This window comes from Butyricicoccus sp. OF10-2 (genome assembly GCF_003481925.1).
In the GTDB taxonomy this organism is placed as follows: domain Bacteria; phylum Bacillota; class Clostridia; order Oscillospirales; family Butyricicoccaceae; genus Agathobaculum; species Agathobaculum butyriciproducens.
In genome coordinates this window covers 1-55873 of sequence record NZ_QUMC01000009.1, presented here as the reverse complement: position 1 = coordinate 55873, position 55873 = coordinate 1, and the positions used below count along the sequence as shown (strand labels likewise).

General features: G+C 49.0%; 67 protein-coding genes, 1 tRNA gene and 5 pseudogenes (1 of these 73 cut by a window edge). 36 read left to right on the top strand and 37 right to left on the bottom strand.

The features are described from left to right. The 24 genes and pseudogenes from DXB00_RS06655 to DXB00_RS06550 all read right to left on the bottom strand — a co-directional run. On the bottom strand, positions 1–133 hold the 5' portion of the coding sequence (locus DXB00_RS06655) for a phage major capsid protein (RefSeq protein ID WP_119214655.1). It extends 1088 nt beyond the left edge of the window; 133 of the gene's 1221 nt are visible here — the first part of the coding sequence; the start codon lies at positions 131–133; its stop codon lies off the left edge, out of view. Further along, the gene (locus DXB00_RS06650) at positions 134–739 is read right to left on the bottom strand and encodes an HK97 family phage prohead protease (protein WP_119214654.1); all 606 of its coding nucleotides are present in this window, start codon (positions 737–739) and stop codon (positions 134–136) included. Beyond that, positions 714–1907: a phage portal protein gene (locus tag DXB00_RS06645; RefSeq protein WP_119214653.1), complete on the bottom strand. Its 1194-nt coding sequence runs from the start codon at positions 1905–1907 to the stop codon at positions 714–716. The genes DXB00_RS06650 and DXB00_RS06645 overlap by 26 nt, the downstream gene beginning before the upstream one ends. A 2-nt stretch (positions 1908–1909) precedes the next feature. Next, entirely contained in the window at positions 1910–3682 is a 1773-nt protein-coding gene (locus tag DXB00_RS06640; RefSeq protein ID WP_442861362.1) for a terminase large subunit, read from the bottom strand. Beyond that, complete coding sequence (locus tag DXB00_RS16315) at positions 3663–3809, bottom strand: hypothetical protein (protein ID WP_158581265.1); 147 nt, start codon at positions 3807–3809, stop codon at positions 3663–3665. Before DXB00_RS16315 ends, DXB00_RS06640 begins: the two co-directional genes overlap by 20 nt. 80 nt (positions 3810–3889) lie before the next feature. Then, positions 3890–4045 carry a hypothetical protein gene (locus DXB00_RS16310; protein ID WP_158579326.1) on the bottom strand — a complete coding sequence of 52 codons (156 nt, stop codon included), beginning with the start codon at positions 4043–4045 and terminating at the stop codon, positions 3890–3892. After that, entirely contained in the window at positions 4045–4410 is a 366-nt protein-coding gene (locus DXB00_RS06635) for a hypothetical protein (protein WP_199697262.1), read from the bottom strand. Before DXB00_RS06635 ends, DXB00_RS16310 begins: the two co-directional genes overlap by 1 nt. A 79-nt stretch (positions 4411–4489) precedes the next feature. Further along, a complete protein-coding gene (locus DXB00_RS06630) occupies positions 4490–4792 on the bottom strand; it encodes an HNH endonuclease (RefSeq protein ID WP_119214651.1) in 303 nt (100 codons plus the stop codon). Beyond that, positions 4792–4995 (bottom strand): hypothetical protein, encoded by a 204-nt coding sequence (locus tag DXB00_RS06625; RefSeq protein WP_119214650.1) that lies wholly within the window; start codon positions 4993–4995, stop codon positions 4792–4794. The genes DXB00_RS06630 and DXB00_RS06625 overlap by 1 nt, the downstream gene beginning before the upstream one ends. Positions 4996–5055: 60 nt before the next feature. Continuing rightward, on the bottom strand, positions 5056–5244 hold the full coding sequence (locus tag DXB00_RS06620) for a cysteine-rich KTR domain-containing protein (RefSeq protein ID WP_158581264.1): 189 nt from the start codon (positions 5242–5244) through the stop codon (positions 5056–5058). Further along, positions 5237–6067 carry a rolling circle replication-associated protein gene (locus DXB00_RS06615; RefSeq protein WP_119214648.1) on the bottom strand — a complete coding sequence of 277 codons (831 nt, stop codon included), beginning with the start codon at positions 6065–6067 and terminating at the stop codon, positions 5237–5239. The genes DXB00_RS06620 and DXB00_RS06615 overlap by 8 nt, the downstream gene beginning before the upstream one ends. A 101-nt stretch (positions 6068–6168) precedes the next feature. Continuing rightward, positions 6169–6552 carry a hypothetical protein gene (locus tag DXB00_RS06610; protein WP_119214647.1) on the bottom strand — a complete coding sequence of 128 codons (384 nt, stop codon included), beginning with the start codon at positions 6550–6552 and terminating at the stop codon, positions 6169–6171. Then, positions 6549–6746, bottom strand: coding sequence for a Lar family restriction alleviation protein (locus tag DXB00_RS06605; protein ID WP_119214646.1), 198 nt, complete (start codon positions 6744–6746; stop codon positions 6549–6551). Before DXB00_RS06605 ends, DXB00_RS06610 begins: the two co-directional genes overlap by 4 nt. Next, complete coding sequence (locus tag DXB00_RS06600; protein WP_119214645.1) at positions 6739–6951, bottom strand: hypothetical protein; 213 nt, start codon at positions 6949–6951, stop codon at positions 6739–6741. Before DXB00_RS06600 ends, DXB00_RS06605 begins: the two co-directional genes overlap by 8 nt. After that, positions 6951–8306: a ParB/RepB/Spo0J family partition protein gene (locus tag DXB00_RS06595; protein WP_119214644.1), complete on the bottom strand. Its 1356-nt coding sequence runs from the start codon at positions 8304–8306 to the stop codon at positions 6951–6953. Before DXB00_RS06595 ends, DXB00_RS06600 begins: the two co-directional genes overlap by 1 nt. Continuing rightward, a pseudogene (locus tag DXB00_RS06590) lies at positions 8307–9145 on the bottom strand (ParA family protein). It lies immediately after the preceding gene. Next, entirely contained in the window at positions 9105–9473 is a 369-nt protein-coding gene (locus tag DXB00_RS06585) for a hypothetical protein (protein WP_119214643.1), read from the bottom strand. The pseudogene DXB00_RS06590 and the gene DXB00_RS06585 overlap by 41 nt, the downstream one beginning before the upstream one ends. After that, positions 9460–9642, bottom strand: a complete 183-nt coding sequence (locus tag DXB00_RS06580) for a hypothetical protein (RefSeq protein ID WP_119214642.1) — start codon at positions 9640–9642, stop codon at positions 9460–9462. Before DXB00_RS06580 ends, DXB00_RS06585 begins: the two co-directional genes overlap by 14 nt. A 37-nt stretch (positions 9643–9679) precedes the next feature. Then, a complete protein-coding gene (locus DXB00_RS06575) occupies positions 9680–10903 on the bottom strand; it encodes a replicative DNA helicase (protein ID WP_119214641.1) in 1224 nt (407 codons plus the stop codon). After that, entirely contained in the window at positions 10897–11574 is a 678-nt protein-coding gene (locus tag DXB00_RS06570; RefSeq protein WP_158581263.1) for a helix-turn-helix domain-containing protein, read from the bottom strand. Before DXB00_RS06570 ends, DXB00_RS06575 begins: the two co-directional genes overlap by 7 nt. A gap of 31 nt (positions 11575–11605) precedes the next feature. Next, a complete protein-coding gene (locus DXB00_RS06565; protein WP_119214639.1) occupies positions 11606–11899 on the bottom strand; it encodes a hypothetical protein in 294 nt (97 codons plus the stop codon). Continuing rightward, positions 11896–12285, bottom strand: coding sequence for a hypothetical protein (locus DXB00_RS06560; protein WP_119214638.1), 390 nt, complete (start codon positions 12283–12285; stop codon positions 11896–11898). Before DXB00_RS06560 ends, DXB00_RS06565 begins: the two co-directional genes overlap by 4 nt. A 105-nt stretch (positions 12286–12390) precedes the next feature. Continuing rightward, a complete protein-coding gene (locus tag DXB00_RS06555; protein WP_119214637.1) occupies positions 12391–12603 on the bottom strand; it encodes a hypothetical protein in 213 nt (70 codons plus the stop codon). Next, on the bottom strand, positions 12603–12803 hold the full coding sequence (locus DXB00_RS06550) for a helix-turn-helix domain-containing protein (protein ID WP_119214636.1): 201 nt from the start codon (positions 12801–12803) through the stop codon (positions 12603–12605). Before DXB00_RS06550 ends, DXB00_RS06555 begins: the two co-directional genes overlap by 1 nt. Before the next feature lie 66 nt (positions 12804–12869). Between DXB00_RS06550 and DXB00_RS06545 the strand changes: the two genes are divergently transcribed. From DXB00_RS06545 to DXB00_RS06355, 34 genes and pseudogenes are all read left to right on the top strand, one after another. Beyond that, positions 12870–13379 carry a hypothetical protein gene (locus DXB00_RS06545; protein WP_119214635.1) on the top strand — a complete coding sequence of 170 codons (510 nt, stop codon included), beginning with the start codon at positions 12870–12872 and terminating at the stop codon, positions 13377–13379. A gap of 171 nt (positions 13380–13550) precedes the next feature. Beyond that, on the top strand, positions 13551–13883 hold the full coding sequence (locus DXB00_RS06540) for a helix-turn-helix domain-containing protein (protein WP_119214634.1): 333 nt from the start codon (positions 13551–13553) through the stop codon (positions 13881–13883). Between the two features lie 4 nt (positions 13884–13887). Continuing rightward, the gene (locus tag DXB00_RS06535; protein ID WP_119214633.1) at positions 13888–14310 is read left to right on the top strand and encodes an ImmA/IrrE family metallo-endopeptidase; all 423 of its coding nucleotides are present in this window, start codon (positions 13888–13890) and stop codon (positions 14308–14310) included. Positions 14311–14594: 284 nt separating this feature from the next. Beyond that, a pseudogene (locus DXB00_RS06530) lies at positions 14595–17636 on the top strand (SrtB-anchored collagen-binding adhesin). Positions 17637–17880: 244 nt separating this feature from the next. Beyond that, entirely contained in the window at positions 17881–18207 is a 327-nt protein-coding gene (locus DXB00_RS06520; protein WP_008687121.1) for a YdcP family protein, read from the top strand. 15 nt (positions 18208–18222) lie between these two features. Continuing rightward, entirely contained in the window at positions 18223–18606 is a 384-nt protein-coding gene (locus tag DXB00_RS06515) for a YdcP family protein (protein ID WP_008687119.1), read from the top strand. Between the two features lie 101 nt (positions 18607–18707). Beyond that, positions 18708–19472 (top strand): MBL fold metallo-hydrolase, encoded by a 765-nt coding sequence (locus tag DXB00_RS06510; protein WP_008687118.1) that lies wholly within the window; start codon positions 18708–18710, stop codon positions 19470–19472. A gap of 98 nt (positions 19473–19570) precedes the next feature. Then, positions 19571–20959, top strand: a pseudogene (locus DXB00_RS06505) (FtsK/SpoIIIE domain-containing protein). Positions 20960–21142: 183 nt separating this feature from the next. Next, on the top strand, positions 21143–22339 hold the full coding sequence (mobT, locus tag DXB00_RS06500) for a MobT family relaxase (RefSeq protein ID WP_003062030.1): 1197 nt from the start codon (positions 21143–21145) through the stop codon (positions 22337–22339). A 13-nt stretch (positions 22340–22352) separates the two neighbouring features. After that, positions 22353–22487: a DUF3789 domain-containing protein gene (locus DXB00_RS06495; RefSeq protein ID WP_003061156.1), complete on the top strand. Its 135-nt coding sequence runs from the start codon at positions 22353–22355 to the stop codon at positions 22485–22487. A 1-nt stretch (position 22488) separates the two neighbouring features. After that, positions 22489–22710, top strand: coding sequence for a hypothetical protein (locus DXB00_RS06490; protein WP_003060793.1), 222 nt, complete (start codon positions 22489–22491; stop codon positions 22708–22710). 67 nt (positions 22711–22777) lie between these two features. Beyond that, positions 22778–23197 carry a nuclear transport factor 2 family protein gene (locus DXB00_RS06485; protein WP_003060053.1) on the top strand — a complete coding sequence of 140 codons (420 nt, stop codon included), beginning with the start codon at positions 22778–22780 and terminating at the stop codon, positions 23195–23197. A gap of 305 nt (positions 23198–23502) precedes the next feature. Further along, the gene (locus DXB00_RS06475; RefSeq protein ID WP_003062492.1) at positions 23503–24006 is read left to right on the top strand and encodes an antirestriction protein ArdA; all 504 of its coding nucleotides are present in this window, start codon (positions 23503–23505) and stop codon (positions 24004–24006) included. A 17-nt stretch (positions 24007–24023) separates the two neighbouring features. After that, positions 24024–24526: pseudogene (locus tag DXB00_RS06470) on the top strand (antirestriction protein ArdA). A gap of 107 nt (positions 24527–24633) precedes the next feature. Further along, positions 24634–25032, top strand: coding sequence for a conjugal transfer protein (locus DXB00_RS06465; protein WP_003061368.1), 399 nt, complete (start codon positions 24634–24636; stop codon positions 25030–25032). Further along, entirely contained in the window at positions 25010–27460 is a 2451-nt protein-coding gene (locus DXB00_RS06460; RefSeq protein ID WP_003060327.1) for an ATP-binding protein, read from the top strand. Before DXB00_RS06465 ends, DXB00_RS06460 begins: the two co-directional genes overlap by 23 nt. Further along, positions 27460–29670, top strand: a complete 2211-nt coding sequence (locus DXB00_RS06455; protein ID WP_003060083.1) for a CD3337/EF1877 family mobilome membrane protein — start codon at positions 27460–27462, stop codon at positions 29668–29670. Before DXB00_RS06460 ends, DXB00_RS06455 begins: the two co-directional genes overlap by 1 nt. After that, positions 29667–30674 (top strand): bifunctional lytic transglycosylase/C40 family peptidase, encoded by a 1008-nt coding sequence (locus DXB00_RS06450; RefSeq protein WP_003059774.1) that lies wholly within the window; start codon positions 29667–29669, stop codon positions 30672–30674. The genes DXB00_RS06455 and DXB00_RS06450 overlap by 4 nt, the downstream gene beginning before the upstream one ends. 16 nt (positions 30675–30690) lie before the next feature. Further along, on the top strand, positions 30691–31602 hold the full coding sequence (locus DXB00_RS06445; RefSeq protein WP_003062215.1) for a conjugal transfer protein: 912 nt from the start codon (positions 30691–30693) through the stop codon (positions 31600–31602). A 144-nt stretch (positions 31603–31746) separates the two neighbouring features. Further along, entirely contained in the window at positions 31747–32061 is a 315-nt protein-coding gene (locus tag DXB00_RS06440; RefSeq protein ID WP_003061887.1) for a DUF6442 family protein, read from the top strand. Between the two features lies 1 nt (position 32062). Beyond that, positions 32063–32272, top strand: a complete 210-nt coding sequence (locus DXB00_RS06435) for a helix-turn-helix transcriptional regulator (RefSeq protein WP_007286202.1) — start codon at positions 32063–32065, stop codon at positions 32270–32272. A gap of 14 nt (positions 32273–32286) precedes the next feature. Beyond that, complete coding sequence (locus DXB00_RS06430) at positions 32287–32616, top strand: DUF3784 domain-containing protein (RefSeq protein ID WP_003061243.1); 330 nt, start codon at positions 32287–32289, stop codon at positions 32614–32616. A gap of 15 nt (positions 32617–32631) precedes the next feature. Next, positions 32632–32862, top strand: a complete 231-nt coding sequence (locus tag DXB00_RS06425; RefSeq protein WP_003060191.1) for a hypothetical protein — start codon at positions 32632–32634, stop codon at positions 32860–32862. A 166-nt stretch (positions 32863–33028) separates the two neighbouring features. Continuing rightward, positions 33029–33799, top strand: a complete 771-nt coding sequence (locus tag DXB00_RS06415) for an ABC transporter ATP-binding protein (RefSeq protein ID WP_003061398.1) — start codon at positions 33029–33031, stop codon at positions 33797–33799. Next, positions 33789–34631 carry an FtsX-like permease family protein gene (locus DXB00_RS06410; protein ID WP_003060411.1) on the top strand — a complete coding sequence of 281 codons (843 nt, stop codon included), beginning with the start codon at positions 33789–33791 and terminating at the stop codon, positions 34629–34631. Before DXB00_RS06415 ends, DXB00_RS06410 begins: the two co-directional genes overlap by 11 nt. A 20-nt stretch (positions 34632–34651) precedes the next feature. Beyond that, on the top strand, positions 34652–34735 hold the full coding sequence (locus DXB00_RS06405) for a 23S rRNA methyltransferase attenuation leader peptide (protein WP_001814874.1): 84 nt from the start codon (positions 34652–34654) through the stop codon (positions 34733–34735). A 124-nt stretch (positions 34736–34859) separates the two neighbouring features. Then, entirely contained in the window at positions 34860–35597 is a 738-nt protein-coding gene (gene erm(B) / locus DXB00_RS06400) for a 23S rRNA (adenine(2058)-N(6))-methyltransferase Erm(B) (protein WP_008687088.1), read from the top strand. Positions 35598–35742: 145 nt separating this feature from the next. After that, a complete protein-coding gene (locus DXB00_RS06390) occupies positions 35743–36027 on the top strand; it encodes a topoisomerase C-terminal repeat-containing protein (protein ID WP_002326770.1) in 285 nt (94 codons plus the stop codon). A 294-nt stretch (positions 36028–36321) separates the two neighbouring features. Then, positions 36322–36741 carry an RNA polymerase sigma factor gene (locus tag DXB00_RS06385; protein WP_003061815.1) on the top strand — a complete coding sequence of 140 codons (420 nt, stop codon included), beginning with the start codon at positions 36322–36324 and terminating at the stop codon, positions 36739–36741. Between the two features lie 120 nt (positions 36742–36861). Further along, positions 36862–36999, top strand: coding sequence for a helix-turn-helix domain-containing protein (locus DXB00_RS06380; protein ID WP_017144712.1), 138 nt, complete (start codon positions 36862–36864; stop codon positions 36997–36999). A 373-nt stretch (positions 37000–37372) separates the two neighbouring features. Beyond that, positions 37373–37576 (top strand): excisionase, encoded by a 204-nt coding sequence (locus tag DXB00_RS06370; protein ID WP_002322728.1) that lies wholly within the window; start codon positions 37373–37375, stop codon positions 37574–37576. A gap of 77 nt (positions 37577–37653) precedes the next feature. Further along, on the top strand, positions 37654–38844 hold the full coding sequence (locus DXB00_RS06365; RefSeq protein ID WP_003062094.1) for a site-specific integrase: 1191 nt from the start codon (positions 37654–37656) through the stop codon (positions 38842–38844). A gap of 227 nt (positions 38845–39071) precedes the next feature. Beyond that, positions 39072–39608: a DUF4236 domain-containing protein gene (locus tag DXB00_RS16645; protein ID WP_199697260.1), complete on the top strand. Its 537-nt coding sequence runs from the start codon at positions 39072–39074 to the stop codon at positions 39606–39608. Positions 39609–39696: 88 nt separating this feature from the next. Continuing rightward, positions 39697–40821: a tyrosine-type recombinase/integrase gene (locus DXB00_RS06355; protein WP_117555019.1), complete on the top strand. Its 1125-nt coding sequence runs from the start codon at positions 39697–39699 to the stop codon at positions 40819–40821. A gap of 235 nt (positions 40822–41056) precedes the next feature. On the opposite strand, the gene DXB00_RS06350 is transcribed toward DXB00_RS06355, so the two are convergent. The 4 genes and pseudogenes from DXB00_RS06350 to mtaB form a co-directional block, all read right to left on the bottom strand. Then, a tRNA-Val gene (locus tag DXB00_RS06350) sits at positions 41057–41132 on the bottom strand. A gap of 42 nt (positions 41133–41174) precedes the next feature. Next, a pseudogene (efp, locus tag DXB00_RS06345) lies at positions 41175–41740 on the bottom strand (elongation factor P). 1241 nt (positions 41741–42981) lie between these two features. Further along, a complete protein-coding gene (locus tag DXB00_RS16640; protein WP_199667396.1) occupies positions 42982–43152 on the bottom strand; it encodes a hypothetical protein in 171 nt (56 codons plus the stop codon). Between the two features lie 83 nt (positions 43153–43235). Then, on the bottom strand, positions 43236–44513 hold the full coding sequence (gene mtaB, locus DXB00_RS06340; RefSeq protein ID WP_118729544.1) for a tRNA (N(6)-L-threonylcarbamoyladenosine(37)-C(2))-methylthiotransferase MtaB: 1278 nt from the start codon (positions 44511–44513) through the stop codon (positions 43236–43238). Positions 44514–44965: 452 nt separating this feature from the next. On the opposite strand from mtaB, the gene DXB00_RS06335 reads away from it, so the two are divergent. Beyond that, on the top strand, positions 44966–45262 hold the full coding sequence (locus tag DXB00_RS06335) for a hypothetical protein (protein ID WP_110437114.1): 297 nt from the start codon (positions 44966–44968) through the stop codon (positions 45260–45262). Between the two features lie 71 nt (positions 45263–45333). After that, positions 45334–46692 carry a C40 family peptidase gene (locus DXB00_RS06330; protein ID WP_119214632.1) on the top strand — a complete coding sequence of 453 codons (1359 nt, stop codon included), beginning with the start codon at positions 45334–45336 and terminating at the stop codon, positions 46690–46692. Positions 46693–46755: 63 nt separating this feature from the next. On the opposite strand, the gene DXB00_RS06325 is transcribed toward DXB00_RS06330, so the two are convergent. The 9 genes from DXB00_RS06325 to DXB00_RS16780 form a co-directional block, all read right to left on the bottom strand. Continuing rightward, a complete protein-coding gene (locus DXB00_RS06325) occupies positions 46756–47307 on the bottom strand; it encodes a hypothetical protein (protein ID WP_119214631.1) in 552 nt (183 codons plus the stop codon). A 527-nt stretch (positions 47308–47834) separates the two neighbouring features. Next, positions 47835–49202: a sodium-dependent transporter gene (locus DXB00_RS06320; RefSeq protein WP_118729547.1), complete on the bottom strand. Its 1368-nt coding sequence runs from the start codon at positions 49200–49202 to the stop codon at positions 47835–47837. Positions 49203–49283: 81 nt separating this feature from the next. Further along, complete coding sequence (locus DXB00_RS06315) at positions 49284–49715, bottom strand: nucleoside deaminase (RefSeq protein WP_242988264.1); 432 nt, start codon at positions 49713–49715, stop codon at positions 49284–49286. Positions 49716–49790: 75 nt separating this feature from the next. Next, positions 49791–50750 (bottom strand): SHOCT domain-containing protein, encoded by a 960-nt coding sequence (locus DXB00_RS06310; RefSeq protein WP_118729548.1) that lies wholly within the window; start codon positions 50748–50750, stop codon positions 49791–49793. 25 nt (positions 50751–50775) lie between these two features. Further along, a complete protein-coding gene (locus DXB00_RS06305; RefSeq protein WP_270384500.1) occupies positions 50776–51840 on the bottom strand; it encodes a rod shape-determining protein in 1065 nt (354 codons plus the stop codon). Between the two features lie 120 nt (positions 51841–51960). Further along, positions 51961–52878, bottom strand: a complete 918-nt coding sequence (locus tag DXB00_RS06300) for a type II secretion system protein (protein ID WP_118729549.1) — start codon at positions 52876–52878, stop codon at positions 51961–51963. A gap of 14 nt (positions 52879–52892) precedes the next feature. After that, positions 52893–55124: an SF1B family DNA helicase RecD2 gene (gene recD2, locus DXB00_RS06295; protein WP_243022675.1), complete on the bottom strand. Its 2232-nt coding sequence runs from the start codon at positions 55122–55124 to the stop codon at positions 52893–52895. A 20-nt stretch (positions 55125–55144) separates the two neighbouring features. Then, entirely contained in the window at positions 55145–55444 is a 300-nt protein-coding gene (locus DXB00_RS06290) for a hypothetical protein (RefSeq protein ID WP_118480518.1), read from the bottom strand. 238 nt (positions 55445–55682) lie between these two features. Then, a partial coding sequence (locus DXB00_RS16780) for a hypothetical protein (RefSeq protein WP_207665892.1) occupies positions 55683–55873 on the bottom strand: 191 nt, incomplete at its 5' end.

Genomic DNA, 55873 nt, shown 5'->3' with positions numbered 1-55873 from the left:
TGTCCATCTCGGTGCGGATGGCTGCCAGACGCTCCTCGATCTCGGTCATGCGGTTCTTGCCTGCAAAAAACTGCAGGCCGACCTGATTGCGGAAACCGCCGAAGATCGCCTGCTTGTTCTGATTCTTGCTCATTTACTTTTCCTCCTTTGTAATACCATAGGTTTTCAGCTTGAGTTCCAGCCTGCGACGCTTGTCCGCCTCCGCGTGCTCGCGCTCGGCCTCCGCCTTTGCCCACGAGCGTGCCGCAATACTGGTGCCGTCGTACGCCGGAATATCCACCGCCGCTACATCAAACACCCGCTTGAAACCGGTAATGCGGCGCAGATGCTTTGCGCGGTCATATTCCTGCTTGTTGACGGTGAACGCGAACGACATCTGATCCAGATAACCGCCCCGGATTTCCTCGTAGAGCCTCCGCCCTTCCTCGGTGCCGGACAGGTCAGCCGAAATACGCAGACCGCGTGTGTCCACGGTCAGCTGCAAGGTGCCGTTCTTGGTCCGTGCCACGGGTTTACCCCCATGGTTATAATTCATCACGACATCGCGCATCTCCGCTCCCGTAAACGCGCTCCTGTCGATGACTTCCTTGTACTCGATACCGTCGTACTCGTACAGCACGGTCTCCTCGTCGAAAACCGCCGCGTACCCTTCCACACGGTACTGCTTATCCTCTTCCCCCGTGTCCAACGCCCGCACCTCAAAAGTGCGGTAATCATGGGTTTCCGGTGTGATCGCCATTGTCGCCCTCCTTTGACGTATCGCCCACGGCGTCCAGATTGGACACCTCTGCGTACTCCTTGCGGATGTAGTACTTGTCGCCGTCCTCGACCGGACTCATGTTGAAGATTTCCAGACCCATATTGTGGGTCAGGAAGCCGCGGTCGAACAGCTGCGTCACGACATTCAGCTTGGTCTGGTTGCTCGCATACTGCAAACGGTTCGCCGTTGCGATGATGGACGCGCCTGCCGCGATTTCCTCCGGTGTGAACGTCATAGCCGTCAGCACCAGCGACAGCTGAATGGCAAACGGCTCGATAAATCCCTCGTAGTAGGCGTTCCACTCGTCCTCGTTGTAGGTGTTGGTGAGGATTTTCTCATTGGTACCGAAATACTCGAACACGCTCGCGCGGATCAGCTCCTGCTGCTTGGGATTGACGACCATCGCCGCCGACTCGATCTGCTTAACGTCCGCGTACTTGCTGTCGAACATGGCAACGCCGGTCGAATTACCGGCCAGATTGTCCCGCGCAAAGCGTTCGCGCTCGGCGGTGATGTCCTTTTCCTTGAGGTTGCCGTTCAGACGAGCCAGAAACCGAATGGTCGTTGCATTCTTGATGCCGTTGATAATGCCCTCGGCCTGCGTCTGCGCCATCTGCATGGTCGGCATGAGCGGCCGGTTGTCCGAACCGAAGAAATCGTCCTCGTACTGGTGCTGGGTCAGGATACCCGCTCGGTTCAGCTCGATCGCGGCCTTTTGACCGCCCCAGAAGCTGTACTGCAGATACGGCTCACCGCCGTACTCACGCACCGAGGACTGCTGCGGCAGTACCGGATAATAGCCGATCAGCCGTCCGGCGCTGTCCTCCATCGGCACGATAAAGGCGTTGTTCTGCACCAGATAGATGGTCGCCAGCCGCGCAAGGAACTTGCTCGCATCCATAAACGGATTGGGCTGCATCCCGAGCACGCGCCGCAGATCCGGCCGGGCATCGCCCGTCACCTCGAGGTGCAGCTTGCTGCAATGCCGCGCAAACGCCGCAATCGCCGCCCGTGTCAGCTCCATCTCGTACAGGCCACCGCGATAGGTCGTGTAGACCGGCTGGTAGGCAGTCAGTGTCTTAAAATATTCCCTTGGTGCTGTCCCTCCGGGCGGTCTCCGCGGAAACAGCTTCTCAAGCAATCCCAATGTTACGCCTCCTCGTTCATCGTTACATAGTCGTCGTAGTGGTCCTGCAGCACCTTGTACGCGCAGATCAGCGCAACCGTGCCGTCAATCCTGCGGCGGCTGTCCGTGATCTTAACCGGCTGAATGTTGCCGTTGATGTCGGTGCGGACCTCGGTGTTGACCATGCACCACTTGTCGATCGGGTTGTTGTTATCGACCACCAGACCGGCGCCGAGGTCGGCCTTGAGGTCCTTCATCGGCTGGGACAGCGACAAGGTGCCCTGCCGCACCGGTATCATGCACTGTTCGCCAAACTCGGCCTTGAAGCGGTCGAGCAGGCTGTCATCAATGTGCCACGGGTCATAGCCGATGTAGCGGACATACAGGTCTTCCTCGTCGCGCAGCTCCACGAACCAGTCGAGCATGACCTGCTTGTCCACCTTGTTGCCCGGCACGGCGCGCATCAGGCCGCGCTTGACCCACAGGCTATACGGCACGCTGTCGCGCTCGCGGCGGTTGCCGGCGGCGGCGTCCGCGTCCAGTACGCTCTGCGGCAGCCAGTACATGCTGCGGCGGTAAATCTTCCGGTCACCCGGTCGCTGACAGATGACTGTTGCCGCGGCAAGGTCGATGCTGTCCGCCGCGTCCATGCCGCCGATACCGTAATCGAAGGCAATGCGGAACGTCTCCGGATTTGAGCACTCCGCCCAGGTCAGCCAGCTTGTCGCGGCGTTCTCCTTGAGGTTGAAGTCCTTGACCAGTACGGTCGGCAGGAAGGACGGATCGTTGTCCGCCTTCTGCACCATGCGTCGAAGATAATCGAACTTCTTGATGGTGCCGAGACCGGGATTTGCCTTGATCCACATTTTCTCGTTGCGGTATTCGTCCCGCTCGTCCAGCTCGTAGATCCATGCCAGGAACGTGTCATCATCGATCGAGCCGTCAATCACACCGGCGGCATACTCGTACTGGGCATCGAAAATGCTCTCGCGCACAAAGCCGTTGGTCGAGATGGAAAACAGCAGCGGCTGCTCTCGTGCCGACATGGACTGCTTCATATCGTCATAGATCGCACGATTCTTGATAGCCGCCAGCTCGTCCACGAGTACGCCGTGAGCGTTCAGACCGTCGAGCGTGTTGGTTGCACTCGCCAGCGCCGTGATAAAGCCGAGGTTGTACGGGTAGTACAGGTCGCTCTGGCGCTTGCGGATAGCCGCCGCCAGCTCCGGCGACTGCTTTCGCATATTGACGCAGGCGTTAAAGCTCTTCGCCGCCTGCTCCCGCTTGGTTGCGATGGAGTAAATCTCCGGTGCACCCTCACCATCATTAGCGAGCAGGTCGATTTCAATACCGGCGCACTCGGTCGTTTTGCCGTTCTTTCGTCCCTCGACGATCATGCACTCCTGATACTGCCGCAGACCGGTGTGTGCATCGACAAAGCCGAAAATCGCCTGCCAGCGTGCTTTCTGGAACAGCTCCAAGCGCAGCGGTGCGCCGAGCTTACCCTGCGGCTGCTTGCAGAACCGCTCCACAAACTCAATGTGATGGTTTGCCAGGGCTTCATCGAACACCCACGGCCGGTACTTCTCCGGGTGACGCAGCTTGTCGAGCAGGACGGCACACAGCGTTCTGACTTTGCGGCACGCAGTGATTTTGCCGGTCAGCACCAGACAGGTGTACTGCTCCAGCCAGTTTTCACCCTCCGGTGCCGGTGTTTTCTTTGCTTCGCGCTCCATGCGTTTAACAAGACGTTCTCTCGCCTGTCTGGGGTCTGTTTTAGCTGCCGTACTGCTCACCTCCTCCGGTTTCGCCTGCTTTTGCGCTCTGACGGACGCACCCGGGCGATCCCATTGCCGGATGTGCCGCCGTATCCTTGCCCATATACTCGATATGGGTGGACGGAATGGCAATACCGTCCGTCACAGCGCAAAAACAAAAAGAGCCGACAGCACCATCTCTGGCAGTCTGTCGGCTCTGGGCTCGTAGGCCTCTGGCTCTCGTTGTTACTTCTCGTTGCCGGTGTTCAAATTGGACACCGTTTCCCGCATTTTCCGGTGCGGGCACTCCGTCACCTGCGATGCCCGCGTCCAAGCGCTCTCGCAAAATCCCTGGCTGTTGATCATCGGGCAGGTCAGCGGACAGATCGTGCGCTTTCCCATCAGCCGATACGCCTCCCTGCGGCCGTGCGCTGCCACTCAGTCAGGGCATTCATTTCCCCGTTGGACTCCGGCAGCAGGTCGCACAGCGTCTTGATGACTGTGGTGTAGTTTTTTATCATTGTGTTGTACACTTCGACCTCCGGCGACTTCTTCGTGCCGAACTGATTTTCGCCGTTCTGGTACTCGGATACACAGCCGTTTTCGTTGATGGAATCCCGTAAATCCTCCAGAGTTACGGCCATAAAAGCCGCATTATCCATGAGTTTTTCGGCGGTTTTCCGCTTGTTTTCGTCCATTTTTGCAAAGACCTCTGCGAGCTTCTCGCGCTCGCGTTTTATTCTTGTTTCGGCCTTCGGTTTTCCCATGCCGCACCTCCTCTCAACTACACCCCTCCTGCACCCGTCACTCGGTGAAATTTGAGTGGGTGGTGCGGTCTTCCGCCGGTCAGCGCCGCGGCTCGAATGGGGGGAGTAGGTTTCCGTCCTCATCAAAGCCACAGCGTGCGCCGCTGTGCTTTGCCATGTGCTCAATGTCGTGGCAGTGATGGCACAGCAGCTCGAGGTTGGACCAGCCGAGTGTGCGTGCCGGATCGTTCATGTCCTGCGGCCGCAGTGCCTTGCGATGGTGCACGATCAGTCCCGGCTTGCCGCATCGCTCACACAGTCCGTGCTTGCTGACCATGTAGGCTTCGCGGGTGTCGCGCCATGCCGCCGAGTTGTAGAACGCTTTCGCCCAAGGCTTTGCCATCAGCGCACATACTCCTGCATCGCGTGCAGCGCTGCGCTGGTGGACTCGATGATCCGGTTGATTCGATCAACGCGGCAGGTCAGCTTGTAGCGCTTCTCAAAGCTCGGTTCAAGTTCGCGTTCCTGCAGCAGCTCCTGCCGCCGCTGACGTAGCCGGTCGAGGTTTGCGTTGTACTCGGGTATCATTTCGCGCACCGTTTGCACGCGGCTCACCGCCTTTCGGGTAAAATAAAAAGCCGACGGCGTACACTCCTCGCGGGAATGTTACGCAGTCGGCTCGGATCTCGATGGATTCTGGCTCACGCCGTCAAAATCGACGACGGACTCGCTTTTGCACTTTTCACACCACAGTGGGAAATGCCACAGGTGGGTTTCGTTCAGCGTGACCTGCACGCGTGTCGGGCGTCCGCATCGCGGGCACACGATTTTCTTCTTCTGTTTATGATTATACACTCGTTTTCCGCTCCTGTCTACCCTTTCGGCGTTGTTTCTCCGGCCCTCTGTCATATGTTATAGACAGTTCCAAGCCAGAATCAACGCGCTTGTGACTGCGCGCTGTCTTACTATTATAATGTATGGTTTTCGGCAACAGGTATTTGATGTACTTGCAGCTTGCGACTTCGTTCCGGCCGCCGCCCTCATCGAGCACCTGTGCTCCGGGCGGTGCATCAACGGTCGTGCCGTCGTCCACCCATTCGTAAGTCGTGACCGGTCGGGCAAGGTTGCGGCTGCCGACAAACTGCTTTTTACCGTTGAGCGATGCCTCGCGGCGCTCCTTGGTGAGATAGCCCGCCCAGCCGTCGTAGCCGCGCTCGCGGACGTAGTTCAGCTGGATATCGTCACCCCAGAGCCAGAGTGACCGCATCAGCTCCAAGTCACCGCCTGCGGCGTTGATGATAATGTGCGCGTGAGGCCGGTGGTCTCCGTGCCTGCCCTCGAGCACATAAATGTATTTCAGATCCGGCAGACCTCGCGCCTTGCGGTAGGCCCGCATCTGCGCAAACACTTTGCCGAGGTGCTTGCGTGTCACGTCGGCGCTGTCCGGCAGGTCCGCATCTCGATAGGTGACGGTCAGCACTAAATCGCCCTCGTCAAAGTTGGTCGCCATCAGCATTTCCAATTTTCTTTGCGCGGTGTTCGCGTTGGTTCGCGCCACCTGCTCCTCCGTCACCTCGCGGATGCGCTTGCGCTCCTGCTTGCTGGCGTTCGGCCGCGGCACCGTGTAGGTAATGTCCCACACAAGCCGTCCGGCGCGGATTGTCTTTCTCCTCTTCATTCAGTCCTCCCGGTGTCCAAATTGAACACCACAGCGGACGAGGCTGTCCCCGTCCGCGTGTAGTTTTATAGAATATCCTCGATTTTATGAATTGTCAATCGTTATTTTCGAGGCGGACGTAATTCTCGCCTTGTTCGATTAAGACATTCGTTCACATAATCGGCGGCGGACATGATTTCAAACTTCTCTGTGTCGGTAACGATGAAAAGTTCACCGTTACCATCACGAATTTCGTGTTTCTCACCGTTTGATAATTCAATATCAATCAGATGCATATGTTTCGGAAGTGTGGCTTTGACAAATTCCGCTTCGTCGTTGTGTTCGCCGAGCTTCCAGCGATAAAACATCGTTTTACCGCGCAAAATCTCGTTCAGAAATTTTACATAATGCTCAGCACGCACGCTGATGCATTCACCGTTTTCCCCAACGAACCGCATGAAAAGCGCGTTCGGGATATAAACGGGTCCGAAATCTTCCAATTTCATGTTTCTTCGCTTCTCCTATTCCATGCTTCAACAGCTTCTTCTTTCGTTGCAAAACAAAATTCATTCATATTCATAAAACATTCATCATTTAAGCAAAATGGAATATATGCCTCTCTGTAAGGAGGGCGACTGTTGATATGATAAGCAATAGCGCTTTCACTTCCGCAGAACGGGCAAGGTTTCAGTTCAGGCATTGTCTTCACATCCCAGCGCTGTCAGGCGTACCATCGGGCACTGCTCGCACTTGTCTACCAACGCCTCATAGTCCATCTCAAACGGAAACTTGCAATACTCATCACAGAACTCGCTTGCAAGTTTGTTCACCGTCTGCTCCCAGCAAGCCGGATGGAATACCGGACCAGAGCGCACGCCCTGTCCGCAAAACTTACACTTCGCCATTATTCCGGGAACACCTCCGTCCACGAGCTGACGAGAATATTTGCCTCGCATGCTTCATCGTCCAGATCCGGGAAGAACCACTTGCCGCCGCGGTAAACATACTCACCGTAGCGATTAGTGCAGCCGCACAGCTTGCACAGCACCCGAGCGCCCTCCGGCGGCCGCTCATCGGTGTACTCATGCCAAACGCTGCCGCTCTCCCGTCCGCAAATCATCTCAAATGGGTCAATTTCAAGCGCCTGCGCCACCTCGAAAAGGTCGCTGAGGTCGGGTGCATGATAAGCAAGCGGATCTGCTGACCACAGCCAACTCATATACCACTGGTGGCGAGCTTCGGGCAGATCGTCCACGTTGCGGATATCCTTGCACGCCAGCGCAAACCGGATGTTGCGCCGCGCCTTTGCTAACGGTGAGGCGTTAAACGCTGCAATCTGCTGCTCGTGGTTTTCCTCGCGCTCAGCCTTTTCCTGTTCGTTTTTGAGGCGCTGCTTAACCTTGCCGCACACGCGGTCACAGTTGGCGGCAAGCGAGCACTCATGGCAGCAGCCGTCACAATAGCCATCTTTCACCCATGCGGCACGCTTGTCTGCGCCGGTGCAAGGCTCTATGCAGGGCGATGCCTCCGGGCAGGTCAGCGGTGTAAAGTCAAATTCCGCCGCCTTGCGATGCGCTTTAATTTTCTTGGCGTCTAAATTCCAATAGCGGTCCTTGTACGCGCCGTGCAGCTCCCTTTGCAGGTCCGCATCGCACTGGCTCAGCTCGTAGGCGGCGCTGTCGTTAATGCGGTGCTCCCGAAACAGCTCTTTCCACTCGTCGGTCAGGCCGTTGTCGATCGTCTTCGCCCTGGCGATCTGGGATTCTGAAGTTTTGAGCACCTCGGCAACATAACTGCGCAGCTTGCCCGGCAGCTCAACCACGCCGCGCGCTTGTAGATCCTTGAGCGCGGCCTCAATCTCCTTTGCCGCCTGACCGGTGTACTCAGCGGTCAGACCGCCGCCGCCGCGTGCCATGGTGTTGGTCCAGTGCAGGATCAGCACCTGCAGGGACGGGTCAAGATCAGCGTCAAGCACAATGCAGGGCGCGGCCTTGCGGTCGAGCAGCGCCAGCGCATTCCGGCGGCGGTGTCCGGCGAGGAGCAGATACCCGCCCTCCGGCTTGCGGCGCACCACAAGCGGCTGCTGCAATCCAATCACCTTGATGGACTCCGCCAACTCGTCAATGTCGTTCTGCGAGTAGCTGTTGTTCTTGTTTTCCTCGATTTCAACGAGTGGAATCTGCTCCACCCGCATTTCTCCGGTGTCCGATTTGGACACCGTCTCGCCCATCAGGGCGGCAAGGTCAAATTTCTTAGCCATTTACTGCACCTCCATCAGCTCACCAACCCACGCCCGGTAATCACGGGCAGCCGCCGAGGTCGGAGACCATTCTGTGATGGCCTTGCGTGCGAAAACCGCCTCGTCGACCTTGTCCGTGCGCCGGATCATCGTCCGAAATACGCGCACCGGGCAGGTCTCCCGGATGTACTCCTCGCCATCTCGCACGACCGGCGAGTTATGCCACATCGTCAGCAATGCACCGGCGATGCGCGTCGCCGGATTGATCTTGCGGACGCTCTCAATCTGCTCGATCAGCTCGTCCATACCCTCGATCTCAAAGCGGCCGATTTTAAGTGGGATAATCACCTCGCTGCTGGCTGCGATCGCGCCGATGCTTGCCTGCGAGAATGCCGGCGGGCAGTCAAAAATGACGTAATCATAGCTGTCGTCCTCGATCACTGCGTCGCGCAGGTCGCGCATCGCGCGGACCGCCATCTGCGACGTATACTCGCCATCCACGCCGAGCGTTGCGAGCGACATGTCGGCCGGGATCACGTCCACACCAGACATCGTAGCCATCTCGACCACCTCGTCGTAGCAGACAGCGCCGCCGGTGAGCAGGGCGGCCAGACCGCCGCGCTCCTCGGTATCTACACCGCAGTAGCGGCTTGCGTTGCCTGATGATCGACGTCCACCAGCAGAATGCGCTTGCCATAATCAGCCGCCAGAATACCTGCAAGGTTTACGGCGGTGACGGTCTTCCCGACGCCACCCTTTAAGTTTACAATAGAGATCGTTTTCAAGATGTTTTCGCTCCTTTTTCTTGTTTCAGTGGTTTTACTTCGTTCGCGGACCGTATTTCCGCTGCGGTACGCCATGCTTTGCGAGCACCGCTCGCACCGTTTTAGCCGAGCGGTGCATACTTGCTGCCACGATTGCGAGAGGCATTGTCTCGTACATTTCGCAAATTTCGCGCTCTTCTTTGTCAGTCAGCGCTATCCGCGGGCCTCCTGCCGGTCTGCCGCCGTTCGGCGGTGCAGGCTGGATTTCCTTGCGGGCCACGCCGCGCGTGTCGCGTTCTTGGGTGTATACGGTTTCGCGGTAACAGTACGGCACGCCAAACACGCCGGTGCCGGAAACCTCAACCGTTTCATAAATGCCTTTTGGATGCCGCCAGATGACGCGACGCTGCTCATTGCTCTGCATTGCGGTGCTCCTCTCTCCGGCGCTGATGCTTGATATACCCAAGCACCGCGCCAATGGCCTCTGCTCTCTCACGGTATTCCCGCCGCATTTCCGGCGGACAAACCTTGCTTTGCGCGTACAACCGGCGGCGCTCAAACCGCAGACGCGGGATTGCTTTTCTTAGCCTCATTTCGTTTCTCCATTCGCTTGATATGTCGTGCCGTTGCTTACTCGCCGGTCTGATACTCGCAGAATTGCTGGATATCGCCCTCGAAGTTCAGTACCAGCTCGCCGAGCCGACCCTCCTTGTTTTTCAGCACCCGCAGGCGGCGGGAATTTAACGGCGCGTCCTCGTCCGGGTCGATGTACAGCGCAAGAATCACGTCCGCGTCCTGCTCGATCTGTCCGGACTCTCGCAGATCGGTCATCGTCGGCGCGGCATCCGCGCGGCTCGTCGCGGCGCGGGAAAGCTGGCTGAGCGCTACGACCAAAATGCCGTGCGTCTGCGCCATTGCGTGCAGATCGAGCGAAATGCGCGTGACCTGCTCGAATCGGTCCTTGCCCTTGCCCTGGAGCTGCTGCAGATAGTCGATAAAGACTATCTTGTGACGGCGGCGCAGCGCGGTCGAAAGGATATCCTGCACCGTCCAGCCGCTTGCGGGGATCATCTCCAGATCCAGCGCCGTAATCTCACCCTGCAGCCGGACGATGCGCTCCATTTCCTCCTGCGTCAGCTTGCGTTGGTTGATGTGCCCGAAGTCCACGATCGCACGGTTGGCGATCAGGCGGTTGGTCAGCTTGGCGGGCGAGGTCTCAAGGCTGTAAAAGCCGACCTTTGCGCTCTGCGCCATGTGCGCCGCCATCTGCAAGCCAAGCGCGGTCTTGCCCGCCGACGGACGGCCCGCAAGAATGACAAAATCGCCGTAGTCACTGTACAGCCGCGTGTCCAGTTTGTCCAGACCGTAGGCGATGAATTTCCGCTCGGTAGATTGGTCGTCGTAGAATTTAAGCATTGCGTCCATCATGCCGACAATTTGTGTGCCGCTACGCTCTCCTGTGGCAGCCGCCGCCTGAGATACAAGCACCCGTCCCTCCGCACTGGTGCGGCACGAGGCAAGCTGTGCGGCGATTTCGTGCAGGCGGTAGACGCAGGTCTGCTCCTGCATGGCGCTGACGTAGGTGCGCCACGGTCGCGCCGACGGCGTCACGTCCATGCACTGCATGAGCAGGTCGTTGTATGCCGCGCCGCAAATGCCGCGGATCGTGACCGCGTCCACCGGACGCCCAGCCGTGAACAGCTTTTCGGCTGCCTTGTAGATCGCGCGGAGCTCCGGCACGGTGAAGTCATCCTCGTGCGTCACCGCCAACAGTTCACCGGTGATTTCCGGCGAAAGCAGCAGACTGCCGATTACGCTGTACTCCGCGTCCAGCGTTGCTTTTGCGTTTACCATTGCTCGTAGTCACTTCCTCTCGGTTTGCTCTCCGGCGGCTTGCCCGCCTGCTTTTCGTCCTCCCAGCGGCGGGCGTTAAGCCATGTGGCTGGGTTCGGGATAAACCGCCCCGCCTCCCGCTGCCAGCTGTCCTCGCGCTTTTGCCATTCCAGCGCCGCGAGGATCTTAGCCAGCAGATCAGCATCTGCGTGCAGCTTGTCCCATGCTCGCCGTGCGGGCTTCTTGGCAACGTGCTTGGGATACGTCGCCCAGAATTGATTAAACAACTCGCTCTCCCCTGTGGGGGTAAGGGGGTTATTATTTATACTTGTAATATTCTCCTTTATATACTGGAAGTTTTCTTCTATGGGGTGTGGAAGTTTTTCTCTATCCCCATGGAAGTTTTCTTCTATGGGGTCTGCCACCTTTTCGGCGGCGTCCTGTGCGCTTGCTTGCACCCAGATTTTCCGTCCGATAACAGCGTTGGTCGCGTCATCTCGGATCATCTCAATCGTGATATACCGGCACTTTGTCAGCGATGCAATCGTGGCTGATATCGTCCGTGCAGACTTGCCGAAAACCTCCGCAAAATAACCGTTGGACGCAGAACAATAGCCCTGTCGGTTGCACAGCGCCGTAATATCGCTGTATAACAGCCGCGCGAAGTCGCTCAGGCGCTTGTCGTACCGCACATCGGCGGTCAGAATGCTATAATAGCTCGGCTTATCCGTTTTTAACCCCTCCCAACATCATCACCGCACCGACCACTCCGACCAGCACCGTACCCCACAGCGGCAGCGTGCCGTTGTCCGTCAGTCCGGCCGTGAGCAGCAGCAGCGTAAAGCCGATGCCGACCATGCGCGGGCGCACGCCCTGACAGCCGCCATTGAGAACCTCAAAATCCGGTACTTGACGGTCGATGGCTGTGGTGGTATAATTATAAATACAAGATGTTTTTGCATTGACGCTCAGTACGGTTGCCGCCGTCTGGGCGTTTTTTCTTTGTCCGTTTTTCAATTTTCTCTCTCCTTTGCTGTCTCGCCGCTGATCAAGGCCATCTCTGCCAGATAGGCCCGCCGCAGCATACGCTGCACAATGGCGTTATATCGCGATGATTCATCATCGTCAATTTTGCGGTCGAGGGCGATCATCGCCAGATCGTGCGCGTCGGCACGCTCCTGCTCGTAGTCCTCGCTCTCCAAGCCGACCTCCAAGGCCAGCTGCTGCAGCTCCACATTGCTTTCCGGCCGCCGCCACAGTGTACCCAACGGACACCGGTTGCAGTAATATCCGCGCAGCCACGGCGCACGATACGCCTCTGCCATCTCAGCCACGCGCACCGGCGTAGGTGTCCGGTCCTCCTGCTCGATGGCCTGCAGATTCCGCACAGACCAGCCAAGCATCTCGCTGCTTTTTCCTGCGTCAAACCCGCACCTTCGCGGGCACTTTGGTAGATATTCTGGTATCTTTCCATCGTTGTCCTCGCCTTTCCGTTTGTGATAAAATTATCACAGAATGTAACCGATACGCTGTTGCCGCAGCAGTTCGGCGTCGCGCTTCTCCTGCTCCTTTTCGTAGCGGTAAACCTCGTCCCAGCGGATTTTCCAGCCGCCGAGTTTGACCGCACTGAGCACGCCCATGCGGATCAGCTTGCGGATGTAGTCCGGCGAACAGATCCACCGCTCTGCCAGTTCGGCAGGAGTGACATACTTCGCAGCCATTAGATAGCCTCCTTCTCGCCTTTGTACAGATCGTCCAGCGTACAGCCGAGATAGATTGCGATTTCCGGCAGCAGTCGGGACGGAGGGTACAATCCTTCGCTCTCCCACTTGACTATTGCGGTCTGGCCAACACCAAAATGTGCCGCCATATCTACCTGTCGCAGGCCCTTCGCCTGTCGCAGTTCTTTGATTCTTCGCATTGTGTCACCTCCCTCTGGTGTTTCTTCCTTTCCCGTGGTAGAATTTAGGGGAAAGGAAGTGTTAAAATGATAAATTTTATATGTGACCTATTTACAAAAGAAAATATTACTTTTGTAATCGCCGTTGCAGGCTTTGCAATTTCTCTTTTCAACCTCGCACATCGTAGAAAATCCATAATCGCTCGTATTCTAAAACTTCGTTGTAACGACGAAATTCTTTATTCTTATATCGCATTTGAGAATCACTCCGAGCTTCCCATTGCCATCACTCGCATCGCGTTAGAAATTGATGGAAACTTTTATGATGCAACGCCTATTCCCAAACGCATCATCACGCGAACACGGCGAATTGGTAAAGAAATTATTAGTCGACATGAGGAATACTCTACCGCAATTCCTATGCAGCTTCCATCTTTAGGTGCTACAACTTTTCTGGTCGTTTTTGAGCATCTTCCAACTTATCCAGTAGCTGATCCCACTCAGGTGACGCTTCTAATTGGCACCAACCGCGGTAAGGCATTGAAAATGTCACTTGAACTTCCACCGGCGTGGGCCGACCCCAATACAACTCCGTGATTTCCATTTCAGCACCGCGCATCATACCACCTCCATATATCACTCTTTGCGATTATTACTATATATCACTATACGCGATATGTCAATAGATTTTGAAAAATTTTCTCGCTTGTTGCGATATAATATTTAATTATATTACTTTTAGTGATATGATGGCATCGAGGTGATTGTATGATACGCATCAGAGAATTGCGAAAAGAGAAAAAATTATCGCAAAAAGATTTAGCAACGCAATTCCATGTTGCTCAAAATACAATTTCAGGCTGGGAAAAAGGCATACGTGATCCCGATACGGATACGGTCGCTGCTTTAGCCGCATTTTTTGATGTATCAACGGACTACCTTCTCGGCAATACAGACATAAGAAAACCTGCCAGCCGTCCGACTGTAGACGATGACGACATCAAATTCGCGCTTTTCGGCACGACCGACATAGATGATGCTACGTTAGAGGACATCAAGGCATACGCACGTTTCAAGCGTGAGCAATATAACAAAAGGTAACTTTATGGATCGCAGAACGAGCTTATATCTATACGCGTGGCGGAACCACATTGACGTGGACTATTTCCCGATGCAAACGGCTGAGGCTTTCTCGGTTCCGATCGGCGGCACTTGCGCTATCGCCTTGGATCCGACCAAGATCCGATCCGAAGCGGACGAGGCGGTCAAGCTGTCGCACGAACTCGGCCATTGTGTCTACGGCGGGTTTTACAACAAATACACGCCGTTTGATGTCCGCGCCCAGCACGAGAACAAGGCAAACAAATGGGCGGTGTATCGGCTTATCCCTTGGGGGAAGCTCAAGCAAGCTGTGAAGAACGGCATGACCGAAGTGTGGGACTTGGCCGAGTATTTTGACGTGACCGAGGATTTCATGCGCTGGGCGATTGCCTACTATACAGAGCGCAAAAACTACAAATTTGAGTAAAAAACACAATAAAAATCTGATTATCCGCTAAAATACAGTATCTATCAGCATTTTCAAGGAAACAAACTCATCAATTTACTACTTATTTACTACCAACGAATGAGCCTTGATACGCAAGTTTTCCTAGATATGCAAAGATATGGTACAGCACATCAGTATTGAAACAAGAAAAAATTGAATATTTCATAGACTATGGAACGCCTAAAATGACGTTCCTTTTCTATTTTCAGCCGTTCTTATTGGACGGCTATTTTATTACCCAAAATGAAAGGAGCATTAGATTTATGAAAAAGATATTAAAACGATTGTGTACGGGCTTCTTAGCTCTTGCAACTGTCGTTACTGCTTTACCGACTACACCCGTTCATGCAGAAAGTAAGCAATACTGGACGGAAAGTGCAGAGCGTGTCGGTATCATTGAAAAAGTAATGAATGACGGTTCTATTGGTTCTACATTCAATGAGGGCATGATGAAAGTTGAGGCGAAACTGCCTATTGTATCGACATCAATACAGATTTTAAGAATGGCTACAAGACCAGAGCTGACGCAAGCTCACGCATGAGTGCCGACCAGATTTCAGATGTGGCGTTATCCTTAGAATATGTCAAACAGTATGGCGAAGCACAAGGAACTGAACTACAAACAAGTTTATCTATTGGAACAATGTGTAGTCTGGCAGAGATTGAGCGTACATCTCGGCTGGCAATGTGATAACGTGCGAGCTTCTTATGATGAAATTCCAAAGGCAACGCAGGACGAAGTTTTCTCTGGTGCAAGAGCCTTTGTCAAAGAAAATAAAGGACGCTATGAATGTGGAGGTTATATCTACTCTGGCGAGGGACAGGAATTAGGGCAATTCTGGGCGAAGTTGAATGTCGGAAATGCTACACTTCAAAAGACTTCCAGTAATACCGGCATTACAGACGGTAACGAAAATTACTCTATTGCTGGTGCAACATACGGTGTCTTTGCTGATAAGGACTGCACAAAACAGCTTGCCACCCTTACGACTGATAAAAACGGAAATACAGATGTTGTAGAGGTAAAAGCAGGCACAATCTATATCAAGGAATTATCCGCACCAGCAGGATATAAGGTAGATAAAACTGTATATTCCTTAAAGGTTGAAGCTGGAAAGACAGCGACTTTGAAAGTATCTGATACGCCAAAAGTAACGGACACTTTGATTGAGCTTTTCAAGATTGACATGGAAACACAGAAAAACAATCCGCAAGGGAACGCTTCTCTAGCAGGCGCGGAATTTACATGGAAGTATTATGCTGGCTTCTATAATAAAGACAATCTCCCTGCCGAAGCTACTCGTACATGGGTTACAAAGACAATCGCTGAAACAGACAGCGACGGGACAGCCCACTACATTACAAAATTAGCGGACGCATACAAGGTATCTGGCGACAGCTTCTATATGCAGGACAGCAAAGCGGTTCTTCCACTTGGGACGCTAACCGTAGAAGAAACAAAAGCTCCAAACGGCTACTTGTTAGAGGGTGCATATATGCAGGCTGGCGATAAGTCCGAACAGATAAAAGGCTTATATGTAACACAGATTACCGAGGACGGCGACCTTGCCGTATTATCTGGAAGTAACCAGTTTTCCGTATCAGACAAGGTTATCCGTGGCGGTGTCAAAATTCAGAAACGAGATTTAGAAACGGGCGATACCAAACCACAAGGAAGTGCCACTTTGAAAGATACTGCCTTTGACATCATTTCCTTAAATGATAATGCGGTATTGGTTGAGGGCAAGCTCTACAAGAAAAATGAAGTCGTAAAGACTATTCATACAAACCTTGAGGGTGTCGCTTCCACTTCTGCTGACCTTTTACCTTATGGAAATTTCAGTATCGCTGAAAGTGAAGCTCCAAACGGATATTTGACAGACGGTGCAAAACCGATTGATTTTGCAATCACAGAAAACGGAAAAATCGTGGACTTAATCGACGAAGCCCATTCTATCTATAATCAGATTAAGCGTGGCGATATTGAGGGCGTAAAAATCGGTGCAGGCACACACAAGCGTCTTGCTGATGTTCCCTTTAGGATCACAAGCAAGACGACGGGCGAAAATCATGTGGTGGTAACTGATGATAACGGGCAATTCTCCACTTCTGCTGACTGGGCTTCTCACAAGCACAATACTAACGCAGGCAAGACCAGCGAGGACGGTGTGTGGTTTGGAACTTCTGAACCAGACGACAGCAAAGGTGCATTGCCTTATGATACCTACATCATTGAAGAAATGCGTTGCAACAGTAACAAAGGCTTTGAACTTATCCCACCTTTTGAAATCGTGGTATCAAGAAATAATCTTGTGATTGATTTAGGGACTTTGACTGATGAATACGAAAAAGAAATCTCTATCCATACCACAGCAACCAGCAAGGACGGCGAAAAGACTATCCTTGCAGGAAAAGAGGTTACGATTGTTGATACTGTCAAATTAGACGGACTTACAAAAGGCACAAAATACCAGCTCAAAGGTTGGCAGATGTTAAAGGAAGAAAACGCCGAGCTTATCATTGACGGGAAACGTGTAGAAAACGATTATACCTTTGTCGCTGATGATGAAGAAATGAAAGTGGAAATTTCCTATACATTCAACGCGTCTGCTTTAGGTGGCAAGAACCTTGTTACCTTTGAGGAATTGTATGATTTAAGCAATCCAGACGAACCCGTAAAAGTTGCGGAACACAAGGACATTGAGGACGACGGGCAGACGGTACTTATCACAGAGCGTATCATCAAAATTCATACGACTGCTACCGATAAGGACGGCAACAAAGAGATTGAAGCAGGAAAAGACGTTACAATCATTGATACCGTAACCTTAGAGGGCTTAGAAGTCGGTACACAGTACAAACTTGTGGGCTGGCAGATGTTGAAAGAAGAAAATGCAGAGTTTCTTATCAATGGAAAACGTGTGGAAAGTGATTACACCTTTACTGCTGACAGCGAAAACATGAAAGTGGAAGTTGTCTTTACCTTTGACGCTACTTCCCTTGACGGAAAACAGCTTGTAACTTTTGAGGAATTATACGATTTAAGCAATCCAGACGAGCCGAAGAAAGTTACCGAGCATAAGGATATTGAGGACGAGGGACAGACGATTACTTTTAAGGAAAAGCCAGAAGAACCAGAGAAACCCGAAACACCACCGACACCGGAAAAGCCTAACAGACCTAGCGACAGTCCAAAAACGGGCGACAGTACAAATGTAATGGCATTTATCGTGATGTTGCTTGCGTCTGCTGGTGGACTGGCTGGAACATATCTTTACAAACTCCGTAAAATGAAAAAATCATAAGGCGGTAACGGTATGATGAAAGAAAAATCACGTTCTCCGCCGAAGCGGTCAAACGGCAGATTTTTGCTTATTCTGGCTTGTCTGCCAACAACCTGCAAGAACACGGATAGTCAAGGGTGCGTAAGCATTGATTTTACCCTTTACTATCTGTGGGATTGCTGGTACTTCCCAAACCGCTAGAATAAGAAATCACAATCAATTAACTTATCAATTATCAAAATAGAAAGAAACGAGGTAAAACAATATGGAAATGAAATATGTCGTGCCAGATATGGCACAGTCTTTTGGAACTCTTGAATTTGCAGGGGAAAGCGAGCCTATCTTTGAAAGAGATAAAAACAATCGCAAGGTCATAGCCAGACGAAGCTATAACCTTTATTCTGACATACAGAAAGGCGAAAATGTTGTGGTGGAAATTCCTGTGCAGGCTGGCGAAAAGCATTTCAAGTATGAGCAGAAAGTAAAACTTGTCAATCCGAAGTTATACGGCAGAGGTTACGCAATCGGGGATATGGGACATACCGATTATGTATTAGTTGCTGATGATATTGTAGCAGTTGAAGAAAAGTAAAGGAGTGGAAAATTTATGAGATTATCAAACGGGTTTGTTATTGACAAAGAGAAAACATTTGGAGAATTAAAATTTACAGCGGTACGTGATGTGTTCTTGCAGAATGAGGACGGGACACCGAGTACCCAGCTTAAAAAGCGTATCTATGATTTGAAGTGCAGTCTGCACGGTGGAATTATCCCCGTGTCTGTACCGCCAGAAGTACCGTTAAGGGAATTTCCTTACAATGCAGTTGTGGAGCTTGTCAATCCAGTAGCCGATACGGTATCAAGAAAAACCTATACGGGTGCAGATGTGGACTGGTATGTAAAGGCAGAGGATATTGTATTGAAGAATAAAAGCAACCAGAACGCAGGCAATACACAGAACCATACACCGCAGGGACAACCGAAAAAATAGACTTGCTGAATAGATTTTCGTTGTAGAGGATATACGGAACTGTTATAATATGGGTATGAAGAAAGCGACAAATTAAAATTTTTAGGGAGTGAGAATAGTATATGGACAGTTGGTTTACCGTCGAACAAATAGACCAAGATACATTCGTCATCAGCGAATACAAACACTGGGAAGAAACACATTGTTATCTATTGTGTGGGACAAAAAGAGCCATTCTGATTGATACAGGTTTAGGTGTTTCCAACATCAGAGAGGTTATTGATGGATTGACGAAACTGCCCGTTACAGTAATCACTACTCATGTTCATTGGGATCATATCGGTGGACATAAATATTTTCGGTCTATTGCAGTTCATGAAGCAGAAAAAGAATGGCTATCGGTCAAATTCCCTATACCTTTGCAAGTGGTAAAAAACAATATTATGTGCAATCCATGTGATTTCCCCTCGGATTTTAAGGTAGAGAAATATCAGATTTTTCAAGGGGTTCCGCAAATGATTTTACATGATGAAGATTGTATTGACTTAGGGAACAGAAAGTTGGTAGTTATTCACACGCCCGGTCATTCTCCCGGACATTGTTGTTTCTATGAAGCGGATAGAAAATATCTGTATTCCGGCGATTTGATATATAGCGGTTGCCTTGATGCTTTTTATCCATCAACAAACCCACAAGAATTTTGGAAGTCTGTTAGAAAAATTCAATCTTTAAAGATAAGTCGAATTTTGCCAGGACATCATCATTTATCTATTCCAGTTACTATAATTGACAAGATAGAGACAGCTTTTCACAACTTGTCAAATGAAGGGAAATTAAAACAAGGGAATGGTATATTCAGCTATGAGGGGTTTCAAATCCATATCTGAAATGCAATCTTAGTTTTACAATTTTATATCCCTACACACAAAGCAGTTAGTCTTAGGATTGACTGCTTTTTTCATACCCAGAAAGGAGTGATTGATTTATGCGTATGATTTGGAACAAAGGACACCGTATCAGAGCCAGCGACAAGCACCTTGTTTATCATTTTTCCATAGAGACGCTTCTGTTTGTGTTCGTGGCAGTTCTCCTGCTACTGAATAGCAAACAGCTCATGCGTACCGACTGGGAGCATTTCAGCTTGTTAGAAAACGGCTTGACGCTTTCCCCTTACAACTTCATAACCATATTGATAGCGACTGGTGTTTGTGCATTGGTCGCTTTTGGGTATTACCGCTTCTGTTACGACAGTTTCAAGAAGCTACTGCACCGTCAAAAGCTGGCAAGAATGATACTGGAAAATAAGTGGTATGAAGCCGATACCGTACAAGACAGCGGTTTTTTTACTGACCTGCAAAGCAGATCAAGGGAAAAAATCGTCTGGTTTCCAAAGATTTATTATCAAATGGAAAAAGGACTTCTTCATATCCGCTGTGAAATTACGCTGGGAAAATATCAAGACCAGCTTTTACGGTTGGAGGATAAGTTGGAAAGTGGCTTGTATTGTGAGCTGACAGACAAGACCCTGCATGACGGTTATATCGAATATACCCTACTTTATGATATGATAGCGAACCGCATTACCATTGATGAAGTACGGGCAGAGAACGGCTGTCTTAGACTGATGAAAAATCTTGTCTGGGAATATGACGCACTTCCACACGCCCTTATCGCTGGTGGAACGGGTGGCGGTAAAACTTATTTTCTGCTGACGCTCATTGAAGCCCTACTGCATACCAACGCTGTCCTTTACATCTTAGACCCGAAAAATGCGGACTTAGCAGACTTAGGAACAGTCATGGGAAATGTGTATCATACCAAAGAAGAAATGATTGATTGTGTCAATGCCTTTTATGAGGGCATGGTACAACGAAGCGAGGAAATGAAGCGACACCCGAACTATAAGACGGGCGAAAACTACGCCTATCTGGAGACCCTGCTTTCTTATCTTTGATGAATATGTGGCGTTTTTTGAAATGCTGGGACAAAAGAAAGCGTGAGCTTACTTAGCCAGCTAAAGAAAATCGTTATGTTAGGGCGACAAGCAGGTTATTTCCTTATTGTCGCCTGCCAGCGCCCAGACGCAAAGTATTTCTCGGACGGGATAAGGGATAACTTTAATTTCCGTGTGGGATTGGGGCGTATCAGCGAATTAGGCTACGGTATGCTGTTCGGTTCAGATGTGAAAAAGCAGTTTTTCCAGAAGCGTATCAAGGGGCGTGGCTATTGTGATGTGGGAACAAGTGTTATCAGCGAATTTTACACGCCTTTAGTCCCGAAAGGACATGATTTTTTGCAGACTATCGGCTCTCTTGCACAAGCAAGGCAGGACGGGACGGCGACGTGCGAAGCGAAAGGCGACGGCACGGACTAGCCGTTGCTGGTGTGGCGTAAGCCACGCCAGCAGGTAAAACCCCTCGGTATCTAACAGAGGGGTACGTTTGCAAATAGACAATAGACAAAAAACATAGGAAACATAAGGCTTCTGGCATGGTTTTCTAGCAAAAATCGGCTGTGAAGTCGCCTTAAAAAACTTCACACTTTACAGATTGGGGGTATGGTTCTGAATGAAGAACAACGGATAAAAGAATTACGGGAGAAACGGATTGCTTACGGTATCTCACAAGGCAGGCTGGCGGTGGCTTCTGGTATCACAAGGGAATATTTCAACAAGATAGAAAGTGGAAAAATGAAGCCGTCAAAGGAACTTCTGGAAACTCTGCATAAGGAACTGGCAAGGTTCAATCCAGAAGTACCGCTTACCATGCTGTTTGATTATGTGAAAATTCGTTTTCCCACGCTGGATATACAGCACATCATCAAAGATATATTAAAACTGAATATCAATTATATGCTCCATGAAGATTACGGACATTACAGTTATACGGAGCATTATTCTTTAGGGGACATCTTTATCTATACGTCGGCTGACGAAGAAAAAGGTGTCCTTTTAGAGTTAAAGGGGCGTGGTTGCCGACAGTTTGAAAGTTACCTGCTGGCACAACAAAGAAGTTGGTATGACTTTCTCATGGACGCACTCATAGACGGTGGCGTGATGAAGCGTATCGACCTTGCTATCAACGACCATACGGGTATTTTGGATATTCCAGAGCTTGCGGAAAAATGCAGGAAACGGGAATATATCGGAAAGTCCAGAAGTTATAAGTTTTATCAGTCGGGCGAGCTTATCAAGCATAGAGAGGACGACAGAGAATATATGGGACGCACCCTTTATCTTGGTTCGCTAAAATCAGATGTGTATTTCTGTATCTATGAAAAGGACTATGAGCAGTACGTCAAGTTAGGGACACCGCTGGAAGAAGCCGACATTATCAACCGTTTTGAGATACGGCTTAGAAATGAACGTGCCTATTATGCAGTACGAGATTTGCTGACCTATTATGACGCAGAGCAGACTGCCTTTTCTATCATCAACCAGTATGTGCGGTTTGTTGATGAAGAAGCAGACAAGCGAAAAAATGACTGGAAACTCAATGACCGCTGGGCGTGGTTTATCGGCGATAACAGACAGAGCTTGAAGCTGACGACAAAGCCAGAGCCTTACACCTTAGACCGTACATTGCGGTGGGTACAACGGCAGGTAGCACCGACCTTGAAAATGCTGAAAAGGATTGATAAGGGAAACGGAACAGACTACATGAAAACTATCGAACAGCAGGCAAAGCTCACAGAAAAGCATGAAATGATAATCAAACAGCAGACGACCCCTGCAAAAGATTTAGTAGAAAGTTAGGAGTGATGAAAAAATGTGGGAATTATTGAAAGACTTCCTGCTGGTATCTGTTGGAACGGGTATCGGCGTAGCCTTGATGTGTATTTTAAGTGTTGGCAAAGGAGCTGACTATGAAATGAAGAAATTAAAAGAAAGCGAGGACAAATAACATGAATTTCGGGCAAAATTTGTATCAATGGTTTTTAAGCAACGCACAGAGCTTAGTGCTTATGTCGATTGTGGTTATCGGTATCTACTTAGGGTTCAAGCGTGAGTTTTCAAAACTTATCGGTTTCTTGGTAGTTGCCTTGATTGCTGTCGGCTTGGTATTCAATGCTGGCGGTGTGAAAGATGTACTGTTAGAGCTGTTCAATAAGATTATCGGTGCATAAAATTTTATTGTGGGGCTGATGTATGGGTGCTATAATGTGAAAAAAGAAGTAATCGAGGTGTTCTATTTTGAATGAGAGAGAAAAAATTATTCGTTTATGGTTTGATATGTGGTTGAAACAGCAAGACTTAGGAATAGATAAAATTTTTACAGAAGATGTTGTTTATACGGAAAGCTGGTGTCCTAAATATGAAAATCTTAAAACAGTAAAACATTGGTTTAATGAATGGAATACTCGTGGTAAAGTCATTATTTGGGATATTAAACAGTTCTTTCATAAAGAAAATCAAACTGTCGTAGAATGGTATTTTAAAAATGAAATGAATACGGGAAGCGTTGAAGAATTTGACGGTATTTCCTTAATTGAATGGACAGAAGATAACAAAATCAAATCATTAAAAGAATATGGTTGCAATCTGAATAACTATAATCCATATCAACACAGCGATAACCCTCAATTTAGAGATGAAAAAACAAACTGGTTTTAAAACTTAATCAAATTATATCCATATACATAAAGCAGTTAGTCTTAGGATTGACTGCTTTTTTCTTACCTAAAATCAGATTGGAGTGATGAAATGAGCGATATTTTTAAGGATATGCAGGCAAACGTCGGCTGTGATTATATTTCTAACCTGCCCTCTTACAAGCGTAAAGTGTGGCATGAAATGAAGCGATTACCGCTTACGAATTATGATATAAAACAGTTAGAAGATTTTTCAAAGTATGTGTTTGGTATGTCGTACCAGAGCTTAAAAGATGTGATGAAGCAACAGAAAGGACGTGAGGAACAATGCAGGAAACAAGGGTGCTGGTGGAAACGAGAGGAACAACTGGCGAAGAAACAATATCATACTGGTTCGACCTGCCGATAGATGTTGCCGAGTTTGAAGAAAAGTTAGGTATCGGTGCAGAAAGTGGGGATTATCGTATTATCGAAAAGGTGTTGCCTTATGCTGATGAAGTCCACGAACACACCAGCGTGTACCAGCTCAACGAATTAGATTTTATGTACCGCCAGCTTTCAAGTGATATGCAGGAAGAATATGTATCACTACTTACGGTGTTTGAAAATTTAGAAGCACTTTATATTTGCAGGAACGTGATTATTGTTTATCCCGACTGTAAAAGCATGATAGATGTTGCAAGGCAAAAGCTGATGAACGACCCGATGTTCAAGCATTTATCCGAGGACTGTCAAGAATACTACTTTGACTTTGAAGCCTACGCTTCTCACTTGCAGGAACACGGGAAATTTTTAGTAACAGAACACGGTATCTTTGAACTGCCAGAGTAGGAAATGAGGTGGTGCTTATGATTGATGATATGGCGGTTTATATTGCTAATCTTGGCAAATACAATGAGGGCTATTTAGTCGGTGCTTGGTTCACGTTCCCCATTGACGAGGAAGATGTGAAAGAAAAAATCGGCTTGAATGAACAGTATGAGGAATACGCTATCCATGATACCGACAACTTTCCCATTGCGATTGGCGAGTATGTTTCCATTGAAGAACTCAATGAGATGTATGAAATGATAGAGGAACTTCCCGACTATATTGTAGAGTGTCTGGACGAATTTATCAGCCACTATGGGACGCTGGAAGAAGTCGTGGAACATAAGGACGATATTTACTATTATCCCGACTGTGAAACCATGACAGATGTTGCCTACTACTACATAGACGAATTGCAGGCACTTGGGGACATTCCACCCAGCTTACAGAATTACATTGACTATGAAGCCTACGGGCGAGATTTGGATATGGGCGGTTGCTTTATTGAAACAAGCGAGGTATGTGCGAGATACCATATTAACGCTGGAAGATCAGCGACAAGCATTGTTGCTACTGACAGCGTATTTCTCTTTAAGGGACAGTCTGAAAATGGCTGTCCTTTTCTATTTTGAAAGGAGCTGAAAGAACTTGAAAAAGATTAAAAGCTACACGGGTATCTGGAACGTGGAAAAAGTCTTGTATGCAATCAATGACTTTAACTTACCCTTTCCCGTTACTTTTACACAGATTACATGGTTTGTGATTACGGAATTTATCATCATTCTGTTTGGGGATATTCCCCCACTTTCCATGATTGAGGGAGCATTTCTCAAATACTTTGGTATTCCCGTTGCTCTCACTTGGTTCATGTCGCAGAAAACCTTTGACGGAAAGAAGCCGTACAGCTTTTTGAAATCACAGATAACCTATGCCCTGCGACCAAAAATCACTTATGCAGGAAAAGCCGTAAAACTGCATAAGCAGATATTGAATGAAACAATCACGGCAGTAAGGAGTGTGAACTATGTTCCCGATAAAATATATTGACAATAACCTTGTCTGGAACAAGGACAATGAGGTGTTCGCCTACTATGAGCTGATACCATACAACTATTCTTTTCTATCCGCAGAGCAGAAATTTATCGTGCATGACAGTTTCCGACAGCTTATCGCACAGTCCCGTGAGGGTAAAATTCATGCGTTGCAGATTGCCACAGAAAGCTCAATCCGCAGTATGCAGGAACAGTCAAAGAAGCTGGTAACTGGAAAATTAAAGGAAGTTGCCTGCCAGAAGATAGACGAACAGACCGAAGCGTTAGTATCTATGATTGGGGACAATCAAGTGGACTACCGCTTTTTTCTTGGCTTTAAGCTCATGGTTACGGAAGAACAGCTCAATCTGAAGAACATCAAAAAATCGGTGTGGCTGACGTTCACAGAATTTCTCCATGAAGTGAACCACACGCTGATGAATGATTTTGTTTCCATGCCGAATGATGAAATCAACCGTTACATAAAAATGGAAAAGTTACTGGAAAATAAAATCTCCCGTCGCTTTAAGGTGCGTCGCTTGGAAATCCATGATTTTGGGTATCTCATGGAACATCTTTACGGCAGGGACGGTATCGCTTATGAAGATTATGAGTACCAGCTACCAAAGAAAAAATTGAACAAAGAGACGCTGATAAAATACTACGACCTTATCCGTCCGACAAGGTGTGTGATTGAGGAAAGCCAGCGGTATTTACGATTGGAACATGAGGACAAGGAAAGCTATGTGTCCTATTTTACCGTCAATGCGATTGTAGGAGAGCTTGATTTTCCGTCGTCTGAAATCTTCTATTTCCAGCAACAGCAATTCACATTCCCCGTTGATACGAGCATGAATGTAGAAATCGTGGAAAATCGGAAAGCATTAACGACCGTCCGCAACAAGAAAAAGGAACTGAAAGACCTTGATAATCACGCCTATCAAGCAGGAAGTGAAACCAGCTCAAATGTGGTGGACGCTTTAGACAGCGTGGACGAGCTGGAAACTGATTTAGACCAGACAAAAGAAAGTATGTATAAGTTAAGCTACGTCATACGGGTGTCTGCACCCGATCTTGACGAGCTGAAACGCCGTTGTGATGAAGTCAAGGACTTTTACGACGACCTCAATGTAAAGCTGGTGCGTCCTGCTGGGGATATGCTGGGGCTTCATTCTGAATTTTTACCAGCCAGCAAGCGATATATCAATGACTATGTGCAGTATGTAAAATCAGATTTTTTAGCTGGGCTTGGCTTTGGTGCGACACAGCAGTTAGGAGAAACTACGGGTATCTATATGGGCTATTCTGTTGATACGGGAAGAAATGTGTACCTGCAACCGTCCCTTGCCAGTCAAGGTGTAAAAGGTACAGTTACCAACGCTTTAGCGTCTGCTTTTGTCGGTTCGCTTGGCGGTGGGAAATCGTTCTGTAACAATCTTCTGGTATATTATGCGGTGCTGTTTGGCGGTCAAGCACTTCTGTTAGACCCTAAAAGTGAGCGTGGTAACTGGAAAGAAACGCTCCCAGAGATTGCACATGAAATCAATATCGTAAATCTTACCAGCGATAAGGACAATGCAGGGCTTCTTGACCCGTTTGTGATTATGAAGAATGTAAAAGACGCTGAAAGTCTGGCAATCGACATCTTAACATTCCTTACGGGTATTTCTTCAAGGGACGGCGAAAAATTCCCCGTACTTCGTAAGGCAGTACGCTCCGTTACCCAGAGCGACAGTCGGGGCTTGCTCCATGTGATAGACGAGCTACGCCGTGAAGATACGCCCATATCAAGAAATATCGCAGACCATATCGACAGCTTCACGGACTACGACTTTGCACACCTGCTGTTTTCAGACGGTACGGTAGAAAATGCTATCAGTCTGGATAATCAGCTCAATATCATTCAAGTAGCCGACCTTGTACTGCCAGATAAAGATACCACTTTTGAAGAATACACGACCATTGAATTGTTGTCTGTGTCTATGCTGATTGTGATTAGTACCTTTGCCCTTGATTTTATCCATTCGGACAGAAGCATTTTTAAGATTGTCGATTTAGACGAAGCGTGGGCGTTCTTAAATGTGGCACAAGGAGAAACCTTATCAAATAAGCTGGTTCGTGCTGGGCGAGCTATGCAGGCAGGCGTTTATTTCGTTACCCAGTCTGCCTATGACGTGTCAAAGGAAAGTCTGAAAAACAATATCGGCTTAAAGTTTGCATTTAGAAGCACGGATATAAACGAGATAAAGCAGACCTTAGAGTTTTTCGGTATCGACAAGGACGATGAGAACAACCAGAAACGCTTGCGTGATTTGGAGAACGGACAATGCTTATTGCAGGACTTATACGGGCGTGTCGGTGTGGTGCAGATACACCCAGTCTTTGAAGAACTGCTACACGCCTTTGATACCAGACCGCCCGTACAGAGAAATGAGGTGGAGTGATGAAAGAAAGGATAAAAGGTGTGTTCACAAAAAAGAAGATTTTCCACTTTCTCAAAATGGCTCTGTTCGTGGTGGCACTCTCCCTTATCCTGCTTTCACTTTTGGGGACGGTGGCTCATGCGACGGGGCTTGTAGACGATACCATAAACGCAGAAAATCTTTATTCAAAATATCCCCTTTCCAACTACCAGCTTGATTTTTTCGTCGATAATAGCTGGTCGTGGCTTCCGTGGAACTGGCTCGACGGTATCGGAAAATCGGTACAATACGGGCTGTACTGCATTACCAACTTTGTCTGGACTATCAGTTTGTATTTGAGTAATGCAACGGGCTATGTGGTGCAGGAAGCCTATAAGCTGGACTTCATCAATGATATGGCAGACAGTATCGGAAAGAGCATACAGACCCTTGCAGGCGTTACCGAGAACGGCTTTTCTTCTACGGGCTTCTATGTTGGTTTCCTGCTTCTCATTATCTTAGTGGTGGGAATGTACGTTGCTTATACGGGACTGATAAAACGGGAAACCAGCAAAGCACTTCACGCTGTTATCAACTTTGTGGTGGTGTTCGTGCTGTCCGCTTCATTTATTGCTTATGCTCCCGACTATATCAAGAAGATAAATGAATTTTCATCAGACATCAGTACCGCTTCTTTGGATTTGGGAACAAAAATCATGCTCCCTAACTCCGACAGCGAGGGTAAGGACAGCGTGGACTTGATACGGGACAGCCTATTTTCTATTCAAGTGGAACAGCCGTGGCTCTTGCTTCAATTCGGGAACAGCAACGCAGAAGAAATCGGGACAGACCGTGTAGAAGCTCTCGTATCGGCAAGTCCAGAGGACGAGGACGGGAAAACCAGAGAGGAAGTCGTGAAAACAGAAATCGAGGACAACGACAATAACAATCTGACAATACCGCAGGTCGTGAACCGTTTGGGTATGGTGTTCTTCCTCTTGTTCTTTAACTTGGGTATCACGATATTTGTATTCTTGCTTACGGGCATGATGTTGTTCAGCCAGATACTTTTTATTATCTTTGCAATGTTTTTACCTATCAGTTTTTTACTTTCCATGATACCGAGCTATGAAAGCATGGCAAAGCAGGCAATCGTGAGAGTATTTAATACCATAATGACACGGGCAGGAATAACGCTCATTGTAACGGTGGCATTTAGTATTTCCAGTATGTTTTACAACATTTCCACAGACTACCCATTCTTTATGGTGGCGTTCTTGCAGATAGTATGTTTCGCTGGTATCTACATGAAGCTGGGCGACTTAATGAGTATGTTCTCACTTAATGCTGGCGACAGTCAAAGCATGGGACGACGCATATTCCGCAGACCGTATCTGTTTATGCGACATCGGGCTAGGCGTATGGAACACCGTATTGCAAGGGCGGTAAGTGCTGGCGGTATTTCGGGCGGTGTAGCTGGTGCGGTGGCTGGAAGTGCCGTTGCTGGCAAGAGAGCCGAAAGAAAAAATACGGCTTCTAAAGAAAATCGGGGCAATACCACTTCCAGCATGGGACAGCGTGCAGGTTCAAAAGTCGGTGCTGTTTTAGATACGAAAAATAAAGTGAAAGACAAGGCAAACGCTGTCAAAGAGAATATCAAGGATATGCCGACACAGACCGCTTATGCGGTGTATTCCGCAAAGGAAAAGGCAAAGTCCAGCGTGTCCGACTTCAAGCGTGGCATGGTGCAGGAACAGCAGTCCAGACAGACGGGACGCTTGGAAAAGCAGGAACAGCGTAAGAAAAATATCGCTGACAAACGTATGGAGCTTCAAAAGGCACAAGAAGCAAGGCAGGTACAGCGAAAGGCTGACGGATCAGCGACAACGGGAGCTACCCGTCCCCATGAGCGACCAGTCACAGCTTCAACCATTCCAAAGCCGAGTGTTGAAAAAATGCAGGAAGTCAAACGCCCAGCCACAGCTCCAACTCCGAAAGCAAGTGAGCCAGTCAAGACAAATGTTATCAAAGAGCGTCCGTTATCTTCTGGTGCTTCTGATAAGAAAGCACCCCAGCCTACACAGACAGTACATAGGCAGAATGTAGAAAAAGTGGTATCGCAGGAAACACGCCAGAATGACACCAAAGACCGCAGGATAAAGGTTCAGCAGACCCAGAGCGTCCAGAAGAACCAGCAGACCATAGAGAAAACCCGTAACCTTGTAACGAAGAAAGGACAGAAGAAAAAATGAAACTGAAACATATCGCTATCATTGGCAGTCTGTTTCCTATCCTCTTTTCTCTGGTGCTTTTCTTTGGCGTCCTCATTAGTGCGGACAGCGACGACGAGAACAGCAATTTTTCTTCTGGCATTACGGGTATGAACCTATCCGCAGAAGTCTTGAAACATCAGCCTATGGTAGAAAAATACGCCAGAGAAAACGGTATCTCCGAGTATGTCAATGTGTTACTTGCTATCATTCAAGTAGAAAGTGGCGGTACGGCAGAAGATGTTATGCAGAGTTCGGAAAGTCTTGGTTTACCGCCTAATTCCTTAGATACGGAAAGCTCAATCAAGCAGGGGTGTAAGTATTTTGCGTCCCTGCTTTCTTCCTGCAAAAATCAAGGTATCGACGACTTGAATGTAGCGATACAGTCTTATAACTATGGCGGTGGCTATGTGGGATATGTGGCAGGAAAAGGAAAAAAACACACTTTTAATCTTGCAGAGAGCTTCGCCCGTGAGAAATCGGGTGGAAAGAAAGTAACCTACACCAACCCGATAGCCGTTGCTAAGAATGGGGGCTGGCGGTATGGCTATGGAAATATGTTCTATGTGGAAGTAGTCAATCAGTATTTAGCAGTTCCGCAGGTATCGGGAGAACTGGCACAAAAGGTAATGAATGAAGCGTTGAAATATCAAGGCTGGAAGTATGTGTATGGTGGCAGTAACCCGAATACTTCCTTTGATTGTTCGGGATTGACGCAATGGTGCTATGGAAAAGCTGGTATCTCCTTACCGAGAACAGCACAAGCACAGTATGACGCAACCCAACATCTGCCACTCTCGCAGGCAAAAGCAGGCGATTTGGTGTTTTTCCATTCCACCTATAACGCTGGTTCGTATGTAACACACGTCGGTATTCTTGTTTCGCCGACACAGATGTACCACGCAGGCGACCCGATAGGATATGCAGACCTAAGTAGTAGTTACTGGCAACAGCACTTAATCGGTGCAGGACGAGTAAAACAATAGAAAGGACTTGAAAAATATGTTTAAGAAGAATAAGAAACAGACAGAAACTATCAAAGAACCAAAAGAAAAAAAGGTGCGTACTGTCAAGGTAGGCACACATAAGAAAACCGTGATTGCGTTGTGGGTGGTGCTTGTCGCAAGCGTGAGCTTTGGGGTGTATAAGAATTTTACGGCTATCGACCAGCACACCACCCATGAAAAAGAAATCATTGAACTTTGCTTGCAGGACACCAACGGGATAGAAAATTTCGTGAAAAACTTTGCGAAGTCCTATTACACATGGGATAACAGCAAAGAAGCTATCGAAGCAAGGACGCAGGCAATCAGCGGTTATCTGACAAAGGAATTGCAGGACTTAAATGTAGACACCATTAGAACCGATATACCGACCAGCTCCACGGTTACAGATGTGATTGTATGGCATATCGAGCAATCGGGAGCGGACACTTTTTCTGCTACCTACGAAGTAGATCAGCAGATAAAAGAGGGAGAACAGACAAGCAATGTGAAAGCAACCTATACTGTAAAAGTCTATGTGGACGCAGACGGGGATATGGTAATCGTTCAAAACCCTACCCTTGCACCAGCAGTTGAAAAATCAGACTATGAGCCTAAGACACCAGAAGCAGACGCAAGCGTGGACGCTGATACGGTAAATGACGCTACCGCTTTTCTGGAAACATTCTTTAAGCTGTACCCAACAGCGACGGAAAAAGAGCTTGCTTACTATGTATTGGGAAATGTGATTGAACCTATCGGCAGGGACTACCTTTATTCTGAACTGGTAAACCCTATCTTTATAAAGGACGGCGACAATGTGAAAGTCAAGGTTGCGGTAAAATTCATTGATAATCAGACAAAAGCGACGCAGGTATCGCAGTATGAGCTTGTGCTACATAAGGATAGTAACTGGAAGATTGTAGGATAAATGATATAGCGTGCATTTCCTATCAGATTTGCACGCTTTTACAAAACGACAAGAAAACTGTGCAAAAATATTGACTTGTAATGACCGAATGCTATAATATAAATGACAAGTGTACTTGGTATTATTTGAAGGGAGCGTTATATAATGGATAAAGAAAAAATACTATCACAAAACAAAAAAGAGAATCTATATCTTGATGAATACGAAAAACATATTAAACTTCAAGGGAAATCTTTTGGCTTAATGTTTGTTTTATTTATCTGCATTTTAATTCTTTTCATTAAAGCAGTTTGTAAAGAACCTTACTATGACATAATGACAATTATTGGGTCTGTGGCATTTGGCTCTATGGGTTATGAAGCACATATTTCAAAAAATAAATCCAAATTTGTTATTGCTTTATTCTTTTTTCTATTTATGGGGTATTACTTTTATAAATTTTTAATGGTAGGTTTATAGAATGGACGAACATTTAATTTTGCGAAACAGATTAAAAACTGTACGAAAAGAAAAAAAATTATCACAAACAGAATTAGCTGAACTAGTCGGGGTTTCTCGGAATACAGTTAGTTCTATTGAAACTGGACAATTTAATCCAACAGCAAAATTGGCATTAGTGCTTTGTATAGCTTTAGATAAAAAATTTGAAGAATTATTTTATTTTGATTAAAGGAGAGAACGATTATGGAATTAGAGGAATTGATTGTTGAAATAGTTATAGGATTGTTTTTACTTTTTACATCTTATCAAATAGGTATAAAAGAGAATATTACTTTATTACATGGTTATCATTATACACAACTTGACCCTAAAGATAAAAAGGTGTTTACAAAAAAAATAGGAATAGGCACTTTACTGGTTAGTATTGGTATTCTTGTTATGCCGATTATCAATTTAATCTCTCATTCTGAATTAGGCTATTACATAGGTCTTATTTTGATTGTTGTAGGAGTGTTTTATATCATATTCATCATTGTAAAATACAATGGAAAACTTATTAGCTTTAAAAAGTAGAATTGAGGTATGAATATGATAGGACTGAACAAAAGAGATATAAAAAAGGCATTGAAAGCTGGTGCAAAAGCTGGCGGTGTATCATTGGCTGATGTTCGGGCGGATATTGAAGCTACGATTGATGAAGCTATGAATAGCACCGACCCAGAGGTGCAGGCAAATTTCAAAAAGTATTTTGGGAATAAACGCCCTACACCAGAAGAATATATTTATATCATTACGAAAAAGACAAAGGCAAAATTATAATAAAAGGGTCGTGGAAATGCTTCACAAAATTGTGATCTGCATTATCACGGCTCTTTTACTCTCTGTTTACTTTCAAAACTGTAAGTGTAATTGAATACTGCCCTTGCTATAATTTAATTGTATTCCAAAACAAATAAATGTGGCAGGAAGAAAGGAGCGATTTTTAATGGAACACATTTTAAATTTAGAGCAAGTAAAAAAATACTACGGGGGTAACTCTGGAAATATCACAAAGGCAGTAGACGGTATTTCTATGTATGTAGATAAGGGCGAATTTGTCGCAATCATGGGAGCTAGTGGTTCTGGAAAGACTACCCTATTAAACTGTATCTCTACGATTGATACTGTAACCAGCGGACACATTACAGTCAATAATCAAGATATTACCAAAATCAAGGATAAAGATTTTGCTGATTTCAGACGTGAAAATTTAGGGTTCATTTTTCAAGATTTCAACCTTTTAGATACTTTAACGATTGGAGAAAACATTTCTTTATCATTGGTTATCAACAAACAGAACCCTACTGATATTGAGAAAAGAGTTCATGCTATCGCCGATAAATTGGGTATTCGTGATATTTTATCGAAATTTCCTTATGAAGTTTCTGGCGGACAAAAACAGCGTTGTGCTTGTGCTAGAGCCTTAATCAATGAACCGAAACTGATTTTAGCTGATGAACCGACGGGAGCTTTGGACTCAAAAGCTTCCAGATTATTACTGGAAACAATGTCTGAAATCAACAAGAAAATGCAGGCTACTATTTTAATGGTAACACATGACCCGTTTAGTGCGTCTTTCTGTGAACGTATTTTGTTCTTGAAAGACGGTAAAATATTCAATGAAATTTTCAGAGGGGAAAAAAGCAGAAAAGATTTCTTCAATGAAATACTGGATATATTAACCTTGCTCGGAGGTGAAGTGGGAAATGTTAGGTAAGTTAGCGTATAGAAATACAAAAAGAAATATTAAAGATTATTTGATTTATCTGATAACCGTTACTGCATCCTTTTCTCTTATATTTGCTTTTAATTTGGTGGCAAATTCTGATGAAATTGTAAAGTTATGTTCCAGTATGGATGCATTTAAGAATTCATTGTTCGCTGTAAATATTCTTATTATTTTTGTGATATGCTTTTTGATCAACTATACAACGAAATTTATGTTTGAAAAAAGAAGTAAAGAATTAGGAACATATATGCTTCTTGGCATTAAGAAAAAAGAAATTGCCCACTTAGTTGTAATTGAAAATATACTGTTGGGAATTTTAGCATTTGTATTAGCTATTCCTATTGGCTTTTTATTCAGCCAGTTTGTGTCGTTAGTAATTGTAAACTTACTGGGTATTCCAAAAACTCTCTTTATTTCTTTGAATTTCGTTTCTATTGGACTATTGATAATTTATTTTTTAACTATTTATGTTTTGGTTTTGCTTAATCTATTAAGAAGAATAAGTAAAATGACGATACGTGATTTTCTTTATTTTGACAAACAAAATGAAAAGAAAATGTTCCGTGACAGTAAAAAAAGAAATGTCATTTTTGTTTTAAGTATTATTCTTGGTGCGATTTCTCTTTTTCTCTGGAATTCACGTTGTACTATGGATAATTTTAATAAGCAAGAAACACTTACTTATTTGATGGTAAGCGTAATCATGTTGATTATCAGCATTTATGGTATATCTACAACTTGTGCAGATATGTTCTTGACTGTTATCTTAAAATTTTGTATAATAGGAATTGAAGTTAAATTAGATGCTAAAAATTTGTAATTAAGAAGGAGGGATTCGTCATGTTGGTATTCCAAATGCGTAATGTAGATAAAACATCTACTGTTTTGAAACAGACTAAAAACAGTGATTACGCAGATAAATAAATACGTTAGATTAATTCCTACCAGTGACTAATCTTATGACTTTTTAAACAGATAACTAAAATTACAAACAAATCGTTTAACTTCTGTATTTATTTACAGATGTAATCACTTCAGGAGTGATTACATGAACAAAAATATAAAATATTCTCAAAACTTTTTAACGAGTGAAAAAGTACTCAACCAAATAATAAAACAATTGAATTTAAAAGAAACCGATACCGTTTACGAAATTGGAACAGGTAAAGGGCATTTAACGACGAAACTGGCTAAAATAAGTAAACAGGTAACGTCTATTGAATTAGACAGTCATCTATTCAACTTATCGTCAGAAAAATTAAAACTGAATACTCGTGTCACTTTAATTCACCAAGATATTCTACAGTTTCAATTCCCTAACAAACAGAGGTATAAAATTGTTGGGAATATTCCTTACCATTTAAGCACACAAATTATTAAAAAAGTGGTTTTTGAAAGCCGTGCGTCTGACATCTATCTGATTGTTGAAGAAGGATTCTACAAGCGTACCTTGGATATTCACCGAACACTAGGGTTGCTCTTGCACACTCAAGTCTCGATTCAGCAATTGCTTAAGCTGCCAGCGGAATGCTTTCATCCTAAACCAAAAGTAAACAGTGTCTTAATAAAACTTACCCGCCATACCACAGATGTTCCAGATAAATATTGGAAGCTATATACGTACTTTGTTTCAAAATGGGTCAATCGAGAATATCGTCAACTGTTTACTAAAAATCAGTTTCATCAAGCAATGGAACACGCCAAAGTAAACAATTTAAGTACCATTACTTATGAGCAAGTATTGTCTATTTTTAATAGTTATCTATTATTTAACGGGAGGAAATAATTCTATGAGTCGCTTTTTTAAATTTGGAAAGTTACACGTTACTAAAGGGAATGGAGATAAATTATTAGATATACTACTGACAGCTTCCAAGAAGCTAAAGAGGTCCCTAGCGCCTACGGGGAATTTGTATCGATAAGGGGTACAAATTCCCACTAAGCGCTCGGGACCCCTTGTAGGAAAATGTCCTAAGTGTGGCAACAATATTGTATTAAAAAAATCGTTTTATGGTTGTTCAAATTATCCTGAATGTAAGTTTACTTTAGCTGAACATTTTAGAAAGAAAAAACTAACCAAAACGAATGTAAAAGAATTACTGGAGGGAAAAGAAACCCTGGTAAAAGGAATCAAAAACAAAGAGAAAAAGCCCTACAATGCCGTTGTAAAAATTGGGGAAAAGGGATATATTGATTTTATCTCTTTTTCAAAATAAACATAAAAGCCCTTTAAAGAGGGCTTTTATATATTAATCACAAATCACTTATCACAAATCACAAGTGATTAATCACAAATCACTTGTGATTTGTGATTCTTAATGATACAATATTACTATGTTTTAGCTTTAAAGGCTCGTACAGACTATATGTTTTGTGCGGGCTTTTTTCATACCCGAAAAAATTTAAAAAATTTTTCAAAAGAGGTCATTAAATCACACCTAGCTGTCCTTATATGGTGCGGAAAGAGGGATAAACACTTTTCAAATCATAAAGGAAAGGAGGTGAGATTGATGAAACCGTCTGACTTCCAGAAAACAGTTCAATGTCGTTTTGAAAGTTGTTTAAAGAAAGTTGTCCGTAGTGTCGTGAAAGATTATTACAAGGAATTAAACCGTCGTAAGAATAAAGAAATATCTTTCAGCGAATTGCCAGATGTCCTTGTTGATAAAATGGCTGTTTGGGACGACTACGAAACAGATTATACAATCTTTTCAGTATGTGGCATTGATATTCGTGTCCTTGATGATGAATTGGCAGAAGCCTTGAAGAAACTTCCAGAAAGAAAACGCAATACTCTGTTGATGTATTACTTCTTGGAAATGACAGAAAGTGAAATTGCCAACTTGCAGAAAATCACGCAAAGCGGTGTATTTAGAAACCGACATCACGCTTTGGAAACTATGAAAAAAATACTCAAGGAGGAACATTAGAAAATGAAACAGTTATTTAAGAAACCGTCTTATTACTTGATTTCATCAGCTATGGATTGAAACGAAAAAGCGATTGAAAAATTACTGGCATTTTATGACCCTTACATATCAAAGTGCTGTTTGCGTTCACTTTATGATGAATACGGCAATGTTTATATCGTTGTAGATATGGAATTAAAAGGACGTATCAGAGAAGCACTTATCAAAATGATTTTAGGTTTTGATATTGAAGATATGGACTTAGAACCAGAAGAATAAGCAGTTTTTAGCGGAGCATGATTTAATATCCCCCTCTTTCCTGCTCTGCCACCTGCTTTTATATGAAAGCAACACGCTTTCACCACAGCTCTTTGACAACTGAATAAAGCAGACAGATACGTTTGTGAGATGGCGAGCCACGGGGACTGTACGCCACGACCTTTTCAAAAGAAAGCGAGCGACCCACGCAGTGATCCGAGAGCGACTGTTGGAAAAGTTGTTTTGCCACGACCTATCCTCACAGAATAATGATACGTCCGCATGGTGCGGTTCTGCCCACAAGAATGGGAATAGTTGAGATACTAATGGAGCTTTCCAAAGCCGTCTGCCTGCTTGTAAAAAACGACACACAGTAAAGGGGGGTGCATAGATTATGAACAATACTGATGTGCCTATTTGGGAAAAATATACGCTGACGGTTGAAGAAGCGTCCAAATACTTCCGCATTGGCGAAAAGAAATTGCGTAAATTAGCCGAAGAAAATCTTGACGCTGGCTGGGTTATCGTGAACGGCAACCGTATTCAGATTAAGCGAAAACAATTTGAAAAAATCATAGATACATTGGACGAAATCTAATGTCATTGAGCCGTAGATATGGTATAATAAATATAGCGTATCACGGCTCGTTCCATGACGGAAAGGAGCTTTACACTATGTCTAATGTAAAACGAAAAGACAGTAAAAATCGCAATTTGCGTAATGGAGAGAGCCAGCGAAAAGACGGAAGATACGTTTATAAATATACCGATATATACGGAAAGCCACAATTTATCTATTCTTGGAAACTTGTACCGACAGACAAGACACCTGCTGGAAAGCGTGATGATATATCGTTGAGGGAAAAAGAAACACAGATTAAAAAAGACCTTAACGACGGTATCGATACAGCAGGCGGTAAAATGACAGTCTGCCAGCTCTACGACAAGAAGAACAGCCAAAGAAAGAACATCAAGAGGGCTACTGAAAAAGGACGACAGTATCTTATGAACGCTCTGAAAAATGACCCATTGGGTATGAGGGCGATTGATACTGTTAAGCAGTCGGACGCTAAAGAATGGGCTATCAGAATGAGCGAAAAAGGATACGCCTATAAAACGATTGATAACTACAAGCGTTCCTTGAAAGCGTCATTTTACATGGCGATACAAGACGACTGTATCAGAAAGAACCCGTTTGAATTTAAGCTAAGTGATGTTCTGGAAGATGATACGGAGCAGAAAGTTATCCTTACACCAGAGCAGGAAGAACGCCTGCTTGCCTTTATGGAAAAGGATAAGATTTACAGCAAGTATTATGATGAGGTTGTGCTTCTGCTGGAAACGGGACTTCGTATTTCTGAATTTTGCGGACTAACGACGCATATTGATATGCAGAACAGAATACTCAATATAGACCACCAGTTATTGAAAGACAGCGAAATCGGCTACTATATTGAAACGCCAAAGACCAAAAACGGAAAACGAGAACTTCCATTGACAGAACGGGCTTATCAAGCAATCCAAAGAATACTAAAGAACAGAGGAAAGGCACAACCGTTGATTGTAGGTGGTTATAGCAATTTCCTATTCTTGAACCGTGAGGGCTTACCTAAAGTTGCAGGAAACTATGAGGGCATGGTGCGAGGACTAATTAAGAAGTATAACAAGTATCACACGGACAAGTTACCGAACATCACACCACATTCATTCCGACATACTTACTGTACGAATATGGCAAACAGAGGAATGAACCCAAACACCCTGCAATATCTTATGGGACACGCTAACATAACCATGACACTTGGCTATTATGCACACGGTACATTTCAATCTGCAAAAGCAGAACTGGAAAGACTGGCTTGTTAATATCGGAGCTTATATTTACTACTCATTTACTACTTTTGGTTGCATTTTCATGCTGGTAAATGCCAGCTTATGCAAGGTATCTTCCAAAAAGAAAATACCGATAAAGCCTAAAATACGGGATATATCGGCATTTACCAACTTATGAAAAGATAATCAGAAATTTAGTAAGTTTTTGGAACAAAAATTAAGGTGTTCAATTTGAACACCTCGACAAAGGGGTTTAGGATATGGGATTCAGATTTCGGAAATCGTTTAAAATCGCACCGGGCGTGCGTGTAAACGTTGGTAAAAAATCAGTCGGCATTTCTGCCGGCGTCAAGGGTGCCCGCGTGTCGGTCAACAGTAAGGGCCGCGTCACTAAGACGGTCGGCATTCCTGGCACCGGTCTGAGTTATACCGACACCTCAACACTTGGTAAAGGCACGGCTGCGCCGCGTACTACGCAGCAGCCTACCGTTTCACCGCAGCCGATTCAGCCGGTAACACATACTCCGGCTGTCAGTCAGACCAAAGCAAGCAACACATCCGCCAAGCTGCTCAAGGTCCTCGCGCCGATCCTGTGTGTGATGGCGGCAATTCTGATGCTGGCCTCTCCGATTGCGGGCGCTGTACTCTATCTCATCGGCGTGTACCTCAGTACCGTCCCCGCCACCTATCAGACCCAGCAGAATCACACCGCTCCCATCCCGATCTTCAAGCGCAAAGGCGTAATCATTGCACTGGTCGTTGGCGTGCTCTGGTTGATCCTGTGCCGCTCTATTTAACACAACAGCAGACCTCTCCCCTTGGGGTCTGCTATATTTTCAACCGTGCAATCGAACAAATGTACGTTTTTCAAGGAGAAATGCAACTATGAGTTCACAAAATTACAAGTACAAAGCCAGCTTTGTCGTAGGACACAAGCCGGACGGCAAGCCGATCCGCAAGTACATCCAGGACAACAGCAAGGCAAAATTTGACGCCAAGGTGCGCGCCTTAAAAGCGCTGACCGATCGCGGCGGCACGCCGAACAAATTCACGGTTGAGCAATGGGCGTGGCAGTGGTATCGCACCTATAAGGCGCCGCATATCGGCGCGTCCCAGCGCAATACCTACGAGGCGCACTTCCGGCTGCGCATCTGTCCGCAAATCGGCGCAATGGCGCTTGCCGACGTCAAGCCGTACCGGCTGCAGCAGCTCATCAACGAGGCCACGACCGATGACGGCAAGCCGCTGAGCGCCAGCACCGCCGAAGAACTGCGCTACATCATCCGTGGACTGTTTGAGCAGGCGGAGATTAACGGACTGATCCCTACCAGTCCGACACGGAAACTGGAAATCTCCGCAGAGCCTGCCAAGAAGCGCCGCTCTCTGACACAGGATGAGGAACGGATCGTGCGCGAAGTCGCGAAAAAGCACTATGCAGGTCCGTGGGTGCTGCTCATGCTGGATTGCGGTCTGCGCCGCGGCGAAACTGTAGCCATCGGCGCAAATGATATCAAGGACGGGCTGCTGCGCATCTCACGAGCCGTTGAGTATAAGACTAACAGCAATCAGGCAACGATCAAAGAGCCGAAGAGTGAATCCGGCGTGCGCTTTGTTCCCATCCCCGCCGAGCTGGTCGCGCAGCTGAACACAAAGACGCGCTACTTTTTCCTGCAGAAAGATGGAACCATGCTGACCCAGACCAACCTGCGCCGCATGTGGAGCAGCTTCCACCGCGCCTGCGATCGTGCTGCCGGTGCCAAAATATACCGCAATAAGATCATCGAGCACGCCTTTGCCGAAGATATCACGCCGCACTATCTGCGCCACACCTACTGCACCAATCTGTACCGTCAAGGCGTGGATTTAAAGACCGCGCAATATCTCATGGGGCACGCGGACATTTCCACTACTGCCAACATCTACAGCCATGTCACCGAGGAGGATGTTCGGAATATTACTGCTAAAAAAGGAAAAAATAAGGGTGGAATTAAGAAAAACCCGTATTTATAAGGCTAAAATGTAAAGGAGTCAAGTCGAACCCATGACTATCTTTCGCAATCCTACATCATTTTTGAAAAAAATCCTACACGAATCCTACATCACTTATCATTTTTGCGATATTTTGTCGTGTGTATCACGCCATTCACGGAAAACGCACGCACCAAAAATCCGAACTTTCTCGCCGCTCAGAACAATTTTAATCGCAAAACAAACAAAACCCCGTCATTTCTGACGGGGTTTCAACTGGTGGACATTAACGGGTTCGAACCGCTGACCTTCCGCACGTCAAGCGGATGCTCTTCCAGCTGAGCTAAATGTCCGAATCAGGGACGGCGGCTGCCATCCCTGCTAGCTGCAAGTTTTTACTTGGTCTTGCTGCGGCCCAGATACTCACCGGTACGGGTGTCGATCTGGATGCGCTCACCCTGCTCGATAAAGATCGGAACCTTAACAACAGCACCGGTCTCAACGGTAGCGGGCTTGAGTACGTTAGTAGCAGTGTTGCCCTTAACGCCCGGCTCGGTCTCAGTGATCTCGAGCTCAACGAACAGCGGCGGCTCAACTGCGAAAACGCTGCCCTTGTAGGAAAGAACCTTAACGTTCTCGTTCTCCTTCACGAAGCGGAAATCGTCGCCCAGAGTATCCTTGCTGATCGGAATCTGCTCGTAGGTCTCGTTGTCCATGAAGTAGTACAGGTCACCTTCATTGTACAGATACTGCATCTCGCGGCGCTCTACGAAAGCTCCTCGAACTTAGCAGTCGGGTTGAAGGAGGTCTCAGTAACCGCACCGGTTACGACGTTCTTCATCTTGACACGAACAAAAGCAGCGCCCTTGCCCGGCTTTACATGCTGGAACTCAATAACCTGCTGTACCTGACCGTCCATTTCAAAAGTTACGCCGTTACGAAATTCACCTGCGGTCATAATCGCTATGCCTCCAAATAATAGTATTTTTTACATCATTAAGCATTATTCGACTGTTCATACAAAACAGTGCTTGTATATAATACCCTATTTTCGCGTATTTTGCAAGAGGGTAACGCATATTTTCTTGAAAATTTTTATCGCGGTGGAACTCGGCGCTTTCCTGCACTGGTTGACCGGGGCATACGAACTGCCGCAGGCGGGCTCGGCCTAACGGGCGACACCTTTTTCTGCACCGGCTGAGCGGGGGACGCGAACTGCGCAAGCGTGTTCGCCCTAACGGGGCGGCTCCTTTTCCTGCACCGGCGGACCGGGGTGCTCGAACTGCGTCAGCGGGTTCGCCCTAACGGGGCGGAGAGTTTTTCGCTGAACCTCAGCGGGAGATTCGCCGCCGCTGCGGCAGGAGCGTGCCGCGCCCCGCGGCGGGGGCAAAAAGGAAGGACAACCTGCGGTTTTCCTTCCTCTTTGAACTCCTACCTTTCCCTTACTTCCTAATCTGGCGCAGATTTCCTATATGTGACCGCTGCGAAATAAGGGAACGGCAGAGGATTTTTTCTACCGTATCTTTCTCAACCTGTTCGCAGGGTCAGATACATTACTGCTACACATATGGGCTACTCTGCGCAAGGCGCGGCATAGCAGTGCCGCGCAATTCGTGAGCGCGTTATGATAGACAGCACCTACGAGGATAAATTGTACCAAACGCTTAATTCGTAGGTGCCGTGCGGTATAACACGTTAAAGAGTTGCGCGGCACTGCTATGCCGCGCCTTGCGCAGAGTAGCCCATATGTGTAGCAGTAATGTATCTGACCCTGCGAACAGGTTGAGAAAGATACGGTAGAAAAAATCCCTCTGCCGTTCCCCTATTTTCGAAGCGGTCACATGTCGGCAATCTGCGCCAGACCCTCAAGGGAAAGGGGAGATTCACAAGAGGGTGGAAACCGCAGGTGTCTACCCTCTTGTGCCCCCGCCGGGTAGGCGCACTCCCCGCTGAGGTTCAGCGAAAACCTCCCCGCCCGTTAGGGGCGAACACGCCTGCGGCAGTTCGAGTACCCCGCTCAGCCGGTGCAAAAAAGAAGCCGCCCGTTAGGGGCGAACACGCTTACGCAGTTCGCGTCCCCCGGTCAGCCGGTGCCGAAAAAACCGCCTGCGCGGTTCGCATTTTCTCGGTTGCCCTATGCCGAGAAAACGAAAAAGGCACCGCTCACGCGGTGCCTCTCCCTTCTGCGGATATGTCAGCCGCTCAGCAGCAGCAGTTGCCGCAATTACCGCAGCCGCCGCAGGTATTATCACCACAGGTACCGCAGGAACCGCAGCCGCCGCTGCCCTGACCGCAGCATACCCAGATCAGGATGATCAGGATGATGATCCACCACCAGGAATTTTCGCCCCAGAAGCCGTTAGAAGAACACATACTGTCATTTCCTCCTATCAAAGATTTCATTACATTCTATGGTAAGAGGCCGAAAGTGGTTACACATTCTCCATTCTCAATTTTCAATTCTCAATTTTCGCCAATACGCCGTCCTTGTGCAGACCGATAACCTTTACGGTGACCGGATGATTTTTCTCCGCCTTATCCTCTATATATACAGGAAAGCCGTAGCGTCCGTGCGCCGCCCACAGGCCGCCGGTCGGGTGCTCGGGCAGCGCGTACAGCGTGCGGCCGACAAACTGCTTTCGATAGGCAGCGCTGAGTGTCTCCGCCACCTGCTTTGCCCGCTCGGCGCGGGCGGTTTTGGTCTGCTGATCGAGCTGACCCGGCATGGCGGCCGCCTTTGTGCCCTCACGTACGGAATATGGGAATACATGCACGGACGCGAACGCGCATCTCTCCAGAAAGGCCAGCGTCTGCGTAAATTCGTCCTCGGTCTCGCCCGGAAAGCCGACAATCAAATCGGTCGTAACCGAGCAGTCCGGAAACGCACGTCTCAGCCGCTCGACACACCTGTAAAATTCCTCGCTCGTGTAGTGGCGGTTCATGCGCCGGAGAACGGTATCGCAGCCGCTCTGCATGGACAAATGAAAATGCCGTGCGAGATTGGCAAAGCCGGCAAGCCGTTCACAAAACGCATCGTCCACCGCCCGCGGGTCGAGGGAGCCGAGCCGGAACTGCACGTTCGGCTGCGCGGTCAGCAGCTTCTCTAACAGTTCGGTGAGCGGCACCTGCGGCTTGAAGTCCTTGCCGTAGGACGCGATCTCGATGCCGGTCAGCACGATCTCGTGCACGCCTGCGTCAGCCAGCCGCGCCGTCTGCTCGAGCGCCTGCTCGACCGGTAAAGAGCGCACCCGCCCTCTCGCATACGGAATGATGCAGTAGGTGCAGAAGTTGTTGCAGCCGTCCTCAATTTTGAGCAGCGCGCGCGTGCGGCCGTGCGGGATACCGGCAGGCAGAGTCTCAAAGCCGCTGTCCTCGCTCTCATGCATCTGTACGGCCTGTCCGCTGACGGCCTGCTCGCACAGGTCGATCACCTGCGCCCTGTCTCTGGTACCGCAGATAAGGTCGATCTCGCCGGTGGCGCGGACACGCTCCGGGTCGGTCTGTGCAAAGCAGCCGCACGCCGCGATAACCGCGTTCGGATTGTCTCTCCGCAGCTTGTGGAACGCGCGGATATTCTTATGGTCGGACACCGATGTTACCGTACAGGTGTTGACGATCACGGCGTCCGCGTCCTTATCCACGATCTCATGTCCGCGCGCCTGCGCCAGCTGACTGAGCGCCTGCGTCTCAAATAAATTAACCTTGCAGCCCAAGGTGAAAAAAGCAAATTTCACAAATGTACATTCCTTTGCTCTCAGCGGCCCGACACGTGCTCTGTGAACGCCTATATTAATAGGTAACACCGCATAATTGAACAAGAGCGATTTGCGAGGAATTTTGCGTACTAACGAGGCGTAGTTTTGCGGTAATACTTGATGTATTACCGTGAAATTACAACGAAGTTAGGACACAAAATTACCGCAAAGCGCCGCAGCTTTAATTGTGCGGTGTTGCCTATGGTGTTCGATCGGGTTACAGCGTTTGTAACCTTACTCTCGTGCGCGTGCGGCCGCTGTGGATTTTCGCTGTCGATTCCTGCGTTTTTTTCGCGTTTGACAGGCTCTATTTTATCACAAAAATGCGAAATTTCAAAACAATGTTTGACAAACCTGTTCAAGCATGCTATACTGTAACCGTAATGTAACTTTGGAATGTAACCATTTTGTAACTATAAGGAGTGCAGATAATGCCTACCACCAAGAAGAATAACCTTCTGGAATACAAGGGTCACCCGCTGATGCGTAAGGAAAACATCATCTATTACGGCTCGATGAGTGACTCTCACATCATTATGATGCAGATCCTCGAATCTAGTGATTACAAGGGTCTGCCGGTTGCAAAGCGTGTATCCGTACAGCTTCAGCAGACCGATCCCAACGTACGTATGAAAGAGCGTATCGTCAAGAAAACCGAGAAGAACAGCATGTGGGCAGCGATGGATATTGCATCCATCTGGCTCGGCAGAGCACTGCACACGAAGTAAGACTTCACCGCAGCTTGCTGCGGCAGTGTAAAGGCTGTTTTCTCCCATTTTGAAACGGAGGCTTCAATTTCATGTCTTTTTCTAAAAAACTCGCTCGCTTCGCATTTTCCGGTGCACTTGCGATGTCGATGGTCCTGCCGAACTCGCTGGCAGTATTTCAGGCTAAGGTAAACGCAGATTCGCTTTACCTGCGTCAGTCCCCCGGCGGTGCAGTGATCACGACCCTCTCCAAGGGTACCACGGTTGCGGTACTGAATAACAGCTCCAGCTGGTACAAGGTATCCGTAAACGGCAAGGAAGGCTATGTCAGCGGCGAGTACCTGACCGGCACCACCGCGACCGATTTTGCACTCGGCACCGGCACTGTAAAGTGCTCGACCAGTGTAAATTTCCGTTCGGCGCCGAACACCTCGTCCACCTCTTACGGTGAGCTGAAGAACGGCACCAAGGTAAATGTAGTCGGCGTAAGCAGCGGCTGGTACAAGGTTACATACAATGGCAAGACTGGCTATATCCATCCGGATTATATCACGCTCGCAAGCAGCTCCGCCGGCACCGCCATCGCTCCGTCGAACACCGTTACCTCTACCACCGGTACCGCCGGTACGGTGAAGTGTTCCTCGAGTGTAAACCTGCGTTCCGAGGCCAATACTTCCTCTTCCATTCTGGCAGAGCTGAAGAACGGCACCGCAGTTACCGTTGTCAGCACCGCAAACGGCTGGTGCAAGGTAAACTGCTCCGGCAAGACCGGCTACATCAAGCAGGATTATGTATCGACCACCGGTTCGGCATCCAATAACACGTCCGCGTCCACCGGTACGGCAGCAGTAGTTAAGTGCTCCTCTACCGTAAACTTCCGCTCTGCGGCAAGCACCTCTTCCACCGTTCTCGGTGAGCTGAAGAACGGCACCGCTGTTACCGTGCTCAGCACCTCGAACGGCTGGAGCAAGGTATCCTACGCAGGCACGACCGGTTACATCAGTGCGGACTATCTCGTAACTGCTTCGTCCGGTACGGCGATCAACCCGTCGAACACCGCAGCTTCTGTCTCGATCAGTGCAAAGCGCCAGAGCGTGCTGAACTATGCTGCACAGTTCCTCGGTGTTCCGTATGTATACGGCGGCAGCACGCCGAGCGGCTTTGACTGCTCCGGCTTGACCTCTTATGTATTCAAGAACACGGTCGGCTCCATCCCGCGTGTCGCTCAGGCACAGTATGATGCAACCACCCGTGTTTCCCGCGACGATCTTCTGCCGGGCGATCTGGTATTCTTCGGCAGCAGCACCTCGTCCATCAGCCATGTAGGCATTTATGTCGGCAGTAACCAGTTTATTCACGCACCCAACACGGGCGATGTGGTTAAGTACTCGTCGCTGACCGGCAGCTATGCGACCCGCTATCAGGGCGCAGGCCGCGTAATTTTTGAGTAAGGTTACATACCAGAAATCCCTTCGGTTTTCCGAAGGGATTTTTCTTTTGCCTATTGAGAGCGGTTATCCCAGCAGCACCGCTTCCCCGTCCTGCCACTGTATGGTCTGCGGCGTGAAGTCCCGCTGTTCCATGCGGGTATTCCACTGTGCGGCGAACGCATCGGAGAGTGCCTGAACGGTCTGCTCGGGCAAGGTGAAGCCTTCCAGCTTGATGGTCCGGCAGGCAAGGCTGAGTTTGCCGTTTGAAACAGCTGCGCTCCACGCGCCGTACAGCTTGCAGCGCTCCGGCAGAAACAGCAGCGCCGTGCGCAGCTTGCCGGGTACAAGATTGCTTTCCGTCAGCGCTTGACGGGTTACGGCTGCCGTCACGGCAATCGTGCCGTCACGGCTGATTTTGACCGCCGTGCCCTCGACCGGAAACGGCAGCGCTTCGGTCAGCACAGACGCGATATCGTCCTCCGTGATGTGAAATTCCATTGCATTGCCCTCCTCGGGTGCGGCAGGCGCCGTTCCGGTATCCGCCCTGCCCATCAGCATATTTCCCAACATCAGCAGGCACAGGAGCAGGCATACGCCTAAGATTACGGTATAGACTGCGCTTTTTTCCTCCTGCATGGCGGGTGCCTCCTTTTTTGCTTCTTGCAACAGCTTATGCGGGATTGGAGTTTATATGCGTGCTATCGGATACGGAATTGGAGCCAACCTTTGGCTGTGAGGTTCGCCGCACCCGTGGCACAAGGTGAATTGCCTAAGGGCAAGAGAAGCCACACTGGGGTGCCCCGCCGTGCAACCCATCTGCACATTGCTTCACCGCAGGGTCAATCTCCATTTTCAATTCTCAATCACTGCTCCGGATACGAAAAAAGCACCGCTTTCGCGGTGCTTTCAGCTTGTCGAAAAAGCAATATTCGATTTTTATGCTTCGTGCGGCAGCACGCATTCAATCGAATTTGCTTTGCAAATTCATAAATTCCGGGAGCATGTATCTCGGAATTTATACAAGGGAAGAAAAAATGTGTCCGCAGGACGCGGTTTTTCTTCGAGATTCGCTCGAAAGCGTGCTTTCAATCGAGAGGCTGCTCGAAAAACAGAGTTTTTCGACAGCCTCAAAGCACCGCTTTCGCGGTGCTTTTCGCATTTCTTTAGAAGAACTTATCCTTAATGCCGAGTGCAAAGATGATGAGCACGATAATCGGCAGGATATAGCTTACATAGAAGCGGATATTATCCTTGACCTTGAATCCGCCGCCTTCGTTGGCCTCTTCCTTGAAGTTCTTCCAGCCCCAGCCGCAGCGGGAGGTGCAGAACAGCAGGTAAACCAGCGAACCGAGCGGCAGCCAGATGTTGGACACGAGGAAGTCCTCGAGGTCGAGCACGTTCGAGCCTGCGCCGAACGGCTGGAAGCCGGACCAGACATTGAAGCCGAGCACGCACGGCAGCGACAGCAGGATCATCAGCACGATGTTGATGGCTGCAGTCTTTTTGCGGCTCCAGCCGGTCAGATCCATGCAGCAGGACATGATGTTCTCAAACACGGCGAGGACGGTCGAGAAGGCCGCAAACGCCATGAATACGAAGAACAGACTGCCCCACAGGCGGCCGAGCGCCATGTGGTTAAAGATATTCGGCAGCGTAACGAAGATCAGGTTCGGACCGCTGTCCGGTGCCACGCCGAAGGCAAAGCACGCCGGGAAGATGATCAGACCGGCAGTAAATGCTACGAACGTATCCAGAATCGCAACATTGACGGCCTCGCCGAGCAGCGCACGGCCCTTGCCGATATAGCTGCCGAAGATAGCCATCGCGCCGATGCCGAGCGACAGCGTGAAGAACGCCTGATTCATCGCGGCAACGATAACATTGGCGATGCCGCACTCCTGCATACGGCCGAGATCCGGAATCAGATAGAAGCGCAGGCCCTCGCCCGAGCCTTCGGTCATGATGCTGTTGATCGCCAGAACGACCATGATGGCCAGCAGAATGATCATCATCACCTTGGTAACGCGCTCCAGACCGCCCTGTAGACCGAACGAGTTGATCATAAAGCCGATGACAACAACCGCAACCATGCAGACCGTCATAACCACCGGCTTGCCGAGCATTTCCGGGAAGGCTGCCTGCACCTGCTCACCGGTCGCGCCGACAAATCGGCCGCTGACCGTCAGGTAGAAGTAGTACAGCATCCAACCGCACACGGTGGTGTAGAACATCATCAGCAGATAGTTGCCTATCATCGCCAGATAGCCGTGGATGTGCCACTTGCTGCCCGGCTTCTCGAGCGCCTGATACGCCCGCACCGGACTTTTCTGGCTCGCACGGCCGATGGCAAATTCCATCGTCATGATCGGCAGACCGAGGATGAGCAGGAACAGCACATAGCACACGACGAACGCGCCGCCGCCGTACTGACCGACCATCCACGGGAACTTCCATACGTTGCCCACGCCGATGGCACAGCCTGCGGAAAGCAGGATGAAGCCGAGGCGCGAGCCGAGTCTTTCTCTTGGCATTGTTTATTTTTCCCCTTTTTTTCTGTGCCGCGTATTGAGCAAACTGCAATATCGGCACGACTTACATACTATAATCAAGCGTCATGATTGTTCTTCGACGCGTGATTTCTCTAATTTTCGGATTTCTTTCCGTTTTTTACGCAGCTCGCGGAAGAAATTCCGCAGAATGTCCGCGCATTCCTGCTCCAGCACGCCGCTCACCAGCGCAGGCTGATGATTGTACGGCAGTGCGAACAGGTTTATCAGCGAGCCGCACGAGCCGGCCTTCGGGTCGGGTGCACCGTAGTACACGGTTTTCATGCGCGAGTTGATGAGCGCACCTGCGCACATCGGGCACGGCTCGAGCGTAACGTACAGGTCGCAGCGGTGCAGCCGCCAACCGCCCAGCTTTTTACACGCCTTCTCGATGGCCTCGATTTCTGCATGGTGCAGTGCGTTTTTCTTTGTTTCCCGTCGGTTGCGTCCGCGTCCGACAATTTTGCCGTCGCAGACAACCACCGCGCCGACCGGCACTTCGCCTTCGTCCGCCGCCTTTTGCGCCAGCTTGAGCGCGGCCTCATATATTTTTCCTGTTCGGTCATAAATTCCTCAGATTTTCCCGAGCAGACGCGCTTTCGCCTGCTCAAATTCTTCCCGCGTAACAAAGCCGCGGTCGCACAGTCCGGCGAGGATATCAAGCTGCTCGACCGGCGTCGGTGTGCGGTCGCTCAGCGCCACCTCGTCAAATTCCTTTTCCGGAATGAGCGCGCCAAACGCCGCAAGGCTGTCCGGCGAAAACCGCAGGTCCACGCGCCGGTTTTCCCACTGCACCCGAAGCTGCACATAGCGTTCATCGTGCTGCACCTGCTCGGTGCGGACCGGTTCGGACTGCACCGCCGCCTCGATGGCGCGTCCATGCGGATTGAACGAAAACGGATGTTCCCAGCCTGCCCAGTATGCCGCCGAGCGGTCAACGGTCACGCCGCCGCCGGATACGCGCGTTTCCGTGCGCATGCCGCCGCACAGACGGTAAAACCGGATTGCCTGCACCGGCAGTTCGCCGCTGTACAGGTTGTCCTTGCCCGTGTAAAGGTTTCTGTCGCGCCGGAAAAAGCACAGCGTATCGCCTTCGCGCCAGACCTCCAGCTTGCCCTTTGACAGCAGCTCACCGCCATCCGTCACCCTCACCAGAAAGGACTTTTCAGGCGGGTTCTTCGGCTCTCCGGCACTGCGGCAGTCCAGTCCCCATTCCTGCAGCACCGCAAGGTTTTCCGCACGGTACGGCACGGAAAGCGCCGCCTTTGTGCCGCGCACATCGGTCAGCGTCAGCGCGATCGGACGCACCTTGTACACGCGGAGCAGACCCTGTATTTCGTCCGGCTCGCTTGACACCGGCTCAGCGCCGAGTGCATAGCTGTGCTTGTCCAGCGTGAGCGGCAGCTGTTCGCTGCCCTCGTCGGTCGGCACGAGCGTCCATGCCGCTGGGTCGGAAAACAGATAATACCTGCCTGCCGATACGAACGGTGCGTCATTTCGGATGGTTACGGTCACGTTTGCTGCACTGCTCATCGCGGAAACCTCCCTCTATGTATCCTTATCGCTTCATTTGCCGCTGGCGCGAAAGATTCATCGTGCCGTCCTGCATTTTCGACAGGTTTTCCAGACAGTTGCCCGTGCCGTATGCCACGCAGGAGACCGCTTCGTCCGCAACGCGCGTCGGAATGCCGGTCTTGGAGGCGATCAGCTTATCGAAGCCCCAGATCAGCGAACCGCCGCCTGTCATGGTGATGCCGTTGGCGGAAATGTCGCCGGTCAGCTCGGGAGGTGTGCGCTCGAGCACCCAGTGCACCGCCTCGACAATCGCTGAGGAGACCTCCTCGAGCGCATCGAGAATCTCACTCGAGCTTACGGTAAACGTGCGCGGCAGACCGGTCATCAGACAGCGTCCCCTGACCTCCATGATCGCTTCCTCGCTGCGCGGATACACACAGCCGACCGTGCGCTTGATCTCCTCTGCCGTGCGGTCGCCGATCAGCGCATTGTGCTTGCGGCGGACGTACTTGACAATAGCCTCGTCGAACTTATCGCCCGCGACCTTGATGGACGTGGATTCGACGATGCCGCCGAGCGAAATAACCGCCACATCGGTCGTGCCGCCGCCAATATCGACCACCAGATTGCCGTTGGCCCTGTTGATGTCGATGCCCGCGCCGATGGCCGCCGCGACCGGCTCCTCGACCAGAAAAACGCGCTTTGCGCCCGCCTGCGTGCCCGCATCAATGACGGCACGCTCCTCCACCTCGGTGATGATTGACGGCACGCAAATAACCACATTCGGCTTGAACAGGTGGATACCCTGCACCTTTGCGATGAATTCCTTGATCATGCGCTCGGTCATCTCGTAATCCGAAATAACGCCCTCGCGCAGCGGACGGATGGCGACAATGTTGCCCGGTGTACGGCCAAGCATGCTCTGCGCTTCCTCGCCCACGGCAAGGATTTTGCCGGAAACCTTGTCCACCGCCACAACGGACGGCTCGTTAAGTACAACGCCCTTGCCCTTGACATAGACCAGCACGGTTGCCGTGCCGAGGTCGATGCCGATATCGCTTGAAAAAAGCGACATCTTTTTCGCGATTCTTTGCAGAAAAGAAGCCATATTTCATTCCTTTCTCCGCGCTCTGTTCGCGTGGATTGACAGTATTACCATTATACAGATTTTGTGCGCCATTTGCAAGACTCCGGGGCAAATACCGAAAATTCGACAGTGAAACCGGCATCACTCCGGCAGCGTGTTCTTATACTGCTGGAATCTTACATCGTTTTCCACCCGTTCTTTATAGGCTGCATACGCCTCCGCCAGCGTGTCATATTTCGTTCCTGTGGTATAATCCTTAAAGGTGTTGAAACTGTTGATATGGTCCGCAATCGCAACATAGCTTTTGCCCTTGTTGCTCCGGGCCGCGGTAATCGTTTCGGAGATGTAAAAGCCGCCGCTCGCCCGGCTGACAATGACCGGTATCTGCTTGCCCGCACCGACGGTATCTGTATCGACCGATGTCCAGAACAAATAGCGGTTGCTCTCGTTCGTGGAACTGCCGAGAAACGCCCATGTGCCCCTGTTCAGCAGGCTGTCGCTTCCGATCTCTTTCTTCACCTGGGGCACCATACTGGAATTGGGGCACTTCGAGTCGATCTCAAAATACTGATTATATTTCAGTGTCTTCAAAATGCCGGTCCGATCGAGTATGCCGTGCAGCTTCTCGTCCCATTTGATCGTGCTGCCCGCTGTGCTCTTGCCTTTCCAGTCAAACACGATCACAGCCGCTGCTCTGTCGTAGTACACCTCGCATTCCCCGCCCGCGGTAGGGATTCCTTTCCAGTTCGCGGTATCTCCTTGCGTCTTAGAATGGGTAACGCCTGCAATTGTAATGGGATCTCTCGACTGCCAGTCATCCTGCTTCTGCTTCAGCTTGACCGTCTTGCTCATGTTTTCGCTGTCCTGCTCCGTAACCGCAGCCAGCACATCAATATACGCCGCCCGCACCTCGATGAGGTCGGATGCCTCCAGACTTCTCTCGATATACTGTATCAGCGCCGGTATCATAAATGCCGCAAGGATCGCCAGAATGACCAGCACAACGATCAATTCCACCAGCGTAAATCCCTTGCGGGTATTTTTCTCTTTCTTCTGCATTTTATCAGCACCTTTTACTGAGTATCGGCTAACCTAAGACGAGCTTTCAGCGCGCTGTACCGTCTGCCCTTCTGGTTGTTATTTACCATATACGCTACCACATCCTGACTGCCGACGATAACCAGCAGGCGCTTCGCGCGTGTGATCGCGGTGTAGAGAATGTTGCGCGTGAGCAGCTTGCGCGGCAGACCGTCCGACAGAGCGAGCACCACCGCGTCGAACTCGCTGCCCTGCGATTTATGTACGGTGACGGCATACGCCAGCTCCAGCTCGTTCAGCATATCGAAGGTGTAGGTCGCAATGCGGTCGTCAAAGCGAATCACCATGCACTCCTGCTGCGGAAAAATGCGAATGATCTCGCCGACGTCGCCGTTGAACACGCCGGTTCCCTGCTCGTCATCCCCCTGCTTTTCCCACACGATGTCGTAGTTGTTTCGCACCTGCATCACGCGGTCGCCCTCGCGGAAAATGGTGTCTCCGAAGCGCTTTTCCAGCTTGCTTTCACTCGGTGGATTGAGCGCCTCCTGCAGACGGCGGTTAAGCGGAATGGTGCCGCTGCCGTGCCGCTTGGCAGGTGAAAGCACCTGTATCTGTGCAGGAGTGAAGCCGTAGTGCTTGGGCAGTCTCTGGGCGCAAAGCTGTGCTACCGTTTCGATAACAGACGCCGGATCCGCCCGTTTCATGATGAAAAAATCGCCGTCCGCACCAGATGGCCTTGGCATTTCACCTGCGTTGACCGCGTGCGCGTTCATAACGATATCCGACTGCTGCGCCTGACGGAAAATCTCGGTCAGCTGAATGGTCGGCACCCGATGTGAGGCGATCAGGTCGCGCAGGAAGTTGCCCGGACCGACCGGCGGCAGCTGATCGGCATCACCGACGAGCACGAGCCGTGCACCGTGCGGCAGCGCATTGATGAGTGCCTGCATGAGCGTGATGTCCACCATAGACACCTCGTCCAGAATGACCGCGTCGCACTCGAGCGGATTGGTCACACTGCGGGCAAACACCGTGCGTCCGCCGCCCGCAAAGCCTGCCTCGAGCAGCCGGTGGATGGTTTTCGCCTCCATGCCGGTCAGGTCGGAAAGACGTTTTGCCGCGCGGCCGGTCGGCGCAGCGAGCAGCGTGTCCAGTCCCAGCGCCTCAAACACCTGCAGGATGCCGCGCACCGTGGTCGTTTTGCCGGTGCCCGGGCCGCCGGTCAGGATAACAAGACCATTGCGTGCAGCCGTTGAAATCGCAAGCTGCTGTTTCTCGGAAAAAGTGAACTCACTGCTCTCCAAAAGCGTGGAAAGCAGCTCATCCACGTCAAAATCGTACTCATAATTGCGCTCTGCCATGTAGCTGAGCATTTCGGCAAGATAGGCCTCCGCGTCATGCATGTCGCGAAGATAGACCGCGTCGCGGTCCGCGATATGCTCGCGCACCAGCCGCCCCCTCTCCTCCAGACGGGAAATGCCGCGCAGCGCCCGATCCTCGTCCACGACCACGTCATCGTCGCTCAGCAGCATGCATACCGCGTACAGCAATTTTTCGACCGGAATGAACGTGTGGCCGTTGTTCAGGTTGAAGGTCAGCGTATACAGAATGCCCGCGTCCACGCGCTCATCGCTCAGCAGCGACAGTCCAAGCTCCATCGCCAGACCGTCCGCCAGCTTGAAATCCACATCATAGTATGGGTCACACAGCAGATACGGGTTCTCGCACAGCGCGTCGATGGCGCTGTCGTGCAGGCGCTTGTACAGCAGCGGCGTGAGCGCGACCGGCAGACCGTGTTCGCTCAGAAAGTCCATCAGCAGGCGCATTTCGCTCTGTTCGGTGAACTGACGGCCGATCTCTTTCGCCTTGCGGTCGGTAATGCCGCGCAGCTCCGACAGACGCTCCGGCTCGTGCATAAGAATGTCAAACGTGTCCTCACCGAACTTTTCCGCAATTTTTGCCGCCAGCCGCGGACCGATTCCGCGAATCAGGCCCGAACCGAGGTACTCCGCGATGCCGCGCACCGAGGTCGGCAGCCGGCGCTCAAACGCCTCGGTCGCAAACTGCTCGCCGTAGGTCGGGTGCGTCACCCAGCAGCCGGTCAGAATGACCTCCTCACCCAGTCCAATGTTGGGAAACGTGCCGGTCGCCGTGACCTCGGCTCCGTTTTCCGCAGCAAGGCGCAGCACGGCATAGCCGTTTTCGTCGTTGTAGTAAACGATCTGCTGCACCGTGCCGCGCACGATCAAATATTCTCTTTCGTCCAACGTCCCACCGTCCCAACTTGTCATTCCAGATAGGTTATGTCCTGCCGCGCCGCCATGTACTTGGCGATATTCTGTCCCTGTCCGCTGCCGATTTCGACAAATGTGATCAGCAGACCGGAAAAATACTGCCGCCGCACGCGCAGTGCTGCGCGGATCAGATGTTCACTGACGGCATCGCAGCCGTCTCCGTACAGCGTCAGTTCCGCCGAGCCGTGCAGCCGCAGCAGCCGCGCGGAGACGATCTCGTACACCGTGTGCAGCACGGTGTAAAATCCCACCGCGGCAAATACCGCCAGAACCGATTGCAGAAAAACAGACATGAGCGTTCCCTCCTGCTATCAGCCTATGCACGGAGGGAATACTTTGTTAGTATATAGTATAGCACAATTGTTCGGATAAGTAAACCGAGCAGAAAATCAGGGAATAATTGAAAATTGAGAATGGAGAATGAACGTGATGATAGAACGATAACCAAATTTCATTTCCCATTCTCAACTCTCCATTTCTGAAAAAGAGACGCTTTCGCGTCTCTTTTCAGTCTGTCAAAAAAGTATTATTTTAATTTTCACGCTTCGTGCGGCAGCACGCATAAAATAGAATTTGCGAAGCAAATTCATAAATTCCGGGAGCATGTATCTCGGAATTTATACAAGGGAAGAAAAAATGTGCCGTAGGGCGCGGTTTTTCTTCAGTATTCGCTCGAAAGCGTGGTTTCGAGCGAGAGGCTGCTCGGAAAACGATAGTTTTTC

What these genes read in the sequence shown, in the direction of transcription:
- DXB00_RS06370 (WP_002322728.1), top strand. Translation starts at nt 37,373, where the DNA reads ATGAACAATACTGATGTGCCTATTTGGGAAAAATATACGCTGACGGTT.
- DXB00_RS06535 (WP_119214633.1), top strand. Translation starts at nt 13,888, where the DNA reads ATGGATCGCAGAACGAGCTTATATCTATACGCGTGGCGGAACCACATT.
- DXB00_RS06435 (WP_007286202.1), top strand. Translation starts at nt 32,063, where the DNA reads ATGGACGAACATTTAATTTTGCGAAACAGATTAAAAACTGTACGAAAA.
- DXB00_RS06580 (WP_119214642.1), bottom strand. Translation starts at nt 9,642, where the DNA reads ATGAGGCTAAGAAAAGCAATCCCGCGTCTGCGGTTTGAGCGCCGCCGG.
- DXB00_RS06520 (WP_008687121.1), top strand. Translation starts at nt 17,881, where the DNA reads ATGGAAATGAAATATGTCGTGCCAGATATGGCACAGTCTTTTGGAACT.
- DXB00_RS06545 (WP_119214635.1), top strand. Translation starts at nt 12,870, where the DNA reads ATGATAAATTTTATATGTGACCTATTTACAAAAGAAAATATTACTTTT.
- DXB00_RS06490 (WP_003060793.1), top strand. Translation starts at nt 22,489, where the DNA reads ATGAATTTCGGGCAAAATTTGTATCAATGGTTTTTAAGCAACGCACAG.
- DXB00_RS06650 (WP_119214654.1), bottom strand. Translation starts at nt 739, where the DNA reads ATGGCGATCACACCGGAAACCCATGATTACCGCACTTTTGAGGTGCGG.
- DXB00_RS06450 (WP_003059774.1), top strand. Translation starts at nt 29,667, where the DNA reads ATGAAACTGAAACATATCGCTATCATTGGCAGTCTGTTTCCTATCCTC.
- DXB00_RS06355 (WP_117555019.1), top strand. Translation starts at nt 39,697, where the DNA reads ATGAGTTCACAAAATTACAAGTACAAAGCCAGCTTTGTCGTAGGACAC.
- DXB00_RS06560 (WP_119214638.1), bottom strand. Translation starts at nt 12,285, where the DNA reads ATGCTTGGCTGGTCTGTGCGGAATCTGCAGGCCATCGAGCAGGAGGAC.
- DXB00_RS06300 (WP_118729549.1), bottom strand. Translation starts at nt 52,878, where the DNA reads ATGCAGAAGAAAGAGAAAAATACCCGCAAGGGATTTACGCTGGTGGAA.
- DXB00_RS06615 (WP_119214648.1), bottom strand. Translation starts at nt 6,067, where the DNA reads ATGAAGAGGAGAAAGACAATCCGCGCCGGACGGCTTGTGTGGGACATT.
- DXB00_RS06310 (WP_118729548.1), bottom strand. Translation starts at nt 50,750, where the DNA reads ATGAGCAGTGCAGCAAACGTGACCGTAACCATCCGAAATGACGCACCG.
- DXB00_RS06610 (WP_119214647.1), bottom strand. Translation starts at nt 6,552, where the DNA reads ATGAAATTGGAAGATTTCGGACCCGTTTATATCCCGAACGCGCTTTTC.
- DXB00_RS06445 (WP_003062215.1), top strand. Translation starts at nt 30,691, where the DNA reads ATGTTTAAGAAGAATAAGAAACAGACAGAAACTATCAAAGAACCAAAA.
- DXB00_RS16640 (WP_199667396.1), bottom strand. Translation starts at nt 43,152, where the DNA reads ATGTGTTCTTCTAACGGCTTCTGGGGCGAAAATTCCTGGTGGTGGATC.
- DXB00_RS06555 (WP_119214637.1), bottom strand. Translation starts at nt 12,603, where the DNA reads ATGGCTGCGAAGTATGTCACTCCTGCCGAACTGGCAGAGCGGTGGATC.
- DXB00_RS06425 (WP_003060191.1), top strand. Translation starts at nt 32,632, where the DNA reads ATGATAGGACTGAACAAAAGAGATATAAAAAAGGCATTGAAAGCTGGT.
- DXB00_RS06365 (WP_003062094.1), top strand. Translation starts at nt 37,654, where the DNA reads ATGTCTAATGTAAAACGAAAAGACAGTAAAAATCGCAATTTGCGTAAT.
- DXB00_RS06495 (WP_003061156.1), top strand. Translation starts at nt 22,353, where the DNA reads ATGTGGGAATTATTGAAAGACTTCCTGCTGGTATCTGTTGGAACGGGT.
- DXB00_RS16645 (WP_199697260.1), top strand. Translation starts at nt 39,072, where the DNA reads ATGGGATTCAGATTTCGGAAATCGTTTAAAATCGCACCGGGCGTGCGT.
- DXB00_RS06325 (WP_119214631.1), bottom strand. Translation starts at nt 47,307, where the DNA reads ATGCAGGAGGAAAAAAGCGCAGTCTATACCGTAATCTTAGGCGTATGC.
- DXB00_RS06460 (WP_003060327.1), top strand. Translation starts at nt 25,010, where the DNA reads ATGTTCCCGATAAAATATATTGACAATAACCTTGTCTGGAACAAGGAC.
- DXB00_RS06335 (WP_110437114.1), top strand. Translation starts at nt 44,966, where the DNA reads ATGCCTACCACCAAGAAGAATAACCTTCTGGAATACAAGGGTCACCCG.
- DXB00_RS06600 (WP_119214645.1), bottom strand. Translation starts at nt 6,951, where the DNA reads ATGGCGAAGTGTAAGTTTTGCGGACAGGGCGTGCGCTCTGGTCCGGTA.
- DXB00_RS06550 (WP_119214636.1), bottom strand. Translation starts at nt 12,803, where the DNA reads ATGCGAAGAATCAAAGAACTGCGACAGGCGAAGGGCCTGCGACAGGTA.
- DXB00_RS06290 (WP_118480518.1), bottom strand. Translation starts at nt 55,444, where the DNA reads ATGTCTGTTTTTCTGCAATCGGTTCTGGCGGTATTTGCCGCGGTGGGA.
- DXB00_RS06510 (WP_008687118.1), top strand. Translation starts at nt 18,708, where the DNA reads ATGGACAGTTGGTTTACCGTCGAACAAATAGACCAAGATACATTCGTC.
- DXB00_RS06405 (WP_001814874.1), top strand. Translation starts at nt 34,652, where the DNA reads ATGTTGGTATTCCAAATGCGTAATGTAGATAAAACATCTACTGTTTTG.
- DXB00_RS06575 (WP_119214641.1), bottom strand. Translation starts at nt 10,903, where the DNA reads ATGGTAAACGCAAAAGCAACGCTGGACGCGGAGTACAGCGTAATCGGC.
- mobT (WP_003062030.1), top strand. Translation starts at nt 21,143, where the DNA reads ATGGTTCTGAATGAAGAACAACGGATAAAAGAATTACGGGAGAAACGG.
- DXB00_RS06385 (WP_003061815.1), top strand. Translation starts at nt 36,322, where the DNA reads ATGAAACCGTCTGACTTCCAGAAAACAGTTCAATGTCGTTTTGAAAGT.
- DXB00_RS06605 (WP_119214646.1), bottom strand. Translation starts at nt 6,746, where the DNA reads ATGCCTGAACTGAAACCTTGCCCGTTCTGCGGAAGTGAAAGCGCTATT.
- DXB00_RS06330 (WP_119214632.1), top strand. Translation starts at nt 45,334, where the DNA reads ATGTCTTTTTCTAAAAAACTCGCTCGCTTCGCATTTTCCGGTGCACTT.
- DXB00_RS06515 (WP_008687119.1), top strand. Translation starts at nt 18,223, where the DNA reads ATGAGATTATCAAACGGGTTTGTTATTGACAAAGAGAAAACATTTGGA.
- DXB00_RS06320 (WP_118729547.1), bottom strand. Translation starts at nt 49,202, where the DNA reads ATGCCAAGAGAAAGACTCGGCTCGCGCCTCGGCTTCATCCTGCTTTCC.
- DXB00_RS06430 (WP_003061243.1), top strand. Translation starts at nt 32,287, where the DNA reads ATGGAATTAGAGGAATTGATTGTTGAAATAGTTATAGGATTGTTTTTA.
- DXB00_RS06595 (WP_119214644.1), bottom strand. Translation starts at nt 8,306, where the DNA reads ATGGCTAAGAAATTTGACCTTGCCGCCCTGATGGGCGAGACGGTGTCC.
- DXB00_RS06630 (WP_119214651.1), bottom strand. Translation starts at nt 4,792, where the DNA reads ATGGCAAAGCCTTGGGCGAAAGCGTTCTACAACTCGGCGGCATGGCGC.
- DXB00_RS06455 (WP_003060083.1), top strand. Translation starts at nt 27,460, where the DNA reads ATGAAAGAAAGGATAAAAGGTGTGTTCACAAAAAAGAAGATTTTCCAC.
- DXB00_RS16310 (WP_158579326.1), bottom strand. Translation starts at nt 4,045, where the DNA reads ATGGGAAAGCGCACGATCTGTCCGCTGACCTGCCCGATGATCAACAGC.
- DXB00_RS06585 (WP_119214643.1), bottom strand. Translation starts at nt 9,473, where the DNA reads ATGCAGAGCAATGAGCAGCGTCGCGTCATCTGGCGGCATCCAAAAGGC.
- DXB00_RS06305 (WP_270384500.1), bottom strand. Translation starts at nt 51,840, where the DNA reads ATGGCTTCTTTTCTGCAAAGAATCGCGAAAAAGATGTCGCTTTTTTCA.
- DXB00_RS06635 (WP_199697262.1), bottom strand. Translation starts at nt 4,410, where the DNA reads ATGGGAAAACCGAAGGCCGAAACAAGAATAAAACGCGAGCGCGAGAAG.
- DXB00_RS06410 (WP_003060411.1), top strand. Translation starts at nt 33,789, where the DNA reads ATGTTAGGTAAGTTAGCGTATAGAAATACAAAAAGAAATATTAAAGAT.
- DXB00_RS06415 (WP_003061398.1), top strand. Translation starts at nt 33,029, where the DNA reads ATGGAACACATTTTAAATTTAGAGCAAGTAAAAAAATACTACGGGGGT.
- DXB00_RS06475 (WP_003062492.1), top strand. Translation starts at nt 23,503, where the DNA reads ATGCAGGAAACAAGGGTGCTGGTGGAAACGAGAGGAACAACTGGCGAA.
- DXB00_RS06540 (WP_119214634.1), top strand. Translation starts at nt 13,551, where the DNA reads ATGATACGCATCAGAGAATTGCGAAAAGAGAAAAAATTATCGCAAAAA.
- DXB00_RS06440 (WP_003061887.1), top strand. Translation starts at nt 31,747, where the DNA reads ATGGATAAAGAAAAAATACTATCACAAAACAAAAAAGAGAATCTATAT.